Source organism: Streptomyces resistomycificus, from assembly GCF_001514265.1.
GTDB lineage: Bacteria > Actinomycetota > Actinomycetes > Streptomycetales > Streptomycetaceae > Streptomyces > Streptomyces resistomycificus.
In genome coordinates, this window is the sequence record NZ_KQ948992.1 from 1 (window position 1) to 55301 (window position 55301).

The following is a 55301-nucleotide window of genomic DNA, read 5'->3' on the forward strand; positions in this document are numbered from 1 at the left end:
AATCTTTGAGAAAACCCCCGTGCCATTCGGCACGGGGGTTTTCTGCGTTTCGGGAAAAGTTTGCCCTGCCGGCTTCAGGACGGCTCCACGAGCTTTGTGTCGTACGCCAGGATCACCGCCTGCACGCGGTCCCGGCAGCCCGTCTTCGACAGGATCCGGCCCACGTGGGTTTTCACCGTGGACTCGGCCAGGTGGAGACGCGTGGCTATCTCGGTGTTCGTCCAGCCCTGGCCGATGACGGTGAGGATCTCGCGTTCGCGGTCCGTGAGGGAGACCAGGCGGGGATCGTCCGCCGCACGGGCCGGGGTGTCGTCCGGGGTGCCTGTCGGCAGGTGCTGGGCGTAGGTGTCCAGGAGGCGTCGGGTCAGGCTGGGGGCCACCACCGCGTCGCCGGTCGCCACCGCGCGGATGCCGGAGAGGAGCTCCTCCGGCTGGGCGTCTTTGACCAGGAAGCCGGAAGCGCCGGCGCGCAGACCGGCGTAGGCGTACTCGTCGAGGTCGAAGGTGGTCAGGATGAGGACGCGGGTGCGGGCGCCGGTGGCGACGATGCGGCGGGTGGCCTCGATGCCGTCCAGGCCGGGCATGCGGACGTCCATCAGGACGACGTCGGGATGGAGCTCTGCGGTCAGGCGGGTCGCCTCGGTGCCGTTCGTCGCCTCGCCGAGAACCGCCATGTCGTCCTGGCTCTCCAGCAGCATGCGGAAGCCGAAGCGCTGGAGGGGCTGGTCGTCGGCGATGAGGACGGTGGTCACTGCGGGGATTCCTCCGGGAGGTGAAGGTGGACACGCCAGCCCTGTTCCGGGTGCGGGCGTGGGCCGGCCTCAAGTGTGCCGCCGTACAGGGCTGTTCGCTCGCGCATTCCGGGCAGGCCGCGGCCTGCGGTGTCGTGGGGCTCGGAGCCGCCGCGGCCGGTGTCGGTCACGGTGACGGTCACGGCGCCGGTGTCGCCGTAGGAGAGGTCGATGCGTGAGGTGGCGCCCGGGCCCGCGTGTTTGAGGGTGTTGGTGAGCGATTCCTGGATGACGCGGTAGACGGTGAGCTGGCGGCCCGGGGTGATGGCGCCGGTGCCCCGCAGGGTGGTGTGGACGGGGAGGCCGGCGGCGCGGACGCCCTCGACCAGGTGGTCGAGGTCGGTGAGGGTGGGCTGGGGGGCCAGTTCCGGGGTGGCGTCCCTCTCCTCCTCACGCAGGACGTCCAGCAGACGGCGGAGTTCCGTGAGGGCCTGGCGGCTGGTGGTGGAGATGGCCGTCAGGGCCTGGGCGGCGCGTTCGGGGGATCTGGCCGCGGCGTAGCGGCCGCCGTCGGCGAGGCCGGTGATGACGGACAGGTTGTGGCCGATGATGTCGTGCATCTCGCGGGCGATACGGGCGCGCTCCGCGGCGGCGGCGAGCCGGGCCTGCTGGTCGCGTTCGACCTCCAGACGGCGGGCGCGGTCCTCCAGTGCCTCGGTGTAGTTGCGGCGGGTGCGGACCGTGATGCCGATGGCCGCGGCCAGCACGACGGACATCAGCACCGGGACGATGTCCTGGTCCGGGCTGCCCTGCGGGTGGCGGGCGGCCAGCACGGCCATGGGCGCGGTGATCAGGGCCGTCGCCCACCACAGATCGCGCGCGGGGCGGCGCAGCGCGAGGTGGAAGACGACGAGCAGCTGGAGCATGGCGGCCTGGAGGGCGATGCCGGTCCAGGCGTTGACCAGGGAGACCGGGGCGATGGCCAGGAGGACCGCCCGGGGGTGGGTGCGTCGCCACAGGAGGGGGAGCGAGAAGGCGAGGCTGAGGGCCAGGACCAGTCGGCGGGGGCTGCCCGTGTCGCGGGCCACGTTGAGCCAGCCGCCGCCGAAGTAGTCGATCAGGGCGGCCGTCACCCAGAAGCCGGTGAGGTGCAGGTCCCAGACGAGGGGGTGACGCCGGTCGAAGGCGCGTACGCGTCGGGTGAGGCGGTGGACGTACTCGGTGAGGGGCTCCGGCGTCCGGGCCTCGGGTGTGGGCCGCGCTTCTGGTTGCGTCACGGTGTCCATGGTGGGTGTTCTCTTCTCCGTGTGTCAGACGTCCCGTCGTTTCAGGACCAGCGCGGCTGCGGCGAGGGTGGCCACCGTCCACAGGAGCATGGCCAGGAGTGCCGTGCCCGGGGAGGTGGATCCCGGCAACTGCTGGGCCGTGGTGAGGGTTTCCAGGGCGCGGCCGGGGAAGAGGCGGACCGCGTCGTCGACGAAGTCGTAGGGAAGCATCGCCAGCACCTCCGGGACGATCATGACGAGGCCGATGAACGCGCCCGTGGCGATCGGGACCGAACGCACGAGGGCACCGATAGCGAGGGCGAGTACGGCGAGGAGCGCGAGGCCGGCGGCGTTGCCGATGAGGGCGCGCAGAATGCCCGGGTCTCCGAGGGAGGCGGCGTGGTCGGTGCCGGTGAGGAAGGACTGGGCGAGGGGGAAGGTGAGGAGGTTCGTCCACAGGGTGAGGGGGAAGGTGATCGCGGCGAGGACGGCGGCCTTGGACCAGAGCACCGGCAGACGGCGCGGTACCGCTGTCATCGTGGCGCGGATCTGGCCCGTCGAGTACTCGCCGGCCGTCGAGAGGATGCCCAGGACACCCAGGTTGACCTGGGCGAACTGGGTTCCCAGGAGGACGAGGACGACGGTGTCCAGTTCGCCTTCGCCGCTGCCGTCGTAGGCCGCGCTGATCCCTGCGCCCATGGCGAGGGTGAGGGCGCTCGTCGCGACGAGGGTGATCCAGGTCGAGCGCAGGGTGCGGAGCTTGTGCCATTCCGAGCGCAGGACCCCCGTGGGTGTCACGCGGTACGGGACGGTCGTGGTGGCGGTGGTCATGCCACGGCTCCTTCCGGGGCCGCGGTGAACTCGACGGCGTCGCGGGTGAGGTCCATGAAGGCCTCCTCCAAGGAGGCGTTGTCGGGGGTGAGTTCGAAGACGGGGATGCCGTGGGCGGCCGCCGTGCGGCCGATGTGTTCGGCGTCCGTGCCGTGGACTTCGAGGGTGCCGGGGGTGGGGCCGGCGATGTCGACGCCGGGTGCGGAGAGCAGGCGCATGAGGGTCTCCGCCTCCGGGGTGACGACCTTGACGGTGCCCGCTCCCGACTGCCGTACGAAGTGGGCGACCGTGGTGTCGGCGAGGAGGCGGCCGCGGCCGATGATGACCAGGTGGTCGGCGGTGAGGGCCATCTCGCTCATCAGGTGGGAGGAGACGAGGACCGTACGGCCCTCCGCGGCCAGGGACTTGAGGAGGTTGCGGATCCAGAGCACGCCCTCGGGGTCGAGCCCGTTGACCGGTTCGTCGAGGACGACGGTGGCCGGGTCGCCGAGCAACGCGGCCGCCATGCCCAGGCGTTGGCCCATGCCGAGGGAGAAGCCCTTGACGCGGCGGTGGGCCACGTCGGTGAGGCCGGTGACGTCCAGGACGTGGTCGACGCGGGACCTGGGGATGCCGTGGGTGAGGGCGAGGGCGCGCAGGTGATGGTGGGCGGTGCGGCCGGGGTGGACCGAGCGGGCCTCCAGGAGGGCGCCGACCTCGTGGAGGGGCGCGGGGTGGGCGGCGTAGGCGCGTCCGCCGACGGTGGCGTGGCCGCGGGTGGGGGTGTCCAGGCCGAGGATCATGCGCATGGTCGTGGACTTGCCGGCGCCGTTCGGGCCGAGGAAGCCGGTGACGGTGCCGGGACGGACGGTGAAGGACAGGTCGTGCACGACGGTTTTGCCGCCGTAGCGCTTGGTGAGGTCCTGTGCCGTAATCATGCTTCGATGCTCGTCCGGGAGCGGGCGCCGGGCGTCGGACCGTGGGCAGTGTCCGAGGTGGGAGGCGTAGTACCCGGGTACTACGGTGGCGGGCATGAGCAGTTATGTGATCCGGTCCGTGCGTGCCGACGAGTGGCCTGCGGCGAAGGAGTTGCGGCTGGCCGCGTTGCGGGATCCCGTCGCGCATCTCGCCTTTCTGGAGACCTTCGAGGAGGCCGCCGCCAGGCCGGACTCCTTCTGGCAGGAGCGGACGGCCGGGGGCGCGGAGGGGGCGTCCGGGAAGCAGCAGATCATCGCCGAGGCGCCGGACGGAGGGTGGGTCGCCACGCTGACCGTGCTGATGGAGGAGCCCGGGACGACGGACTGGGCCGGGTTTCCGGTGGAGCGGAAGCAGGCGCACGTCGTCGGGGTGTTCGTGCGGCCCGAGGAGCGGGGGAGCGGGCTGACCGACGTGCTGTTCGACGCCGCTGTGGAGTGGTCGTGGGAGCAGGGCGCCGAGCGGGTGCGGCTCATCGTGCACGAGGAGAACGGGCGGGCGCAGCGGTTCTACCGGAAGGTGGGGTTCTCGCCGAGCGGGGTGACGGTGGCGTTGGGGGACGAGGGGGAGCGGGAGCTGGAGTTCGTCCTGGAGCGCGTGGGGGACTGAGGGGGCTTGGGCTGAGGGGAGCCGGGCTTGCGGGGACCCGGGCTGACTACACCGGCAGTTCGATGTCCGGCCAGCGGGTGCGGGCCTGTTCGCGGGAGCGGAGCAGGGCCAGGGTGGGCAGGCCCCGGTCCGGTCCGGCGGCCAGCAGCTCCGGGAGCTGGGGAAGCGGAGCCACGGCGGCGACGTCGTCCAGGACGAGCGTCATTGGTGGGTCGAGGCGACCGGAGGATGACCGTTCGGCCATGCGCCGGCCGCGCTCGACCACGCTTGAGGCGAGGGCGGTGAGGAGGGGCATCGCACCCGGATCGGTCCGGGGGTCCTCGATGGATTCACCGACCACATAAAGCGTGCCCCCTTCGTCCACGAAGGAATCCAAGGCGAGCGCATCAGTTCGGTTGGGAGTGCATGCCTCGCGGACGTTGAGGGTGAAGAGTGCGGCGAGTGCGCGGGAGGTCAACTCCTGCGCGATGTCCTTGCGTTCGGGGTGCGCGGTGAGCGCGGCCTCGAGTTCGCCGGCTGAGCCGGGTGCCGCCTTGGGGTTCGTACGAAGCGTTCGTACGGCGTCCTGGATCTGGGTGCCCTGGCACCAGCGGTGGACGTGACGGATGGTGCGGCCGTCGATGGCGGCGGCGTGCAGATAGCTCCGCAGGAGCGTTTCGGCGGTGTCGCTGACCGCTTGGTCGAGGCGGGCGGTGGGGCGGACCGGGGCCAGGAGGGCGGTGGCTCTGGTGGCCGCCGTCTGCTTGTCCTCGCAGCCGGTGGTGGGGGACCAGTGGAGGCGGGCCGGGGTGTCGCAGAGGTGGGTGGGGTCGTAGACGTGGACCGGGCCCAGTTTGGCTCGGGCGTCCTTGGTGTCCTGCCAGAGGGCGGGGTTCGAGGTGATGACGAGGGCGGGGCCCTCCGCGTCGCGTACGGCCTGGGTGGCGGTGGAGCGGCGGGTTTCCGGCGGGCCGTACAGCACCGCGCCTTCGGGGCGGTTGGCTTCCCACCCGCCCACCGGGGCGGATTGCGCCGGTGCCGTCTCCTGGAGGACCGCCGTCGGCTCAGGCCGCGGCTCCGTGCGCGGTACCGGCACCTCGTGGACCTCGGGTGTCGGCACCGGCACCGGCTCCGGCGCCACCGCCTGCTTCCACTGCTCCACCCGCTCCACCCGCCGCCTCGCCCTGACCGCCCGCCACCGTGCCACCGTGCCCATCACGAACACCGTCAGGACGATCAGGATCATGACCTGGCCGATGAGCAGGCCCCAGAAGAGGCCGTAGCCCGAGAGGTCGGACGCGGGGGCGTCCGGCCAGGCGCCGGGGATGTCGTGGGGCTGGGCGACGAGGTGGCGGATGGCGAGGGGGGCGCGGGTGAAGGTGACGCCGTCGGGCCAGGAGCCGTGGGCGAACAGGGCTGCCAGGCCGGTGGCGGACCAGACCAGCAGGGTCATGCCGAGGAGGAAGGCGAGTATGCCGACCAGCAGGCCGTCGGGGATGCCTCCCTGGCCGTCCTGCCGACGGTCCCGCTGGTCACCCGGTCTCATTCTTCTCCCCGGCTCTGCCTACGCCACCGTCGACTCGGAGTCGCCGAGGTGCTGTTCCACGAACGCCGCCGCCCGTTCCTCCGCCTCCAGTTCGGCGGCGCGCAGGGCGTCGTCGTTCAGGTCGCGGTCGACGGAGGACTCGGTCATCGCGCGGTCGGTGAAGACCAGGGGACGTTCGGTCTCGGTGATCAGGTGTTTGACGACCTGGACGTTGCCGTTGACGTCCCAGACGGCGATGCCGGGTGTGAGGGACGGGATGATCTCCACCGCCCAGCGGGGCAGGCCGAGCACCCGGCCCGTCGACCTGGCCTCGTCCGCCTTCTGGGCGTAGATGGTCCGTGTCGAGGCCATCTTCAGGATGGCCGCGGCCTCCTTGGCCGCCGCCCCGTCCACCACGTCGGACAGGTGGTGGACCACCGCCACGAACGACAGACCCAGTCGGCGGCCGAACTTCAGCAGCCGCTGGAAGAGCTGGGCCACGAACGGGCTGTTGATGATGTGCCAGGCCTCCTCGACCAGGAAGATGCGCTTCTTCCGGTCGGGGCGGATCCAGGTGTGCTCCAGCCACACGCCGACGATCGCCATGAGGATGGGCATGGCGATGGAGTTGCGGTCGATGTGGGACAGGTCGAACACGATCAGCGGCGCGTCGAGGTCGATGCCGACCGTCGTCGGGCCGTCGAACATGCCCCTGAGGTCACCGTCGACCAGCCGGTCCAGGACCAGTGCCACGTCCAGGCCCCACGCCCGTACGTCGTCTATGTCGACGTTCATCGCCTCGGCGGACTCCGGTTCGGGGTGCCGTAGCTGCTCGACGATGTCGGTCAGGACGGGCTGGCGTTCGACGATCGTCTCGTTGACGTACGCGTGCGCCACCTTGAGGGCGAAGCCGGAGCGCTCGTCGAGGCCGTGACCCATCGCGACCTCGATGATGGTCCGCAGCAGGGCGAGCTGTCCGGTCGTGGTGATCGCCGGGTCGAGCGGGTTGAGCCGGATGCCCTGGTCGAGTGCCGCCATCGGGTCCAGCCGGATGGGAGTTATTCCCAGCTCCTGCGCGATGAGGTTCCACTCACCGGCGCCGTCCTCGCCCTGGGCGTCGAGGACGACGACCTGGCGGTCCTTGAAGCGGAGCTGGCGCAGGACGTACGTCTTCTCCAGCGCCGACTTGCCGTTGCCGGACTCGCCGAGGACCAGCCAGTGCGGGGCGGGGAGCTGCTGGCCGTACAGCTGGAAGGGGTCGTAGATGTAGCCCTTCCCGGAGTAGACCTCGCGGCCGATGATGACGCCCGAGTCGCCGAGGCCGGGGGCGGCGGTCGGGAGGTAGACCGCCTGGGCCTGACCTGTGGAGGTGCGTACCGGCAGGCGGGTCGTCTCGACCTTCCCGAAGAGGAAGGAGGTGAAGGCGTCGGTGAGGATGGACATCGGATCCCGCATGCGGCGGCCCCTACCTTCGAATGCCGGTGGCGAACGGGAGCGTGTTCACGAAGGCGCGATGGTGTTCACGGTCGCACCACTCCAGTTTCAGGTACGACTTTCCGGCCGACGCCCTGATGGTCCGCTTGTCGCGGGCCAGGGCCTCGGGTGAGCGGGAGGAGACGGTGATGTAGCCGACCAGGTTGACGCCGGCCGCGCCGCTCGCGAGGTCCTCGCCGCGCTGGTCGAGACGGTTGTGGGCGGCGATGTCGCGGGGGTCGACGGTGCGGTTCATCTTGGCGGCGCGGGAGGCCTCGGCCTCGTCGTTGGTCTTCTCGGTCAACATGCGTTCGATGGCTACCTCGGTGGGCTCGAGATCCATCGTCACCGCGACCGTTCGGATGACGTCCGGGGTGTGGACCAGGAGCGGCGCGAGGAAGTTGACGCCGACGGGGGTCATCGGCCACTCCTTCACCCAGGCCGTGGCATGGCACCAGGGGGCGCGGGTGGAGGACTCGCGGGTCTTGGCCTGGAGGAAGTTCGGCTCCATGGCGTCCAGCTCGGCCGGCCAGGCGTTGCGCTGGGTCATCGCCTGGATGTGGTCGATGGGGTGGTCCGGGTCGTACATGGAGTGGATGAGCGAGGACAGGCGGCCCTGGCCCAGCGGCTGCCGTACGCGGATGTCGGCCTCCTGGAGGCGCGAGCAGATGTCCGTCAGCTCGCGGGCCATGACGACGGCGAGGCCCGCGTCCCGGTCCAGTTTGCGGCCGTTGTGCGGGCGCGCGGCCCGGGCCATGGCGTGGGCCTCGGCGGCGAGCTCGCGGGTGTAGTGCATGCAGGCGACCATGTAGGCGCGGTGCTGCTCGCTGCTGGTCGACACCATCGACTGCAGCTGGTCGTACGACGACTGCAGCCAGGGGAGCGCCTTGTCGTCCCCGCGTACGGCGACGTCCTTGGCGTGGGCGTCGGGGTCGGCGGGCAGGGTGCGGGCGAGCATCTGCAGCCGGGTGACGAAGCCGTCGCCGTTGGCCACGTGCTTGAGCAGGGTGCCGAAGCGGTCGACGAGGGCTTCCTGGTCCTCGGAGTCGCGCAGGCCGACGCCGGGTCCCTCGATCTCGATCGCGGCGGTGACCGTACGGCGGTCCGCGTGCAGCAGTACGGCGATCTCGTCCGGGCCGAACGGGGCGGCGAGCCAGGTGATGCGGCCGATCCCGGGCGGCGGGCCGATCTCCACCTCACGCCCGTCGATGTGGGTGCCGGCCTCGACGACGCCGGAGCGGTAGGTGGTGCCCTGCTTGAGGGTGCGCTTGTAGCTGCGGTTGATCTCGAACCACTTGTAGAAGGTACGGCGCTTGTACGGCACGTAGACCGCGGCCAGCGCGAGCATGGGGAAACCCATCAGCAGCACGATGCGCAGGGTCAGGACGGGGACGAGGAGCCCGCACATCATGCCGAGGAACGCGCCCACGATGATGAGCGCGATCTCGCCGGTCTCTCGATTCCTGCCGACGATCGCGTTCGGCCGGGCGCGGCCGATCAGATATGTACGGCGGGGCGTGACCGGATGGGACACGTGGGACTCGGTCGTCAACGCCCTTCACCTCCCGTGCGGTTGGTACTGCTGTTGCGGGTGTTGCCTGCGTGCGGGCTGTTCATGGGGCTGTTGCCCGTACGGGGCGCGGGTGCGGCGGAGGGGACAGATCCGCCGCCTCCGTTCGGGGTGCGGGCGCTGTGCGCGGCGACTCCGCCGGATGCGGGGTTGCTCGGGCGGGCACCGCTGGATCCGCCCTGGCCGCCGTTGTTGTCGGCGCGGGTGGAGTGGGTCTTGATTCCCTGGGCGACCAGGGTCGCGGGGGAGCTGATGACGGCCGCGGCCTTGCCCTCGGCTCCCTGCATGATGCGGTTGCTGCGGGAGTTCGCGATCTCGTCGCCGAAGCCGGGGACGAAGCGGTAGATCATCGCGCTGGCGAAGATCGCGAGCAGGATGATGGCGAGGCCGGAGACCACGGCGGAGAAGGCGTCGGGGCCGTCGTCGGCGGACAGGGCGCCCGCCAGGCCCAGCACGATCACGATGACGGGCTTCACCAGGATGACGGCGATCATGATGCCCGCCCAGCGGCGGACGTGGCCCCACAGGTTCTTGTCGACGAGGCCGGCGTACACGACGGTGCCGAGCAGGGCGCCGACGTAGAGCAGGGCCGCCCGGATGACCAGCTCCAGCCACAGGACTCCGGCGGCGAGGATGCTGACCAGGGACACGACGATCAGCATGATCGGGCCGCCGCCGATGTCCTCGCCCTTCTCGAGGGCGCCGGAGAAGGTGCCGAAGAAGGTGTCCGTCTGGTCGCCGGTGGTCTTCGCCAGGACCTCTGAGACGCCGTCCGTCGCCGAGACGACCGTGTAGAGGATCAGGGGCGTGAAGGCGGACGCGAGCACGGTCAGCCAGAGGAACCCGATCGCCTCCGAGATGGCGGTGGTGACGGGGACGCCGCGCACGGCCCGCTTGGCGACGGCCAGCAGCCACAGCAGGAGGGTCAGGATCGTCGAGGCGGCGAACACCACGGCGTACTGCTGCAGGAACTTCGGGTTCGTGAAGTCGACGTTCGCGGTGTCCTGCACGGCCTCACTGAGCTTGTCGACGGTCCACGCGGCGGCGTCGGCACAGCCCTTGGCGAGGGAGGAGAGGGGGTCGAGGGTGCTGGTGGGGTCGAGGGAGCCGGAGCGTCCGGTGCCGGTGGAACCGCTGCCGTCCTCGCAGTACTCCTTGGCGGGGCCGATCAAGAGGTCGCAGGGGTTGTTGCTCGCCGACGGCGTAGGCGTGGGTGTGGGCGTAGGAGTCGGTGCCGCGACAGCGCGGGTGGCCAGCAGGACGACGGCTGTCTGTACGGCGGCGACGAGGCCGGTGAGCTTGAGTACGCGGCTGGGGCTACCGGGCATAAGTGAACCCTCCGTACTCCTCGACGGCCTTGCTGATTGCGTCGGAACTGGCGGCTCTGTCGTCCCCCGGCACCGGGGCCGGGCCGTTCGACTGTGTGTCCGCGGTGATCTTCCAGTCGCCATCGGCCCACTGCAGGTCGAAGGTCCACGTCTTCCACGTCGAGCTGACGGGGTCGGTGGAGTTCTCGCCGGACATGCCGATGAGGCCCATGTACCAGACCGCCACCTTGGCACTGGTGTCGCTGAACTGCTCGACCTTGGTGCCCACGGGAACGGTACGGGAGACGAAGGTGCTGCCCTCGGGGGCGTTGCCGTTCGCGTCGAGGCCCATCTTGCTGAGGAAGTCCGCCGAATACGCCTGGTCCATGGCGCTCTGCAGCTTCGCCGCTGCGGCGGGTGTGTAGATGCCGTTGACGATGGAGTGCCGGGAGTCCTTGCTGAACATGCCAGTCGACCCCAGCGTCACCGCGTAGTTCGCCGCCGCGCTCTGCGCACCCTTCTCGTCCTGGGCGAAGCCCGACTGGACCGGGCGGTCCCCGCTCGCCGCCGTGCTCGCTGCGTCCGGCTGGGAGCCCGTGTTGTCGGAGGGGGCGGCGGAATCGTCGCTTCCGCGGTTCGCGAAGGCGATCGCGGCGATCAGGAGGACGATGACGCCGACGACCGTGACCAGGCTGCGTGAGGACGAGCGGCCGCGTCGTGGGCCGCCGTACGCGTCGCCGTCGCGGTCGGGCAGGCGGGTGCGGGTCTGGCCCGTGCCGCCGTACCCGCCGGAGGTCTCCTGTTCGTCACCGAGACTCATGCCGCGAACGCCCCCTCGACGTCGTGCGGAAACGCGTACGAGTACGACGGTAGCCGTGCTGGTTCCCGCGCGGGCGCGGTGTGGTGACTCGACATCAGGGAAACGCAACCTCAGCCGGTGGGCACGACGGACGGGTGGGGTAGAGGGGGCACCGGGCGCGCCCGGCCGGACTGGAGGTGCGTCGACCGGACGCCGTACCTAGACGGCCATGCCGTACACGATGGTGAACAGCGTGCCGAGTGAGCCGATGATGAAGACCCCGGTCAGGCCCGCGATGATGAGTCCCTTGCCCTGTTCCGCGCTGAAGGTGTCCCGGAGGGCGGTCGCACCGATGCGCTGCTTGGCCGCACCCCAGATGGCGATGCCGAGGCAGAGCAGGATGGCCACCGCCATCACGACCTCGATCATCACCTTCGCCTCGTTGCCCAGGCTGCCGAAGGGGCCCCAGTCCGGAGCGATCCCCCCGATGATGGTGTTGATGTCTCCCTCGTCGGCCGCAAAGAGCATGTAAAGTCACCGCCCCTGGTGGGTAGTTACGCGTCCCCCTGCATCGGCGCAGAGGTCAGTCCTCATTCTCGCCGACAATGTCGCTGCCGTATGTCGACTTGGCGTCATCAGTTGGCGGGTTTCGTACGAATACCCTGTCAGGAATCGTATCGTCACTCTGTGTATCACGGCAGGTCACGCCGGGCAACGAGGCCTGAGCGGAACCTGTCGTGTGGTTCCGTCGTTGACCCCTTTCACCCTCTGGCACGGTGGGTGACGGCCAGTCGGGTGAGTGGTCGGGACGATGGTCTCATGGCGAAAGGGCCGCGGCTGGATGCCGTGGCCCTTTCGTCCCCATGCCGCCCGTGGGCCCCCACGGCCCACTGAGGCGAGTTCTGTTGACTGGCGGTCAGCCGGTGAAGGCGGCGGTGCCCTCCGGGGTGCCCAAGCCGGTGGGGCCGTCGTACCCGGACGTGGCGGTGCAGAAGTAGCTCGTGGAGCAGGAGCCGTTGTTGCCGGAGGTCACGTCGTTGAGCGCGGAGGTGCCGGCCGCGCCGTACGGGTACTGGGCGGGGTAGTCGGTGCTGCCCGGGGTGCCGGCGAGGGCGTAGACGCCCGCGATGATGGGCGAGGAGGCGCTGGTGCCGCCGAAGGTGTACCAGCCCGCGGTGACGCCGTAGGAGTCGTAGACCGAGACGCCCGTCGCGGGGTCGGCGACGGCCGAGACGTCCGAGATCATCCGCTTGGTGCAGCCGGTGTCGGTCTGCCAGCTCGGCTTCGCGTCGTACTTGGAGCAGCCCGAGCCGGTGCCCTCGGTGGTGCTGGTCTTCCACACGCTCTCGGTCCAGCCGCGGGTGGTGGAGGAGGTGGAGAGTTTGGTGCCGCCGACGGAGGTGACGTACTTGGAGGCGGCCGGGTATTCGGCGCCGTAGGCGGAGTCGCCGGCGCTGACGGTGATGGCGACGCCGGGGTGGTTGAAGTACGAGGAGTCGTACGACGTGTCCGTCGAGGACTCCGAGCCGCCGTAGCTGTTGGAGACGAACTTGGCGCCGAGCTTGACGGCCTCGTTCACGGCCGTGCCGAGGTTGGCCATGCTGGCGGAGGAGGCCTCGACGAGCGTGATGTTGCAGTTCGGGCAGGTGGCGCTGGCCATGTCAAGGTCGAGGGAGATCTCCTCGGCCCAGCCGCTGTCGGCGGAGGGGAGGGAGGTCGTGGAGCCGGTCTGGCTGACCTTCTTGAAGCAGCCGTTGGCCGTGGTGCAGGTGGAGAGGCCGTAGTACGAGCGGTACTTCGCGAGGTCGGCCTCGGCGTTCGGGTCGTCGTACGCGTCGACGATCGCGATGGTCTCGCCGGAACCCTTTGAGGAGGCGGCGGAGCTCAGGCCGTAGGCGGACTGGAGGTCGGACGGGCCGTAACCGGAGGGGGTCGAGGCGTCGGCGGCCTTCGGGGTGACGCCGTCCTCCTTGGCTTCCCGCTTCTGGAAGGCGGTGAGGCCACCGGTCACACGCAGGGAGTTACAGGCCAGTTCGCCCTTCTTCTTGGGCGTGGCGCAGGGGGTGGCCGACCAGGTGACCTTGGAGGAGGTGGTCTTGGCGGCGACCGCGGTGGTCACCTCGGGGGTGGCGCTCGCTTGGGCCGCGGTGCCGAGTCCGGCGAACACGAGCGCGGCGGTGGCCGCTGCGGCGGAACCCATACGGGTCCATCTGCGGCGCTTGGTGGGGGTGTTGGGGGGTTGCGTACGCAACGTACAGCCTCCTGAGAGTGGTGGACAGGGGCAGTGCGGGTGGTGATGCCACCGGTACGCGGTCCCCGGCAGCGGGCGGCGGCCCGCCGACGACTGTGCTCTTGTTCAGTACGTGACAACAAGACGAGCTGCGGAATCCTGACTTCCGCCATACCGAAAGGGGTTGGGGGATTGCTGATCAATGGCTGGGCGATGGAGGGGGGATGGGTGCGCCTTGACTCGGCGCACAGTGGATCCACAGCCTGTGCACAGCCTTTCGCGGGCGTCCGGTGCCGGTCACGGCCAGGTCCGTGCCTGCGCGTCGAAGTACTCCGGGTCGCTGTGTACGGGGATCACGCACACCAAGTGGCCGCCGGGGGCGCGTAGTACGTGGCACTCCAGCCACTGCGCGATCTGTGTCGCGCCCAGGCCGAGCAGGCGGGCGGTCTCCGCCTCCACGTCGTCGGTCTCGATGTCCACGTGGTAGCGGGGGGCGTCGTCGACGGCCTGGATCGCGGTGACGATTCCGGGGATCGCCCCGTGCAGCATCGTGAACTGGTCCTCCGACGGGTCCGGCCGGGCGTCGGCCCCGAGCGCGGCCGACCAGAACTCCGCCGCCTGGGCGGCCTCCTGCTTCGGGGTGTCGAGCAGGATCGCGTAGACGCGGCTTCTATGCATCGGGTCGCTCACCGTCCGATCCGTTCACGAAGTGGTCGAACTCGCCTGCCTGTACGCCGAGTACGAAGGCGTCCCACTTGCGGCGGTTCGTGGTGACCACGTTGTCCGGGGCGCTGGTCTCGCGGAGGTAGACGGGGGCGTCGCCGTCGTCACCCTCGCCGAAGGCGATCTCGATCCAGGGGCCGGGGCCGGTTGCCTCCGGCGGGGCAGCGCGGGTCCAGGTGAGGTCGGTCGGGATGTCGCTCAACGGGGGGTTTCCTTCTTCAGCGCGGCGAGGAGGGCGTCGAAGGTGGCGGGGTGGGCATCGAGTATCGCCCCGCGAGGGTCTGTGCTTTCGGTGAGGTGAATCGTTCCCTCGGATGCGGCGACGTGGACGCAGGACTCGCCTTCGCCGCAGTAGGAGGACTTCTGCCAGGTGGCGTGGGACATGTCTGCCTCTCAGAGGGTCCGGACGATGGTGTGGATGAGGGCTCGTGACTCGGGTTCGGTCAGGCTGAGGGTCATCAGGCGGTCGAGGACCCGGCGGTACTTGTCGAGTTGTGCCTCGGCGTTCAGCAGGGCGATGCCGTGGGACTGGTCGAGCTGGACGGTGTCGAGTTGAGGCACGGTCCCGTGGACGTAGTAGATGGGCTGGCCCGCACCCGGGTAGCCGCCGGCGTCGAACGGGATGACGTGGATCGTCATGTGGGAGTGGTCGCTCATCTTCAGCAGGTGTTCGAGCTGCTGCCGGGTGACGTCCCGCCCGCCGAACCGCATGCGCAGGGCTGCCTCGTGGATGATCGCCCGATAGGGGACCGGCGCTTCGTGGAAGAGCGCCGCCTGGCGCTTGATGCGGAAGGACGCGCGGTGGTCGATCTCGTCGGGCGAGAGCTCCGGCACGACCTGGTGGAACACCGCGCGGGCGTGGTCCGGCGTCTGCAACAGGCCCGGGATGCCCGAGGTGTGGGCGGTGCGCAGGGCGGTGCCGTGCGACTCCAGCTCGGCCAGGTCCAGCAGTCCTGACGGCAGGATCTCCCGGTACTCCTCCCACCAGCCCCGCTTGCGTTCGCCGGTCATCCCGGCGATGGCCTCGACCAGTTCCTTGTCGGGGCACTCGTACTGGCAGGCCATGGTGCGCACCCGGTCGGCGCTCACCGCGAGGCGGCCGGTCTCCATGTTGCTGACCTGGGCCTGCTTGATGCCGAGGAGGCGGGACGCTTCCGTCGACGTCAGGCCTGCGTGCTCACGGAGCTTGCGCAGCTCGGCACCGAAACGGAGTTGTCGTGCCGTCGGGTTGGTCCTCACGGGCATGCCCGTCGCTCCTCCGTACTGCCTGTCACCCGCAGGAGTGGTTGCAGCAATTCTCAGTCCAACTGGGATGAAGAATATATTCCCTGCCGCTACTTTGATTGCGGCGCCATCAGGCCCAGAAGCGCACCGTTCGACGGACCGGCATGCCACTGGGCAACCGCACGCATGTACCCAACTTCCGTCCGTGATCGGAGACTTCCGTGGCCACCGTATCCCCGTCCTGGGCCTACACCCTTCACCTCCCGCACGATCCGCGCGCACCGGGTATCGCCCGCTCCACCCTCCGTACCGTCCTCGCCGCCCACGACCTCACCGCCCTCGCCCCGACCGTCGAACTCCTCGCCTCCGAACTGCTCACCAACGCCCACCTCCACACCCGTGGCCCCTACGCCCTCCGCCTGCGTGCGATGGAACCCGGGCGGCTCCGCGTCGCCGTGTGGGACGGCGATCCGCGCGTTCCGGCCGGGTTCGCCCGCGGCGGCGACGACCTGGACGCCGTACCGCCCGACTCCGCGGAGGGGGGCCGAGGGCTGTACCTGGTGCGGGCCTGCGCGGACTCGTGGGGCGCCTCCGTGCTGCGGGAGTCGGGGGCGTCGCAGGGTGGGAAGTCGTTGTGGGCGGAGTGCAGGCAGGGCTGACCGGGCTCTCACCTTCGTGCGGAACGCTGTGCCGCGATGAAGCGCACGCCACGTCCTGTCCTCTACGCCGTCACCCTGCTGCTCGCCGTCACCTCCGCCTCCGAGGCTGCCGCCGACGACGGAGCCGGTCCGTTGGGGGTGACCGCCGTCGCCGTGGCGACCCCGCAGACCGCCCGTGTGGGGGCCCTGTTCGCCGCAGGCCGGCATTTCTGCACCGCGTCCGTCGTGGACAGCCCGGGCCGGAACCTCGTCGTCACCGCGGCGCACTGTCTTGACGGGAACTCGGGGAGTCTGGTGTTCGTGCCCGGGTACCGGGACGGGCACGCGCCGTTCGGGGCGTGGCGGGTGCGGCGGCGGTATCTGCCCGGCGGATGGGCCGAGGGGGAGGACGAGGACAGTGATGTCGCCTTCGCCGCCGTCGCCGAGCGGGGTGGGAAGGAGCTCGAGGACGCCGTCGGGGGCGGTAACCGGTTCGCCGCCGGAAGAGGGACCGGGGTGACCGCCGTGACCGTCACCGGATATCCCGACTCCCGTGAGGTGCCGGTGCGCTGCACCAACAGGCCGACGTCGCACAGCCGTACGCAGCAGCGCATCGCGTGTCCCGGGTTCAGCGGGGGGACCAGCGGCAGTCCTTGGGTGAACGGGGGCGGGGAGGTGGTGGGAGTGCTGGGCGGGCACGAGGCGGGCGGGGCCACCGCGGATGTCTCCTACAGCGTGGTTCTGGGGGCGGAGGCGGCCTCGCTGTACCGGTCCGCGACAAAGGGCCCTGCGGCGAACTGATCTCTGTGGCAGGGTCGGTTCGGTGGATGCACTGAAGGATCGGGACCCGGCGCACATAGGCGCGTACACGCTGCTCGCACGGCTCGGGGCGGGTGGGATGGGGCAGGTCTACCTCGCTCGGTCGCCCGGTGGGCGGCTGGTCGCGATCAAGGTGATCCGGGACGAGATCACCGACCATCCGGAGGCGCTGGCGCGGTTCCGGCGGGAGGTGGAGACGGTTCGGGCGGTGCGGAGTGCGTACACCGCGAACCTGATCGACGCCTCGTTGGAAGCGGCGCCGTACTGGCTGGCGACGGAGTTCGTGTCGGGGCCGACGTTGAGTCAGGCGGTGGGGGAGCGGGGGGCGTTGCCGCCCCAGGCGTGCCGTGGGGTGTTCGCCGCGTTGGCCGAGGGGCTGGCCGCGGTGCACGCGCACGGTGTCACACACCGGGACCTCAAGCCGCAGAACGTGATCCTCGCCGCGCAGGGGCCGCAGCTCATCGACTTCGGGATCGCGCGGGGCGCGGGCCAGACCGCGCTCACAGAGGCCGGGTTCGCGCCCGGCACACCCGGATACACCGCGCCCGAGGTGCTGCTGCGCAACGAGGTCGGACCGGCGGCGGACGTCTTCGCGCTGGGGGCGACGCTCGCGTACGCGGCGACAGGCCGGCCGCCCTTCGGCATGGGCGAGGCGGCGGGGGTGAGTTATCGGGCCGTCCACGAGCCCGTCGACGTCCTCGGCGTGGAGCCGGGGCTGGCGGCGCTCATCGAGGCGTGCGTGGCGAAGGACCCGTCGGCGCGGCCGGGGCTCGGTGAGGTGATCGCCCGGTGCGGGGTGCGGGCGGCGCTCGTGGAGGATCCGTTCTACGCCGGGCTCGCCCAGTTGGCGGAGGCGGTGCCGCAGACGCCGGCGGCTGGGCGGGCGGGGGCGGTGCCGCAGACGCCGACCGTCGCGTCGGTCGCCGGGCCGGCGATGCCTCCCGCGTACGCACCGGTGAGCCCGCACGACTTGCCGACGGCCGGGGCGGCGTACGGCTATACGCCCACGGAGCTGAGCCGGCCGACGCAGGCCGGCCGCCGCCGAGGCGTGCTGTGGCTCGCGGTGGGGGCCGTGGTGGTCGCCGTGGGGGCGGGGACGGCGTTCATGTTGTTGACGCCGGACGACAAGAAGGACGAGGGCTCGAAGGCGGGGGGCGGTGCAGCTGCGTCTCCGTCCGCCTCGAAGGCGGTCAAGTCACCGGCGGCGTCGGCGGAGGGCGCGCCCGCGTACGCAGGGGACAAGATCGACCGTGTGCTGTGGAGCTCGGCCACCGGTGAATGCCAGTTGCCCCCTGAGGAGCGGGCGGTCGAGGGTTTCATGGGGTCCATCAGCGATCCCGATGCCCCCAGTGAGACCTCGCAGACCCACTCCTTCGGCAACAAGGTTCAGGTCGGATTCCGTGCCGGCGGCACGACCGGGGCCAAGGAGCCGTACTACGTGACCGTCAGCGTGAAGCCCCCGCACGACATCGACCCGGACACCGGAAAGCCCATCGAGGGGATCCTGAGCGACAACGCGAACATCGGTTACCTGAGCAAGCCCGTCGACATCCACAGCGGCAGCGATCCGACGAGCTGGAAGTACGTCACCTACCCGGACGACTTCCACTCCTGGATCAAGGGCAAGCCGCAGCCCTCCATCCCGCTCACCAACGACCCCGGTGACTGGACCGTGGAGTTCCACCACATCCGCACGCCCGACGACTACACCAGCATCATGTGTGACGGCTTCACGGTGAAATGACGCCACTCTCACCTGAAATAACCTTGAACAGCGGCGATATGGGGGAGGGTTGAGCCGTGCGCAAAGTCTGGGTGATCGGTGGTGTCTCTGTAGGGCTCGGCCTGAGCTTCGTGATGCTGCTCGTGGTCGGTGTGTATGTCGTGGCCGGGAACCTCGTCAACGGGGTGAGCGGGGGGACCAAGGCGTTGGCCAAGGGGTCGGTGCCCGCTGCCTATCAGACCCTCGTCCAGAAGTGGGGCAACCTCTGCTCCGCCATCAACCCGGCACTGCTCGCCGCCCAGCTGTACCAGGAGAGCGGCTGGAATCCGGACGTGACCAGCCACGCCGACGCGCGCGGCATCGCCCAGTTCATCCCCAGTACCTGGGCCACGCACGGAATCGACGGCGACGGCGACGGCGACCGTGACATCTGGGACCCGAATGACGCGATTCCATCGGCCGCGTCCTACGACTGCGAGCTCGCGAAGTACGTCAAGGACGTACCCGGCGACACCACGAACAACATGCTGGCCGCCTACAACGCGGGTGCCTACCGCGTCATAAAGGCAGGTGGGGTTCCGGCCATCAGCGAGACGCAGAACTACGTCAAGAGGATCCGCTCCCTGGAGGACAGCTTCGCCGCTCCCGTCACCCGGGTCGAGCCGTCGAAGCAGGCCGCCGGGGCCATCTACTACGCGCAGAAGAAGCTGGGGACGCCCTATCTGTGGGGTGGGACCGGTACCGCTGAGCAGGGCGGACGGTTCGACTGCTCGGGGTTGACCCAGGCCGCGTACGAGACCGTCGGGATCACGCTGCCGCGGGTCGCCAACGATCAGTACAACGCGGGGCCGCACCCGGACAGGGACGAACTGCTGCCGGGTGACCTGGTGTTCTTCTCGGACGACCTCACCAACTCGCGGGCCATCCGGCATGTGGGTATTTATGTCGGTGGCGGGTACATGATCGACGCACCGAGAACAGGTGCTGTGATCCGGTTCGACCCGATCGACACCCCCGACTACTTCGGAGCCACCCGGGTTACCGAAGATGGCGCGAAAGCGCTCCCCACGACGGTGTAAACCGAGCGTGAACCCACCCCCTGAGCTGCGGCGATGAGTCTCTCTTCGGTAACGTCTGAGTGATCATTCGGTGGAGTGTGGAACGTATCAACGGGAGCCGTGCGTTCCTGATGACGTAGCCGAGCGGACGGTGACGTCACAGTCGACGTGAGCGGGTCTACACACCACGGGGGTGGGTAACAGTGGCGCGCGCAAGGTGGGCGCGCCGGGAGAGACGACGAAGGGGCCCGTGCGCCATGGCTGGACTCGCAGAATCCGGGTCGAACCCTGACGTCGATCTGCTGTACGACATCAACGGCCTCGCCAAGGACGCCCCGGCCTGGTTCGACCGGGTCATGGAGTACGTCGGCGAGTACGGACTGCTGCTCGCCATGGTGCTGCTCGTGCTGTGGTGCTGGTGGTCCGTGCGGCGGCGGGGCGAGGAGGACGCCGCCTCGTCGGTGGCCGCGCTCGCGTGGGCGCCGCTGGCCGCCGGGGTCGCCGTGCTGGTGAACGTGCCGATACGAGGCTTCGTGGAGCGGCCACGGCCCTTCCTCACCCATGACGGGCTGGACGTCCTCGTCTCCGGCAAGACCGACTACTCCTTCGTGAGCGACCACGCCACCATCACCATGGCGATGGCGGTCGGGCTCTTCGTCGCCAACCGCAGGTTCGGGCTCTTCGGGCTCGGGCTCGCGCTGCTCGAAGGGTTCTGCCGGATCTACATGGGCGTGCACTACCCGACGGACGTGGTGGGCGGGTTCGCGCTCGGCACGGCTGTCGCGCTGCTGCTCTCGCCGGTGGCCATGGCTCTGCTGACGCCGGTGGCCAAGGCGATCGAGCGGTCGCCGCGGGCCGGCCTGCTGATCCGGGCGCGCGGACGGTCGTACGACGGGCGGGACGCGATGATCCCGGGGGCCCGGCGTGAGGCCGCCGGAGCCGAGGAGCGGGATCTCGCCGCGTAGGGGCGCCGGACGCTCCGGACGCTAGAGGGCCTGGGGGTACGTGAAGAAGCGGTTCGGGTCGTACTGCTTCTTCAGCTTCGCCAGCCGGGTCGCCGCGTCGCCGTAGTACGCCTTGCGCCAGTCCTTCAGGGTCGGGTCCGTGTAGTTCTGGTAGGCCGCGCCCGAGGCGTACGGCCTCATCGCCGTGTGGGCCGTGGTCAGCCAGGACTGGGCGGCGCTTCCGCTCGTGCCGGCCCGCCAGGACGCGATGTACTGCGCCAGCATCCGGGAGCGGCGGTGGACGAACGCCGTCGCCGTGGGGGAGACGCGGTTGACGGCGCCGCCGAGCGCCGTGAACGCGATGCTGCCCGAGCCGCCGCGGACCGACTTCAGCTGCTTGAGGAGGGTCTGGATCGCGGCAGGGGACAGGGACTTGTCGAAGAAGTCGGACTTCGCCGTGTAGGTCTCGCGACCCAGTGCGCCCTGCGGGGAGCGGCCGGGCGTCGAGCCGGGCAGGTGGCACTGGGCGTCCGCGGTGAACGACGAGCAGCCGGCGTAGATCTCCATCGCCTCCTCGTAGCCCCGGCGGCGCAGGGAGACGCTGCCCGCGGAGGCGCCCACCCTGTCCGCCAGGCGGTCGACCGCGTTCTGGAGTTCGCCGTACGTGCCGAGGGAGAACACGGAGACCGAGACGGTGGCGCGGCCGCCGGACGTGCCGGCCAGGTGCAGCGACGACCAGATCTCGTCCGGCTGGCCCGGTCCCCACTCCTGCCACGCCCGGACGACCGCCGCGGCCTTCGACCACGGCCAGGACAGGTTCGCCGTCACCGCCTGCGGGGCCCGGTGGGTCTTGAAGTGCAGTTCCGTCACCACGCCGAAGTTGCCGTTGCCCGCGCCGCGCAGGGCCCAGAACAGGTCCTTGTGGTCGGTGGCGTTCGCGGTGAGCTGCTTGCCGTCCGCGGTGATCAGGGTGGCCTGGGTGAGGCTGTCGCAGGTGAGGCCGTAGGCGCGGGAGACGACTCCGTGGCCGCCGCCGAGGGTGAGGCCGGAGACGCCGACGGTCGGACAGGAGCCCGCGGGGATGGTCACGCCCTTGGCGGCGAGCGCGCGGTAGACGTCGATCAGCTTGGCGCCGGCGCCGACCACGGCCGTGTTGCCGCTCGCCCGTACCCGGTTGAGCTTCGAGACGTCGATGATCAGGCGGCCGTTGCCGGAGGACCAGCCGGCGTAGGAGTGGCCGCCGTTGCGGATCGCGACGTGCAGGGTGTGGGCCCGGGCGTAGGAGAGGGCGGTACGGATGTCGTCCGTGTTCGCCACGTACGCCACCGCCGCCGGCTTGAGGGAGTCGAAGCGGGTGTTGTAGAGCTGGCGGGCGGCGGGCCAGGCGGCGTCGCCGGGGCGGACAAGCGGACCGTCCAGAGAGCGGGCGAGGGCGGACCAGTCGGCGGGAGCGGTGGCGCCCGCCGTCCTGAACGCGGGGCGGGACGTCGCCGGGGTGCCGTCGGCCCTGCCTCCGGATCCGTCGGCCTTGCATGCCGTGGCCGCCGCGGCCGTGAGGGTGGCCGCGCCGGCGGCGAGGAGGGTACGCCGTTCCATGTCCGTGCCTCTGTCTTTCGTCGGGCCTTCGTGGAACGAGACGGGGGTTCGGGAGCGAGGGTTCCATGGTGCGGGGCGATGAAGCGGGCCCATGGTGCGGGGCGCTGACGTGGGGGGCCGGCCCCGGCGGAGACGCGGCCCAGACGCGGCCCCTTTTCGCTCAGTCGGTCAGATGGCCCTCCGCGTCCGTGCGGGCCAGGCTTCTCGCCCGGCGGGCCGGGCCGCGCCAGCCGCAGGAGCAGCGGGCTGTGCAGAAGCGGCCTTGTTCGACGGTCGTCGTCTGGTGAGTCGATCGGTCGGGGGGTGGGGGAACCCTGTCCTGCTGCGCCACGCCGACAACGTTACCGAGGTCGGGTGAAGGCTGGGTATGCGCGTGACGACGCCACCTACTCGTCGTTAACCGGAACGACACGGGGCCCGTGACGGACCTACCGGCTGGGGGTAGACGGCGATGGCGGAGTGGCGGCGCAGGCGGGCGGGCCGGGCGGGTGGTGCGGTCGTCGTGGCGGGAGTCCTGACCGGGGTGTGCTTCGGCACCGCGGGGTGTTCCGGGAGCGGGGCCGCGGCCGACGGGGACGGCCGGGGCGGGGATCCGGTCGAGATCCTTTACCGGGCCGCCGACACCCTGGTCGACGCCCGGAGTTCGAAGGCCCGTACGTCCATGCAGATGGCCACCGGCGGCACCCGGGTGACCATCCGGGGCGAGGGCGTGTACGACTACCGGCGTCAGGTGGGGCGGCTGAAGGTGATGCTGCCGCAGGATCCGGCGGGGTCGAGTGAGCACCGGCCGATCACCGAACTGCTCGCGCCGGGCGCCCTGTTCATGAAGAACCGGGGAGCCGGGGTGCCCGCCGACAAGTGGGTCCGGGTCGACACCGCCACCCTCACCGACGGGAACCTGGTGACCGGCGGTGCCACCGACCCGTTCGCCGCCGCCGAGGTGCTGCGCGGGACGCGGACGGCGACGTACGTGGGGAGGACCGAGGTCGCGGGGGCCGCCGTACGGCACTACCGCGGGACCGCGGACCTGGGGCGGGCGGCCCGGGACGCGTCCGCCGGGAACAGGGGGCCGCTCGCCGCCGCGGCGAAAGGGTTCGCCACGGCCCGCGTGCCGTTCGACGTCTACCTCGACGACGAGGGCCGCATCCGCAAGGTCCGGCACCGGTTCAGCTTCGTCAACGGGCAGCAGGAGGGGGCCGTGGCGGTCGCCTCCACCACGCTGCTGTACGACTTCGGAGTGCCCGCGGACGTACGGTTGCCGGCCGCCGGAGACATCTACGCGGGCCGGATCGCCGAGGAGTGAGGGCCGTGCGGGCCCCGGGTGCGGACCCGTGACGGGCGTCAAGAACTAGCCCGTCCGTGCCATGCGCGGTGTGTAGCCGCTGCCTACTCTAGGAAGTCGGTGACGGCAGAGAAGAGGTGATGCGCGTGGCTCCGGTCGGCGGTACGGCAGTTCAGGACCACGTGGCCCTCGCCGAGATCGAGCTGTGCGGAGAGCTGATCATCGCGGCCTCGGCTGCCGACGAGGACCGGCTCAGCCAGGAGAGCATCGACGAGGTCCTGAAAGTGGCCGAAGAACGCGCGGACGCCTCCGGCTACTGAGCCGGGGGCGGTCCCGTTCCCGGCCGCCGCGGGTCACGTCCGCAGCAGGCGGCCGATCGCCTTCGTCGCCTCCTCCACCTTCGCGTCGATCTCGGCGCCGCCCTTGACGGCCGCGTCGGCGACGCAGTGGCGCAGGTGCTCCTCCAGGAGTTGCAGGGCGAAGGACTGCAGGGCCTTGGTGGAGGCCGACACCTGCGTGAGTATGTCGATGCAGTAGGTGTCCTCGTCGACCATCCGCTGCAGGCCCCGGATCTGGCCCTCGATGCGGCGCAGGCGCTTGAGGTGTTCGTCCTTCTGCTTGTGGTAGCCGTGCACGCCGCGGTCGTGATCCGTCACGACGTCCGGCGACGCGTCGGGGGAGGGCGCTTGAGCGCCGGCCGGTGTGGTCGTCATCGCGTCCTCCACGTCCCGGGGCACAACCCGGAGCAGACATATACCCCTACAGGGTATATCGTACCGAACTTTGCGGGGTAGGTGGCCTGCGGACGGCCCCCGTGCCAACCACTCTGCCCGATGGGCGACACTGGGGGACGGCCCATTAGCCGTGGCCGGATGATGCGCCTAGCATCAGCCTGACCGAAACCGATGCACCCCGAGGACCCCTTGTGCGCTTTCGTCTGACCCCCAGGGAGACGAGCTTCTACGACATGTTCGCCGCGTCCGCGGACAACATCGTCACGGGCTCGAAGCTCCTCATGGAACTGCTCGGGGCGGACACCGCCGGCCGGGCCGAGATCGCAGAGCGTATGCGGGCCGCGGAACACGCAGGTGACGACGCCACGCACGCGATCTTCCACCAGTTGAACTCCTCGTTCATCACGCCGTTCGACCGTGAGGACATCTACAACCTCGCGTCGTCGCTCGACGACATCATGGACTTCATGGAGGAGGCCGTCGACCTGGTCGTCCTCTACAACGTGGAGGAACTGCCCAAGGGCGTCGAGCAGCAGATCGAGGTGCTGGCACGGGCGGCGGAGCTGACCGCCGAGGCCATGCCCAACCTCCGCACGATGGACAACCTCACCGAGTACTGGATCGAGGTCAACCGGCTGGAGAACCAGGCCGACCAGATCCACCGCAAGCTGCTGGCCATGCTGTTCAACGGCAAGTACGAGGCCATCGAGGTGCTGAAGCTCAAGCAGATCGTGGACGTGCTGGAGGAAGCGGCCGACGCGTTCGAGCACGTGGCGAACACGGTGGAGACCATCGCCGTCAAGGAGTCCTGAGCCTTTCATGGACACCTTCGCACTGATCGCGACCATCGGGGTCGCGCTCTTCTTCACGTACACCAACGGCTTCCACGACTCGGCGAACGCGATCGCGACGTCCGTGTCGACGCGTGCGCTGACGCCTCGCGCCGCGCTGGCGATGGCCGCGGTGATGAACCTCGCCGGTGCCTTCCTCGGCTCCGGGGTCGCCAAGACCGTCAGCGAGGGGCTGATCCAGACGCCCGAGGGGTCGAAGGGGATGGGAATCCTCTTCGCCGCGCTGGTCGGTGCGATCACGTGGAACCTGATCACGTGGTACTTCGGGCTGCCCTCGTCGTCGTCGCACGCGCTGTTCGGCGGGATGGTCGGGGCGGCGCTGGCCGGCGGGACGACCGTCTACTGGGACGGGGTGCTGGAGAAGGTCGTCATCCCGATGTTCATCTCGCCCGTGGTGGGCCTGGTGTGCGGCTATCTGGTGATGACGGCGATCATGTGGCTCTTCCGCCGGGCCAATCCGCACAAGGCCAAGCGCGGGTTCCGTATCGCGCAGACCGTCTCGGCGGCGGGTATGGCGCTGGGGCACGGCCTGCAGGACGCGCAGAAGACGATGGGCATCGTGGTGATGGCGCTGGTCATCGCCGACGTCGAGGACTACGGCGATTCGATCCCGGTGTGGGTCAAGATCGTGTGTGCGGTGATGCTGTCGCTGGGGACGTACGCCGGTGGCTGGCGGATCATGCGGACGCTGGGGCGGAAGATCATCGAGTTGGATCCGCCGCAGGGGTTCGCCGCGGAGACGACCGGTGCGTCGATCATGTTCGCGACGGCGTTCCTCTTCAAGGCGCCGATCTCGACGACGCATGTGATCACGTCGGCGATCATGGGTGTCGGGGCGACGAAGCGGGTCAATGCCGTGCGGTGGGGTGTCGCCAAGAACATCATCCTCGGCTGGTTCATCACGATGCCGGCGGCGGGGTTCGTGGCGGCGTGCGCGTACGGTCTGGTGAACGTGGCGTTCCTGTAAGCGGGTTGCGTCTGCGCTGCGCTGCGGTGACCGGGGTTGCTCAGACGGTCCTTCGCACTCACCGGCGTCGCTGCTGACGCCCTGGGGGCTGCGCCCCCAGACCCCCGGGCCTGTGCCCACCCGCCACCCGACTCGGTCGGTCAAGAGGTGACCGTCTCTGGGGGCTGCCGCCCCCAGACCCCCGGGCCTGTGCCCACCCGCCACCCGACTCGGTCGGTCAAGAGGTGACCGTCTCTGGGGGCTGCCGCCCCCACACCCCCGCTTCGGCCCTGGACGGGCCTCGTCCTCAAACGCCGGACGGGCTGAAGATGCCGACCGGCGTCACAGGCGTCCCGCACTCGCCCACGGCGGGAAGGGGGCGTGTCGGGGGGTGTTCGCCCGCAGCGGTTGTCGCGTCAACGCGGGCACCTCCATGGCCGGCCGATTCCGCGACGTTCCGAGGACGGACACCCCCCGACGCGGCCCCGACCCACCCCCGAACCGCAAGCGCTACGCGCACCCCACCGAAGACGTACAGGCCGCCGCAGGCATGCGAAAACGGGCCCGCCCCCTGAACTGACAGGGGGCGGGCCCTTTTCGGCCTCGCGGTGGCACCGCCATGCAGCACCGCGAGGGGTTCTTCGGAGGGCGGCTCAGCCGAAGCGGCCGGAGATGTAGTCCTCCGTGGCCTGGACGGACGGGTTGGAGAAGATGCGCTCCGTGTCGTCTATCTCGATCAGCTTGCCGGGCTGGCCGACCGCGGCGAGGTTGAAGAAGGCAGTGCGGTCCGAGACGCGCGCCGCCTGCTGCATGTTGTGCGTCACGATGACGATCGTGAAGCGTTCCTTCAGCTCGCCGATCAGGTCCTCGATGGCGAGCGTGGAGATGGGGTCGAGGGCCGAGCACGGCTCGTCCATCAGCAGCACGTTCGGTTCCACCGCGATCGCCCGCGCGATGCACAGCCGCTGCTGCTGACCGCCCGACAGGCCCGAGCCGGGCTTGTTGAGGCGGTCCTTCACCTCGTTCCAGAGGTTCGCGCCCTTGAGGGACTTCTCGACGATGTCCGACAGCTCGCTCTTCTTGTAGCTGCCGTTGAGGCGCAGCCCCGCCGCCACGTTGTCGAAGATCGACATCGTGGGGAAGGGGTTCGGACGCTGGAACACCATGCCGACCTCACGGCGCACCGACACCGGGTCGATGCCGTGTCCGTAGAGGTCCTCGTCGTCCAGCAGCACCTTGCCCTCGACGCGGCCACCGGAGGTGACCTCGTGCATACGGTTCAGGGTGCGCAGGAACGTCGACTTGCCGCAGCCGGACGGGCCGATGAAGGCCGTCACCGAGCGCGGCTCGACCGTCATCGAGATGTCCTCGATCGCCTTGTGGGATCCGTAGTAGGCGGTGAGCCCGCTCACGTCGATTCGCTTGGCCATGACTACTTCACTTCCAGATCTCTCGGTCGCCGATGGCCGCGTCAGCGACCGGTCTTCGGGGCCTTCCAGCGGGCGATGCCGCGGGCCACCAGGTTCAGGATCATCACGAAGGCGATCAGCGTCAGCGACGCCGCCCAGGCACGGTCGTAGGCCGCGCCCGAACCCGCGCTGTTCGCGTACTGCTGGTAGATGTACAGCGGCAGCGACGCCTGCGCACCCTCGAAGGGGTTGGCGTTGATGAACGGGTTGCCCCAGACGAGGAGGAGTACCGGAGCGGTCTCGCCGGCGATACGGGCGATCGCCAGCATGATGCCCGTCGTGATGCCGCCGATGGAGGTCGGCAGGACCACCTTCAGGATGGTGCGCCACTTCGGGACGCCGAGCGCCAGGGACGCCTCGCGCAGCTCGTTCGGGACGAGCTTGAGCATCTCCTCGGTGGAGCGGACGACGACCGGCATCATCAGGATCGCGAGGGCCAGTGAGCCGGCGAAGCCGAAGGGCTCCAGGTCGAGCATCAGCATCAGGCTGAGGATGAACAGACCGGCGACGATCGAGGGGATGCCGGTCATCACGTCCACGAAGAAGGTGATGGCCCGGGAGAGGTTGCCGCGCCCGTACTCCACCAGGTAGATCGCGGTGAGCACGCCGACCGGGGCGGCGATCAGGGTGGCGAGGCCGACCTGCTCGAGGCTGCCGAGGATGGCGGCGTAGATACCGCCGCCGGGCTCGGTGTCGGCGACCACGCCCATCGAGTGGGTCAGGAAGTAGACGTCCAGGACCTTCACACCGCGGGCGACGGTCACCCAGACCAGGGAGACCAGCGGGACGACGGCGAGCAGGAAGGACACCCAGACCAGCGAGGTCGCGATGCGGTCCTTGGCCTGGCGGGTGCCCTCGACGCGGGCGGCGATGCCGTACGTGCCGACGACGAAGAGGATCGCGGCGATCAGGCCCCACTGGACGCGGCTGTGCAGGCCGGCGGCGAGGCCGATGCCGATCGCCAGGGCGAGGGAGCCGCCGGCGATGGCGTACGGAGCCCACTTCGGGAGGCGGGCACCCTGAAGGGTGCTGGGCTTGTCGACGATGGCGGTGCTCATGCGTTGGCCCCCGAGTACTCCTTGCGGCGGGCGATGATCGCGCGGGCCGCGCCGTTGACCAGCAGGGTGATGACGAACAGGACCAGGCCGGAGGCGATGAGCGCGTCACGGCCGAACTCGGTGGCCTCGCCGAACTTGCTGGCGATGTTCTGGGCGAAGGTGCCGCCGCCCGGGTCGAGCAGGCTGGTCTGGATGTCGAAGGTCGGGGAGAGCACGGTGGCCACGGCCATCGTCTCGCCGAGCGCGCGGCCGAGGCCGAGCATCGAGGCGGAGATCACGCCGGAGCGGCCGAAGGGGAGGACGGCCATGCGGATGACCTCCCAGCGGGTGGCGCCGAGGGCGAGGGCCGCTTCCTCGATCATCTGCGGGGCCTGGCGGAAGACCTCGCGGCTCACGTTGGTGATGACCGGCAGGATCATGATCGCGAGGAGGATGCCGACCGTGAGCATCGAACGGGGGGCGCCGCCCTCCCAGGAGAAGACGCCGGTCCAGCCGAGGTAGTCGTTCAGCCAGCCGAAGAGGCCGTCCATGTGCGGTACGAGGATCAGCGCGCCCCACAGGCCGTAGACGATGGACGGCACGGCGGCGAGCAGGTCGATCACGTACGCGATGGGGCCGCGGAGCTTGCGCGGGGCGTAGTGGGTGAGGAACAGCGCGATGGCGACGGCGATCGGGACCGCGATGACCATGGCGACGATCGACGAGACGATCGTGCCGAAGGCGAGGACGGCGATGCCGAACCTCGGCGGGATGACCCCGGTGTTCCACTCGAAGGCGGTGAGGAAGTTGGCCTCGTCCTTGCTGATCGCGAGGGACGCGCGATAGGTGAGGAAGACCGCGATCGCGGCCATGATCACCAGCAGGAAGATGCCGGATCCGCGGGAGAGACCGAGGAAGATCCGGTCGCCGGGGCGGGTGGCGCCGCGGGCCGCGCGCTTCTGCTCGGTCCCGGCCGGTGCCTGGGCGGCGGGGGGAGGGGCTTCGGTGTGCTTCGTTGTTATGTCCATCGGGTTCTCCGGTCTGCGGGGCCGTACGCGCCGTACGGCCCTGTGGAGCCGTGCGCGGTGTGCGGCGGCTCCTGGCGGCGGTGCACCGGACGATGCGGTCCGCTCCCGGGGTCGAGGCCCGGGACCGGACCGCACTCAGATCAGCTCAGGCCCTCGATGGTGGTGCGGACCTTGGTGATGATGTCGTCGGGGATGGGGGCGTAGCCGCTGTCCGCGAGAACGCCCTGGCCGTCCTCGGAGGCGATGTAGCGCAGGAACGCCTTGGTGGCGGGCAGGGTGTCCGCCTTGTTGCCCTTGTCGCAGACGATCTCGTACGTGACCAGGGTGATCGGGTAGGCGCCCTCGGCCTTGGTCGCGTAGTCCAGGTCGAGCGAGAGGTCCTTGCCCGTACCGACGACCTTGGCGGCGGCGATGGCCTTGGTGGCGTTGTCGACGGTGGCCTCGACCGGGGCGGAGGCGCCGGTGTCGATGGAGACCGCGTTGATGCCGTCCTTGGCGTACGACAGCTCCATGTAGCTGATGGCGCCGGAGGTCTGCTTCACCTGCTGGGCGACACCGGAGGAGCCGGAGGCGGACTGGCCGCCCTTGGCCTGCCAGGCCTTTCCGCCGGAGTACTTCCAGTTGGCGGGGGAGGAGGCGATCAGGTACTTGGTGAAGTTGTCCGTGGTGCCGGACTCGTCCGAGCGGTGGAACGCCTGGATCTTGAGGTCGGGCAGCTTGGCGTCGGGGTTCAGCTTGGCGATCGCCGCGTCGTTCCAGTTGGTGATCTTGCTGTCGAAGATCTTGGCGAGGGTCGCGGCGTCCAGGACGAGGTTGTCGACGCCCGGGACGTTGTAGCCGACCGCGATCGGGCCGCCGACCATCGGGAGGTCGATGCCCTGGCCGCCGGTGCAGACCTTCTTGGAGGCGGTGACCTCTTCGGGCTTCAGCGCGGAGTCGGAGCCGGCGAAGGCGACCTGGCCCTGCGTGAAGGCGGTGACGCCGGCGCCCGAGCCGCCGCCCTTGTAGTTGATCTGGACGCCACAGGCGGCGGAGAACTGCTTCACCCAGGCGTCGATCGCGTTCTTCTGCGCGGAGGAGCCGTCGGCGAGGAGCTGGCCCTTGGCGTCGTCGCACTTGATGTTGCCGGCGGCGGCGGTGGATCCGGCGCTGCTGTTGCCGCTGGTGCCGGTGTCGTCGGAGCCGCACGCCGTGAGGGCCAGGGCGCCGGAGACGGCGAGAGCACCGAGGGTGAGGGCCCGCCGGTTCATGCGCTGAAGCTTCACTGAGGGAGTTCCTTCCGAGAGCCGCCGTCCTGAACCGGCGGCGTGCGAAGTCTGTGTGGTGTGGCCACGTGCGCGAAGCGCGTGTTCGATTGCCTGTTCGAGGCGCGTCGTCGAGTCCGTGCCGCACCGCGTAAGGCCGAAACTAGGCAGAACAGGTGAAGGCGCCGATTGTCGTAAATGAACGTGGGGTGAACCCCTGTAGACGGTGCGGTGAGGTCACGGAACGCTCACGTCGAGGACACGGGGTGATTCCGGCCGACTATGTCAGGTGGAGGCCCGCGAGCAGGGCGTCGACCAGGGTGCGGTCCCTCGGTTGGGTCAGACGGTTGCGGGCGGCCTTCGGGGAGAGCCAGAGGATGCGGTCGACCTCGTCGCTGGGGGTGAAGGCGCCGCCTACGGCCTCCGCCGCCCAGTAGCGGACCTCCTTGGGGCGGCCGTTCGCCAGGTAGCGGACGGTGGGCAGACGGGCGCCCGGCACGGCCCGGTGGCCCGTCTCCTCCTCGACCTCGCGCAGAGCACCGTTCAGGGCGTCCTCGCCGCGCTTCAGCTTGCCCTTGGGGTGCGACCAGTCGTCGTATTTCGGCCGGTGGACGAGACAGATTTGCGGCTCGCCGTCGGCCGGGGAGCGGCGCCACAGGACGCAGCCGGCCGCCTGGACGGGGTATTCGTTGTCCTGGGTCACTGGCTTCACCGCTTCCTCGACCGGTGGGTCAGGCCGTACCGACGGCCTCTTTCTGCCAAGACTGCTGGAACGCGAAGCGGGCCGCCTCCACCTCGTGCCGCTGGTCGGCGTGGAGTACGCCGAGGGCGTACGCCGTCGCCGGGGCGATCCGGGGGGTGCGGGCGGCCTGGGACGCCGCGGCCGCCGCCTCCGAGGCGTCGCGGTGGCGGTCGAGGGCCTGGCCCGCGGTGAGCAGGCGGAGGTCGACCGGCCGGTGCTCGCCGTCGAGGACCTCTCGCGCGTAGCGGTGCAGGCGCAGCAGGAGGCGGACCTGGTGCCAGGGCATGTCCTGGGGGTGCGGGGACGGGTCCGGGGACAGGCCGTGGATCAGTGCCTCCGCGTTGTACGGGCTGCCGGCGGTGACGAGGGGGAGGGCGGCGATCGCGTCCGTGAGGCGCTCCTCGGCGGCGGCCGCGAGGTGGCGCAGGTCGGTGTCCGCGGCGGCGGGGGTGAGCGGGACCTCGCTGGCGAGTACGGCGATGCTGTCGGCGACCGCGTGGAAGCGGGAGGAGCCGAGGGCCTGGAGGGCGGTGCTGTGGGCCCGGGTCCGGGCGAGCGTGAGCTGCCGGTCCAGCAGGGCGCCTGCCTTGGCCGCCCCGACGGTGAGACTGCCCCGCTCGGGCGCGGCCGCGGGGCGCGACGCGGGCCCGGCGCTGCTGCCCGGTTCCGCCGTGCCGACCCGTTCCGCTCGGGCGGAACGATTTCGCACGGCCTCGCGGGTGGCGTCGGCCCGAAGCCCCGGTGAGGTGGCTCCGGCGGAGGGGTACACGGCTGCGGTGACTGAGCCGGGCCGGGGCCCGGGCCCACCGGCCTCACAGGCCGAGGACGTGCCCCTGACCCCGCTCGTGGGAGAGGCGCCGCCGGAGTCGCGGGCCAAGGTGGCGCGCGTGGCTCCGCCGGCGGAAGGGGGGCCGTCGGCTCCGCCGCCTGCGGCTGAGACCGTCCCGTCGGCTCCGCCTGCCGGGGCGGTCCCGCCGGTCCGGTCACCATGGGCTGACCCGTCGGCCGCGGCGGCCGTGGCCGATCCTGTGGCTTCGCCTGTCGGGGCGGACGTGCTGGTCTGGTCGCCCGGGGTGGGCCTCCCGGCCGCGCTGCCTGTGGCCGATCCCGTGGCTTCGCCTGCCAGAGCGGACCCGCCGGTCCGGTCGTCCGAGGCGGGCCTCCCGGCCGCGCTCCCCAAGGCAGACGTCCCGGCCGCGCCACCCGTGGCAGGCATCCCGGACCCGCTGCCCGAAGCGGACCGTTCACCCCCGCCCCCTGAAGTGGACCGTCCACCCCCGCTGCCCGAAGCGGACCGTTCACCCCCGCCCCCTGAAGCGGACCGTCCACCCCCGCTGCCCGCGGCGGTCCTCGCACCCGTCCCTGTCACGGTCCCCGTCCCCGACCTCGTCCCCGTCGTGGGACCGGCTGCCGGCTGGGTCGGGAACGGTGTGCCTGACAGGCGGTGCAGGGCCTGGAGCAGGCGGTCCAGGCGGGAGGCGTAGGCGTGTTCCATGCCCAGCGTGCCTGACAGCCAGGCCAGTTCCGGGCGGAGGGACTCCGACCACTCCGGGTCGAGGAGAGGGCGGAAGGTGTGCAGGCTGCCGCTGACGCGGCGGACCGAGCGGCGCAGTGCGCGGGCCGCGTCGACGGAGTCCTCCGTGCCGGCCGCCGTGCCGCCCGTCTCGCGGTGCAGCCGTAGCGCGCGGAGGAACTCGGTGGCCTGGGACCGCAGGTAGCCCGCCAGGGCGTCTCCGGTCACGGTCCCGGCCACGGGGTCCGTCGGGTCAAGGTGTTGCTGTGCCACGCCGGCGCCTCCGGGCGTCTATGAGCATCTCCTGGACGTTGCGCAGGGGTTGACCGTCCGCGTCGGTCGCGTGCCGGGTCCACTCGCCGTCCGGGCCGAGGTGCCAGGACGCGGTGGTGTCGGACATGCCGGTCTCGAGGAGCCGGTTCAGGGCGGCCCGGTGGGCGGGGTCGGTGACCCGTACCAGCGCCTCGATACGACGGTCGAGGTTGCGGTGCATCATGTCGGCGCTGCCGAACCACACCTCGGGCTCGCCGCCGTTGCCGAAGGCGAACACCCGGGAGTGTTCGAGGAAGCGGCCGAGGATCGAGCGGACCCGGATGTTCTCCGACAGCCCCTCGACGCCGGGGCGGACCGCGCAGATGCCGCGCACCCACACGTCACACGGCACGCCCGCCTGGGACGCGCGGTACATGGCGTCGATGATCGCCTCGTCCACCATCGAGTTGACCTTGATGCGGACGAACGCGGGGCGTCCGGCACGGTGGTGCTGGACCTCCTTGTTGATCCGCGCGATCAGGCCGTCCCGGAGGGACTTGGGGGCGACGAGCAGACGGCGGTAGGTCTCGCGGCGCGAGTAGCCCGACAGGCGGTTGAACAGGTCGGAGAGGTCCGCGCCGACCTGCGGGTCGGCCGTCAGCAGGCCCAGGTCCTCATACAGCCTGGCCGTCTTCGGGTGGTAGTTGCCGGTGCCGACGTGGCTGTAGCGCCGCAGCGTGTCGCCCTCCTGGCGGACCACCAGGGACAGCTTGCAGTGGGTCTTCAGGCCGACCAGGCCGTAGACGACGTGGCAGCCCGCCTCCTCCAGCTTGCGCGCCCACTTGATGTTGGCGTGCTCGTCGAAGCGGGCCTTGATCTCCACCAGGACGAGGACCTGCTTGCCGGCCTCGGCGGCGTCGATGAGCGCGTCGACTATGGGGGAGTCGCCCGAGGTCCGGTACAGGGTCTGCTTGATGGCGAGGACGTCCGGGTCGTCGGCGGCCTGCTGGAGGAACGCCTGGACCGACGTCGAGAAGGAGTCGTACGGGTGGTGCAGCAGCACGTCCCGGCTGCGCAGGGCGGCGAAGATGTCGGGCTGGGAGGCCGACTCGACCTCCGCCAGGTCACGGTGGACGCCCGCGATGAACTTGCGGTACTTCAGCTCGGGCCGGTCCAGGGAGGCGATCCGGAAGAGGCCCGTGAGGTCCAGGGGACCGGGCAGCGGATACACCTCCGCCTCGCTGATCTTCAGCTCGCGGACGAGGAGGTCCAGGACCTCGCGGTCGATGGACTCCTCGACCTCCAGACGCACCGGCGGCCCGAAGCGGCGCCGCATGAGCTCCTTCTCCAGGGCCTGGAGGAGGTTCTCGGCGTCGTCCTCCTCGACCTCCAGGTCCTCGTTGCGGGTGAGCCGGAAGGCGTGGTGCTCCAGGACCTCCATGCCCGGGAACAGCTCCTCCAGGTGGGCGGCGATGACGTCCTCGATGGGGACGTAGCGGCCCGGGGAGCTCTCCAGGAAACGGGACAGCAGCGGCGGCACCTTGACGCGGGCGAAGTGGCGGTGGCCGGTGACGGGGTTGCGGACGACGACCGCGAGGTTCAGGGAGAGGCCCGAGATGTACGGGAAGGGGTGCGCCGGGTCGACCGCCAGCGGGGTCAGCACCGGGAAGATCTGGTGGCGGAAGAGGGTGAACAGGCGGGCCTGTTCCTTCTCCTGGAGCTCGTTCCAGCGGACCAGGTGGACGCCCTCTTCGGCGAGGGCGGGAGCCACGTCCTCGTGGTAGCAGGCGGCGTGCCGGGCCATCAGCTCGCGGGAGCGGGCCCAGATCATCTCCAGCACCTCGCGGGGCTGGAGGCCGGACGCGGACCGGGTGGCGACACCGGTGGCGATGCGGCGCTTGAGACCGGCCACCCGGACCATGAAGAACTCGTCCAGGTTGCTGGCGAAGATCGCGAGGAAGTTCGCGCGCTCCAGCAGGGGGGTGTTCGGGTCCTCGGCGAGTTCGAGGACGCGCTCGTTGAACGCGAGCCAACTGCGTTCCCGGTCGAGGAAACGACCCTGCGGAAGCTGGGGCCCGTCGAACGGCGACTCCTCGTACGCGTCGAGGTCGGCGTCGATGTCGGGTTCCAGGTCGGAGACGGCCGCCGCGATGGTGTGCGGGCGGTGCGCGGCTATGGAACCCACGGAGGGCTGGGCGTGCTGGACCTGTGCCTGGGCGTTTGGCTGGCTCATGGACCCATTCTTCCGCGCCACGAGCGATACAGGCGCGTCGGACAGGGCGGGCGGGAGCGTGGGAGCGTCTCGGACGTCCCCGTTCCCCGCGATCCCCTCGGGGGGCGGCGAAGGCTCTGGCACGACGGGCTTCATTCGCCGAGCCTCGCAAGCCCGTCTTAACCGACGGTTACGGCGACATGGCGTGCGGGACACCGGGGAGCGGCTCCCGGGCGTCCACGTGCGGCGATGACCGGGATCCCGTACGTCCCTCCCCCCGTGGAGGGACGTACGGGGGCGTGCGCCGTCGGGTGCGCGCCGTCGCGGGCGCCCTGGACGGCCTCAGACGGTCGCGCGCGGGCGCGCTTGCTGGGCGTGTGGTGCGGGAAGGCCGGTGGTGCGGCGGTGCAGCAGCCAGAAGGCGGCGGCGGTGGCGACGGCGGTGACGGTGAGCAGGATGCCGGTCTCGACGAGGTGCAGGGGCCAGAAGTGCGACGGCGGGTGGTAGTGGCCGTCGCCCTGCTGCCACCAGTCGTTGGGCATCTCCTTGCGGCCGGGGGCGGTCTTCGTCGGCCAGAAGTCCGCCCGGTGGATTTCCAGGTACTGGTTGAGCACCACCATCACGGCGACCGCGACACCGAGTGCGGGCAGTGAGCGGCGCAGCAGGAGTCCGGCGAGGGTGCCGACGGCGAGGGCGCACAGGCCGTACGCCACCACCGCCGGGCCGTGGGCCGCGAACACGTCGTTGAAGGTCCAGTCGTCGCCCATCAGGTCCCGGTTCGCCGACCAGGCCCACCGGTAGACCGGGACGAAGACCGCGCCGCCCAGGACGATCAGCAGGGCGGGCAGCGCCAGTTTGACGGCCAGCCAGCGCAGCGGTGTCACGGCCTGCGTCCAGGCGAGCTGCGCGGTGCCGCTCTCCAGTTCACGGCCGATCAGCGAGCCGCCCGCCCAGGCGGCGACGGCCCAGAAGCTGTAGAGCATGAGCGTGCTGATCCAGCCGGTCGGCTCGCTGTAGTCGAGGCTGGCCCAGAGCGCGCCGCAGAAGCCGGGCGCGTTGTCGGGGCAGCGGTCCAGCGCGGCCCGGACCGAGTCCACGGTGACCGTGTTCAGCCACACCAGGCCGGCGACGGCGGCCAGGACGAAGACGGTCCACACGACCAGTGCCGTGCGGTGCAGGCGCAGCACGGTGCGGATCAGGCCTCGGTCGGCGGTCATGCGAGCCCTCCCCGGTGGTCGGCGGTGCGGTGCCGCAGCACGCGGAACGTGAGGACGGTCAGCAGGACGGCGACGGCGAGGAGGATGCCGGACGCCACGAACTGCAGGGGCCAGTAGTGCGAGGCGGGGTGGTAGTCCCGGTAGAAGCTCACGGCGTCGAGGCGGTCGAAGAGCGCGCCGCACGAGGGGTCGATGCTGCTGCCGCAGTACCGGGGGATGCCGAGGCGGTCGCCGTCGGCGGTGAGCAGGCCCTCGGCGACCCCGATGCCGGAGCCGGAGGGGCCCTCCCGCAGGCTGCTGACGCGGGTGACGGTGGGCCACAGGTGGGGCAGCGCCATGAAGATCCCGGCCCACAGGGCGGCCGTGGCGCAGACCGAGCCGACGAGCGCGGCCAGGGACCGGCGCAGCAGCAGGCCCAGCAGGGTGCCGGCGGCCAGGCCCGCCAGGGCGACGGCGACGACCACGGGGCCGCTCGCGTAGAAAGTCTCGATGCTGTACCAGGGCTTGGCGGTGTCGACGCGGCCCAGGCCCGCCGTCCACGCCAGCCGGTTCAGCAGGGCGGCGAGAGCGGTGCCGACGGTGACCAGGGCGGCCGGGAGGGCGAGCTTGGCGGTGAGCCAGCGGGTGGGGGAGACGCCCTGGGTCCAGGCGAGCCGTGCCGTGCCGCTCTCCAGCTCGCGGCCGATCAGCGAGGCGCCCGCCCACATGGCGACCAGGAAGGGCAGCGTGAGGACGGTCAGGCTCGTGTAGAGCGAGACGTCCTTGTACAGCAGGATCGCCTCCTGGTCGTAGCCGCACGCCCCCGTCGTCGGGCAGGCGTCGTACTGGTTCCAGGCCGCCGCCGAGGCGTCCGTGAGCGGTCCCCCGAGCCACAGCAGCAGGGCGGCGAGTACGACGACCAGGACCGTCCAGACGCAGAGTGCCGGGCGGTGCAGGCGCAGCAGCCAGCGGAGCCGGCGGGCTGGTGCGGCCTGGGTGCCGGGGGCGCCGGGGGCCGGTGCGGTGGCCCGGGGCGGAGTGGTCACGGTGCTCACGCGGCCTTCCCTTCGAGCCCGGACGGCGTCAGGGCCGGCGCCTGGGGGTTGCGCAGGTGTGCCAGTACCAGCTCCTCCAGGGACAGCCGGCCGCCGGCACGCCAGTCGCCGGGGAGCGGGCCCGCCGGGCGGATCAGGGCGCTGAGCTGACGGCCGGCGGTGCGGGACTCGACCACGGTGTGCGGGGCCAGGTCGGTGTCCGCGGGGACGGCCACCCGCGTGTGGGCGGCGAGGAGTTCGTCGATGTCGCCGGCCAGGCGGACCCGGCCGTCACCGACCAGCAGGAGGTGGTCACAGGAGTCCTCGAGTTCGGCGACCACGTGCGAGGACATCACGATGGTGGTGCCGTGCTCGGCCGCGTCCGCCATCAGGACGCCCATCAGCTCGTGCCGTGCCAGCGGGTCGAGGTCGGCCATCGGCTCGTCCAGGAGCAGCAGTTCGGGCCGCTTGCCCAGGGCGAGGGCGAGCGCCACGCGGGTGCGCTGGCCGCCGGAGAGGGAGCGGATGCGGGACCTGGGGTTCAGCGATCCGCCGGCCACGATCCGCTCGGCGGTGGGCTGGTCCCAGCGGCCCGGGTTGAGGTCGGCGCCCATGTCCAGGGTCTGGGCGACGGTCAGCTGCGGGTACAGCGGCTTGTCCTGGCCGACGAAGCCCACGCGGGCGCGTGCCCGGCCCGGGGTGGTGCCGAGGACGGTCACCGTGCCCTCGGTCTGGGCCAGCAGGCCGGCGGCGAGGGCGAGCAGGGTGGACTTGCCCGCCCCGTTGGGGCCGACGACGGCACACACACGGCCGGCGGGCAGCCGGAAGGCGCAGTCGCGCAGCGCCCAGGCTCCTCGGCGGCCGAAGCGCTTTCCCAGCGCGGCCGCGGCTATCGCCGTGTCGGTCATGACGGGTCTCCTTGGTCGTGCCGGCCGGGGTGGGGCTCGGCGTAGTGCTTCTCGAGTACGGCGGTGAACAGCGCGGCCACGTCGTCGCGGTCCAGCCCCGCCGTGTGGGCCCGGGCCGTCCACGCGTCCAGCTCGCCGGCCAGGGGCGAGTCGGTGGGGGCGGTGTTCAGGGCCCGGCGCACGAAGGTGCCGAGCCCTCGCCGGGCCTCGACCAGACCCTCGCGCTCCAGCTCGCGGTAGGCCTTGAGCACGGTGTTCGGGTTGATCGCGGTGGCTTCGACGACCTCGCGGGCCGTGGGCAGCTTGTCGCCCGGCTCCAGCAGGCCCAGGCGCAGGGCCTGTTTGGTCTGCTGGACGATCTGGACGTAGGTGGCCACGCCGCTGTGCCGGTCGATGCGGTAGTCGACCACTGGGGTAACCACCCTTTCACTAATTGAGTAGTGAAAGGGTGGTGGAAGGGGTGTCCGAAAGTCAAGCGTGATTGCGTGAACCGATCGGACGGGCTCGTGCGATGAGGAGACGTGAGCGAAACGAGAAGCGACGGGGAGCTGCTGCGGGCCATCGCGGCGGACGGGGACCGGCGCGCCTTCGAGGAGCTGTACCGGCGGTTCGCGCCGTGGCTCACCGCACGGCTGCGTGGCCGCTGCTCCGACGCCGGGGTCGTCGACGACGTCGTACAGGAGACGTTCCTGGCGGTGTGGCGGGGGACCGCCCGCTACCGGCAGGAGGGTGACGTGGCCGGGTGGCTGTGGCGCGTCGGGTCGCGGCGGCTGGTGGACGCGCTGCGCGGCGACGGGGCACGGGGGCGGCTGCGGCAGGCGCTGGCGCGGCTGCGGCACCGGGACGAGGCGTCCGCGGAGGAGCGCGTGCTCGCGGGGGTTGAGCACGGGGACCTCGCGGGCGCCCTGGTCCGCCTCTCACCGGAGCTGCGCGCGGTGCTCCAGGCGACGGTCATCGACGGGCTGACCACCCGGGAGGCGGCCGTCCTCCTCGGCATCCCGCCGGGCACGGTCAAGACACGGGCCATGCGAGCCCGCAAGCAGCTGCGGGAGGCGCTGGCATGAACAGGCGGACAGAGGAGACGACGGCACACCCGCGACCGACCGGGGACGGTGGCTCGCCTGGTCGGCGGGGGAGTGCTCGCGGCGGTGGCCGTGGCCGGGCGGCGGGTGCCCGCCGGTCCGGGACCGCCGGAGGTGACGCGCCGGGGCGCCCGAGGCGGAGGGTCGCTGGGGGGCTCGCGGTGGTTCCGGGGGGTGTGGATGCCGGTCGGTGGACTTCGCAGCCGTGGCTCTCGGTCGGTGCGGGTGACGTCACGCCGAGCCGCCGGGGGCGGATGGCCGACGTGGGGCTCACGGCGATCTCCGCGGGTGCGGGTGCGGGTGCGGGTGCGAGTGCGAGTGCGGGTGGGCGTGCGGGTGCCGGTCGCCCGTCGTCGGAGACTGCGGCCTCGGTGAGCGGCGGGGCGGCTCCGCGGGAGCGGGCAGGCGGGCGTGGACTCTCGGTGGTCGACGGGGGTGTCGTGGCCGGCCGGCGTGGGCGGCAGGGACAGCGTGGGCGTGACGGAGCACGGGAGGTGGCGGAATGAGCTGGCATGTGTCCGAGGAGGACCTACGGGCCTACGCGCGGGGCGAGTTGGCGCCCCCGGGGCTCTGGTCCGCCGACGCGCACCTCACCGCCTGCGCGCGGTGCCGCGGTGTGCTGGCCGACGTCAGTGATCCGGCGGCCCTCGACGCGGGGTGGGAGCGGCTCGACGCCGAACTCGACGCGCCCCGCCCGGGGCTGTTCGAGTCGCTGCTGGTCCGGCTGGGGGTCGCCGACCACATCGCGCGGCTGCTCGCGGCCACACCGGTGCTGCGCGGCTCCTGGATCGGCGCGGTCGTCGCCCTGCTGGTCATGACCGTCGTGGTGGCCAACGTCGGCCCGTCCGCCGACACACCCACGCTGTTCCTGGCCCTCGCACCGCTGCTGCCGCTCGCCGGGGTCGCGCTGTCGTACGGCCCCGCGCTGGACCCGACGCACGAGATGGCCGTCGTCTCGCCGATGCACGGCTTCCGGCTGCTGATGATCCGTACGGTCGCCGTGCTCGTCGCCGGACTCGGCCTCAACGGGCTCGCCACGCTGGCCCTGCCCGGGTACGGGCTGCGCGCCCTCGCCTGGCTGCTGCCCGCCCTCGCCCTCACCGCGACCGGCCTTGCGCTCACGCCCAGGCTCGGCCCGGTGCTCGCGCCCTCGTTGGTCGGCGGCGCGTGGATCACGCTGCTGCTGGCGGCGGAGGCGGCGGCGGGCCCGGACACAGAGGGCCCGATCGCGCCGTTCACCGCGACCGGCCAGGGCGTCTTCGCCGTGGTCGCCGCGCTCGCCGTGGCCCTGCTGTACGCGGTGCGGGACGGCTTCGACCGGGCGGGGGGAAACGCGGCATGACCGGCACCCCCGTCGACCTTGCCCTCTTCCCCCACCCTCACTTCCCCTCCCCCTCTCTCGTCCTCTTCCCCTTCCTCTTCTTCTACGGGAGTTCTGTATGACCCCCACCGTCTCCGCCTCCGGGCTGAGCCTCCGTTACGGCGGTATCCGCGCCCTCGACGACGTGTCGCTGCGGCTGACGCGGGGCGTCACCGGGCTGCTGGGGCCCAACGGGGCCGGGAAGACCACTCTGTTGCGGGTGCTGGCCACGGCCGTGCCGCCGGACCGGGGGGCGTTCACCGTGCTCGGGCACGACCCGGGCACCCCGCGCGGGCGGCAGGAGGTGCGGCGGGTGCTCGGTTATCTGCCGCAGGCCCCCGGCTTCCACCCGGACTTCACGGCCTTCGAGTTCGTCGACTACGTGGCGATCCTGAAGGAGCTGACCGACCGGGGCGCCCGGCACCGCGAGGTGCGGCGCGTCCTCGCGGAGGTGGACCTGGGCGACGTGCGCGGCCGGCGCATCAAGAAGCTGTCCGGCGGTATGCGGCAGCGGGTCGCACTGGCGGCCGCGCTCGTCGGCGACCCCGGTTTCCTCGTCATGGACGAGCCGACCGTCGGCCTGGACCCCGAACAGCGCATGCGCTTCCGGGAGTTGATCGCGCAGGCAGGGGAGGGCCGGACCGTGCTGCTGTCCACGCACCAGACGGAGGACGTGGCGATGCTCTGCAACCGGGTCGTGGTCCTGGCGGGCGGCCAGGTCCGTTTCGAGGGCACCCCCGCCGAACTGACCGCACGGGCCGCGGGCCGCGTGTGGAGCAGCACGGAACGCGACCCCGGCGCGCTGGCCGGCTGGCGCACCGGCACCGGCTCCTTCCGCAACGTCGGTGATCCGCCGCCCGGCGCCGAACTCCTCGACCCCACCCTGGAGGACGGCTACCTGCTCACCCTCGACGACGCGGGCGCGGAGGTGGCGGCAGCGTGAACACGGTCATGCAACCGGGCGACCTCCAGGCCGCCCCACCCGCCGTGCGGAGCGAATCCCGCCGATCCTGGGCGGCCGTGTTCGCCCTCGCCCGCTTCGAGGCCCGCGATCTCCTGCGGTACGCCGTGGTGCTGGTCACCCTGTTCGTCTACGTCGGCTACACCCTCTGGGGACTGCTGTCCGAACGCGAGGGCATGGACGCCTTCCCTGCCCTGCAGAACGTCGACCGGGGGACGCAGACCGCGCCGCTGCTCCTGGGCATCGCGCTGCTGGTCTGCGTCAACCGGGCCACGCTGCGCTCCCGCCGGCGCGACACCGACCGGCACTTCGACGTCCTGGTGATGGAGCCGTGGCGGCGTACGGTCGCGCACGTCCTGTCGGTCGTGCCGTTCGCGATCCTCACCGCGCTGGTGGTGCTGGGCGAGTTCACCTGGCAGGCGCTCAGGCCGGGCGCGGTGGGCCACGGGTCGGTCGCCGAACTCGCCGTCGGCCCACTGACCGTGCTGCTGTGCGGTGCGCTCGGGGTGCTGATGGCCCGGCTGGTGCCGGTCGTGTTCGCCGCGCCGGTCCTCGTGATCGGTCTCTTCACCTTCTCGGTGTTCCTGTCGGCCGGCACGGGTGACGCGGAGTGGAGCCGCTGGCTGGCGCCCGTCGTCGGTGAGACCAGCAGCGAGGCGCTGCCCTCCGACCTGATGGGGCGGCCCGCCGCCTGGCACGCCCTCTACCTGATCGGGCTCGTCCTGCTGCCGGCCCTGGGTGCCGTGCTGGTCGGCGGTGGCCGGGCCTGGCCTCTCAAGGCGGGCCTCGCGGGCGCGCTCGCCCTGGCGCTGACCGGTGCGGTCGCGCAGTCCGGGGGCGTCTCGGCGGAGCTGACCGCCGCCCGGGAGCGGGCCACCGACTCCCCGGAGAAGGAGCAGTCCTGCGTCCGGGAGGGCGCCTCGACGTACTGCGCGTTCCCGGAGTGGACCGGCCGGGCGGCTACCTGGGCGGAGACCGTCGAGCGGGTGCAGTCCCTCGCGGGCGGCTCGGCGGCGAAGCAGCGACTCCTCGTACGGCAGCGGATCGACGCCACGTACGGCCTCTCCGGCGACAGCGCGCTCGCCACGTCCACCACACCCCACCAGGTCACCGTCGGCACGCGCTGGGGCGGCAACCGCGTCCCCGAGTTCGCCTCCGCCGTGGCCTCCGTGCTGGTCGCGGGCGACGAGACGAAGGCGGGCGAGCTGTGCGACGGGCGGATGGTGACGGTGATGTGGCTGGCCGTGGGCGGCGCCGACACCCCGCTGACCGAACTCCGAAACGTCCGCCTCGACGACGCCCTGGCCGGCTCGGCCATCGTCCTCACCCCCACCAACCCGCTGTCCATGTCCGCCGGACAGACGGCGGTGGTGGTCGACCTCCTCAAGCGCCCCCGGGCCGAGGTCACGGCAGCGGTGAAGGACCACTGGAAGGAACTGACGGCTCCGGGTGTGACCACGGCTCAGGTGGCACGGGTGCTGGGGGCGGAGGTGCCCGAGGAGAGCGATGACTGTGAGGCGTGACCTGACGGAGGGGCGAGGAGCGAGGGGGAGCTGCGATGAGGGGCGGGGACGTGGAGACGGGGCGTGGTGACGAAGGGGGGCGGCGCGGGCGGCGCGTGCGGGGTGTGAGCGGGGCACTGGTGCCGGCCGTGGGACGTACGGTGCCGTGGCGGGCGCTGGGCGCGGGGGCGGTCGTAGGGCTGCTGCTGGTCGCGCTGCCGCGGCTGCTGTCCGTCGAGCCCGACCCGTGGCTGTCGCTCAACCTGCTGCGGGCCGCCGTCCTCGCCTTCGCCCTCGGCCTGGCGTTCCTGCTGGACGACCCCGCCCGGCACCTCACCACGCCCGTCACCACCCGGCGCTGGGTGCGGACGGGACTGCGGGTGGCCTGGGTCGTGCCGCCGGCCGCGCTGTGGTGGACGGCCGCGCTGGCCCTCGTACCGGAGAAGGTCCGCCCGCCGGTCGGTTCCGTCACCCTGGAGGCCGGTGCGACCGCTGTTTTCGCGCTGGCCGCGGCGGCGATGGCCGTACGGTTCGGCAACGAGCCCGAGTCGGGCCCGACGGTGGCGGCCGGCGTCCTCACCACGGCGGTCCTGGCCCAGGTGCTGCTGCCGGACCGCTGGTCCCTGTTCGTCGCCACCGGCGACCCCCGATGGGAGGCCGCCCACGAACGCTGGGCGCTGGTACTGGCGCTGGCGGCACTGGTGTGGGGGGCGTGCGGGCCGGAGCCGGTACGGCGGGGCTTCAGGTTCCTACGACGCCGGCCGACGGCGGCAGACCCGTCGGCCGCCTGACGGCAGCCCCGTAAGCCCTGAGACATGGGGAGCGCCGGCCGGCAGCCCCTACACCTCACGGGCCGCTCGGTCGGGCCACGCCAATCCTGACCGATTCGGCCCGCGCCGGGTGCTCTGGCTGGGGGCACGCTCTACTCCGGCTGCTTCGGCGCCCACTGCCCAGACGGAGTCAACGCCCGCCGCGCCGACAGGGCCGGACGGGCCGGAATCGCCGCTCGCTCCGAGTCATCGCCCGCTGCTCCGGCCGAGTCGGTCACCTCTTGGCGGACGATTCGGCCGGCGCGGGGTGCTCTGGCTGGGGCGCATGCTCTACTCCGGCTGATTCGGCGCCCACTGCCCGACGGAGTCAACGCTCGCCGCGCCGACAGGGCCGGACGGGCCGGAACCGCCGCTCCCTCGTGTCAGCGTCCGCTGCTCCGGCCGAGTCGGGTGGTGGGTGGGCACAGGCCCGGGGGTCTGGGGGCGGAGCCCCCAGTGCGGTGCGACCCTCGCCGGCCCGCCCCGCCACCGCCGAGCCCCGAGTCACGCCTCCGCCCACCCCCCGTCTCACGTCTCCGTGCGGTACATCAGATCCGTCTCGTACGTGACGAACCCCAACCGCTCGTACACCGACACCGCCGCCTTGTTGTCGGCGTCGACATACAGCATCGCCGTGGCCAGCCCCCGCCCCGCGAGATGCCGCAGCCCGACCGTCGTGAGGGCCTTGCCCAGTCCCCCACCCTGCGCACCGGGCCGTACGCCCAGGACGTACACCTCCCCGAGCCCCTCCTCCGCGTGGACCTTCGTCCAGTGGAAGCCGACCAGCTCCTCGCCCCGGAACGCGAGGAAGAAGCCCTCGGGGTCGAACCACGGCTCGGCCTTGCGGTCGTCCAGGTCCCGCTGCGTGAGCGACCCCTGCTCGGGATGGTGCGCGAACGCCGCCGCGTTGACCGCGAGCCACGCGCCGTCGTCGGCGCCGGGCACGAACGCGCGGACGGTGACGCCCTCGGGAAGCACCGGCTCGGGCAGATCCATGTCGGCCAACGGCCGCCGCATCTGCCGCAGTTCGCGGAAGAGTGTCAGACCGAGCACCTGCGCCAGGTGCCGCGCCGCGGAGTGCCCCCCGTGGGCCCACACCCGCAGCCGCTTCCCGGACGCCGCGAGCAGCGCCGATCCGAGCGCCCGCCCGTGGCCGTGGCCCCGGTGCGCGGGGTGGACGACCAGCTCGGCGGCCGGTGCCTCCACCGGGTCGGTGTCCTCCAGCTGCGCGTACCCGACGAGTTCGTCCCCCACGGACAGCAGCAGGTGGGACACGCCTGCGCGCGGACCGCCCCGCAGCTGCAACCGCCCCTGTTCGGACACCGCCTGCTGCCCGTCGCTGCGGGCCGCCTCCGCCAGCAGCCCGAGCACGGCCTCGGTCCGGTCCGGTGAGAGCGAGGAGTGGGTCTCGATCGAGCGGGAGCTGCCGGGGCGTGCGGTGTCGTCGCTGGTCATGCGTACGAGGGTAAGGGGAGGGCCCGGCAAAGTGGCGGCAAAGAAGCAACCAGGATGTAACCACGAACCCTCTGTCGCGCTACGCGCGTTGACCCTAGGCTGCGCCGGGACGGGGCCCACTTCTCACCAGAACCACAGGGGGGCGTATGCCAGCCACATCCCAGTCGCACCAGCCACGCAGACGTCGTACGTACCGTCTTCTCGCCACGGCCGCCGGTATCGCCACCGTCGGCGCGCTGGCCGCCGCGCTGCCTTCCTCGGCGAGCGCGGGCGAGAGCAAGAGCCGGCCGGGCGGTCACGCGCCGAGCCGTTACCAGGACGTGCAGCTGCTGTCCTTCAACGACCTTCACGGCAATCTGGAGCCTCCGTCCGGCTCCTCCGGCCGGGTCACCGAGCACCAGGCCGACGGCACCACCAAGACCATCGACGCGGGTGGTGTGGAGTACCTCGCCACCCATCTGCGCGAGGCCCGCAAGGGCAACAAGTACTCCGTCACCGCGGCCGGCGGCGACATGGTCGGCGCCTCCCCGCTGATCTCGGGCCTCTTCCACGACGAGCCCACCATCGAGGCGCTGAACAAGCTCGACCTGGACGTCACCTCCGTCGGCAACCACGAGTTCGACGAGGGCGCCAAGGAGCTGGCCCGTCTGCAGAAGGGCGGCTGTCACCCGACCGCCGGCTGCTACACGGACGAGGAGTTCGAGGGCGCCGACTTCCCCTACCTCGCGGCGAACGTGCTGAACGAGAAGTCCGGCAAGCCCATCCTCAAGCCGTACTGGGTGTGGAAGAAGAAGGACGTCAAGGTCGGCTTCATCGGCGTCACCCTGGAGGACACTCCGGGCGTCGTCTCCGCCGAGGGCGTGAAGGGCCTCAAGTTCAAGGACGAGGTCGAGACGATCAACAAGTACGCCAAGGAGCTGCAGCGGCAGGGCGTCAGGTCGATCGTCGCGCTGATCCACGAGGGTGGTGCCCCGGCCTCGGCGTCGTACAACTACGACTGTGACTCCCCGGGGGCCGGCGACGGCATCTCCGGCCCGATCGTCGACATCGCCAAGAACATCACGCCGCAGGTCGACGCGCTGGTCACCGGTCACACGCACGCGGCGTACGCGTGCACCATCAACGACCCGTCGGGCAAGCCGCGCACGGTCACCTCGGCCGCGTCCTTCGGCCGCCTGTACACGGACACCACGCTGACGTACGACCGTTGGACGGGTGACATCGCCCGTACGGCCGTGAAGTCCGCGAACCACGTGGTCACCCGTACCGTCCCCAAGGCGACGGACATGACCGAGCTGATCGCCAAGTGGAACACCCTCGCGGCGCCCATCGGCAACCGCGCGATCGGTCACATCTCCGCCGACATACCGAGCACCGGCACCGAGTCGCCGATGGGCGACCTGATCGCCGACGCCCAACTCGCCTACGGCAAGCAGCTCGACCCGGAGACGGACCTCGCGCTGATGAACCCGGGCGGCGTCCGGGCGGGCCTCACCTACGCGGCCAAGGGCAGCGAGGGCGACGGCGTGGTGACGTACGCCGAGGGCTTCACGGTGCAGCCGTTCTCCAACACCGTGAACCTCCAGGACTTCACCGGCGCCCAGCTGATCCAGATCCTCAAGGAGCAGGTGAGCGGCTCGAACGCGGCCGCGCCGAAGATCCTGCAGCCGTCGACGGGACTGACGTACACGCTCGACCTGACGAAGACCGGCGCGGACCGCGTGGTCACCGACACGATCAGGCTGAACGGCGCGGCCGTCGACCCGGCGGCCACCTACCGCGTCGCGACGAACAGCTTCCTCGCGGGCGGCGGTGACGGCATCACCACGCTGGGCCAGGGCACCAACGACCTGGTCGGCACCGACGACCTGACGGCCCTGGAGCAGTACCTGACGGCCAACTCCTCGGCCACCAACCCGATCGCGCCGCCGGTGACGAACCGGATCACGATCGTGCAGTAGAGCGCGAGCATCGCGGGGGAAGATCGTGAGCTGAGTCGCATAACCCGGGCTCAGGTTGCGGACAGGGGAGGTGCGCATGGTCGGATGGATCGATGCGTACCTCCCCCCACCACACAGCGACGCATCCTTACTCGGACCCTTACGAGGAACTGGGCGCTCTCGACGACGGCCCCCTGGAGGAGATCCTCCATGAGGAGTTCCGCCAGGAGGACGTCGACGGACGACAGGGGGAGGCCGGGGACGACGACTGGTCCCCGCCCAACCACCGCCGGGGCGGCCGGCGCCGTAGGCACGGCCGTTTCTCCGGGCTGCCGTTCGCGCTGAAGGCGGTGGTGGGCCTGGTGGTCCTCGCCTCGTTCCTCGCCCTCGGCGACCGCTGGGCCGTGCTGTACGCCGAGCACCGGGCGGCGGGCGCACTCAAGGACCGTCTGAAGCTGACCGCCGCACCCGAGGTGGAGATCGGCGGTTTCCCCTTCCTGACGCAGCTCGCCGACCGGCGTCTGGACGCGGTGAAGGTGACCGTCCCGGACGTGGCGGCCGACCGCGTCACCCTGGCCGCGGTGTCGGCGACGGCACGGGACGTACGGCTGCACGGTGACGGGCCGACTTCGGTGAGCGGGGCCCGCGTTCCCCGACTGGACGGCGACGTCCTGCTCTCCTTCGCCGACATGAACCGTGAACTCGGCGCGTCCCAGGTGACGTTCACGGGTGCCGGCCGGGACCGGATCCTGGCCCGCGGCACGCTGCCGGTCGCCGGACACGACCTGCGGATGCGGGCCGACGTCCGCATCGGGCGCAACGGCGACCAGGGCATCGCCACCCGGATCGACGGGATGCGCCTGAACATCGGTGACCTGGCGACGTACCGGCCCGGTGCCCGCGCCTCGGAGGGCCTGCACCTGACGCCGCAGTCCGCCGCCCGGGTGGCGCGTGAGACCCGCAAGGTGCGGGCGCTGCTGGCGGTGCCGTCCGTCGTACGGCGCATGGGGGTGCCCGACACGACCGTCCGCGCGGCGCTGCGTGACGAGGACCGGCTCGCCGCCCTGACCGGATCCCCGCGTTTCGTCCGCCAGGCCATGCGGGTCAACCTCCTCGACCTGGCCCTGGCCCATCCCGAGGTGCTCGACCGCCTGGGCTTCGACCCGGCCCTCCTCGACGCCCTCTCCCGGCTCACCCGCCCGGTCCTCGCCGACCAGCTCTCCCTCGGTTTCCGGCTGCCCGAGCTGCCGAGCGGCGAGCTGCGGCTGCGGGACGTGCGGGTGGAGAAGGAAGGGGTCCGGGTCCGGCTGACCGGAGCCGGCCTCACGGTGGGGAACTGAGCGGCCACCGCCGTCATAAATTCTGTGTGATTCCCTCTGGGGTTCCCTGAAGCGTCTGAAAATCCTCTCAGGCGCAATTCATTGAGGTCTCAGCGGAATTGGCGTGCTCGGACTCTCGTGTCCCGTAGTGTTTTCCATGTCGACAGCGAACGACGCAGAAGCAAACACTACGAAGGAGAGTCACATGAGCTTCCACAAGATCGCCCCCGTCAAGAAGGCCCGCAAGGCCGCTCCGGCGCCCAAGAAGGCTGCGAAGAAGGTCGCCAAGAAGGTCACTCCGCCGCGTCGCCCGGTGACCCATAAGGGCTGACAAAGACTTCACCTAAGTAAATCAAATCAATTCAAAGGTAATTGCAGCAGGTTGGTCGAAGGACTGTTGCAGAACCGCAGCGGAAAGGGAAACAGACATGAGCTTCCACAAGATCGCCCCCGTCAAGAAGGCCCGCAAGGCCGCTCCGGCGCCGAAGAAGACCGCCGGCAGGCCCGCGCCGAAGAAGGCCGCGCTGAAGCGCCGCCCGGTCGCCAGGGGCTGAGCCGCCACACCGTGAGGCGGGGCCACCGGCCGACGAGCACCCACGCTCGCGCCGGGGGCCCCGCCTCGGCCATGTCCGCGGTGAGGCCGTACGCACGTACGGAAAGAGGAGTCGACGATGAGGGAAGTCCGTGAGGCCTTCCGCCGTTTCTGGCCGCTGACGCGCGGCGACCGCGGGTGGCTGCTGGCGATCATCGCCTGCGTGGTGGTGTCCGCGCTCGCCGAGACCGCCTCGATCCTGCTGTTCGCGCAGCTCACGGACAACGCCCTGAAGGCCGGCTCGCTCGCCGCCTTCTGGGGCCCGGCCGGCGCCTGGCTCACCGTCGCCGTGCTCGGCGCGATCGTCGGCTACCTCGGCAACTCCCTCGCCACCTGGACCGCCGAGAGATTCGTCCTGCGGCTGAGGGCGGGCGTGTTCCGGCACGTCCAGGACCTCCCCCCGCACTTCTTCCAGAAGCACCGTCAGGGCGACCTGGTCGAGCGGCTGACCGGAGACGTGGAAGCGATCGAGCAGATGGTCGTGTCAGGCGTCGTGGGCACGGTGTCCGCGGCCTTCTCCGCCGTCTTCTACGCGGCCGCCGCGTTCTGGCTCCGCTGGGACCTGGCCCTCGTCACCTTCGTCCTCGCCCCTCTCTTCCTCCTCGCCGCCCGCCGTTTCTCCGGCCGCATCAAGGAGGCCTCCCGGGACGAACGGGTCGCCGACGGCGCGATCACCTCGGTGGTCGAGGAGTCCCTCGGCAACATCGTCCTCACCCAGGCGTACAACCGCCAGGCCGACGAGGCGAAACGCCTCGACCGCGAGGCCCGCGCGTGGATGCGGGCTTCGGTGCGCGGTGCCCGGCTGAGCGAGATGTACGAGCAGTTCGTCGAGGTCGTCGAGACGCTCTGCGTCCTCACCGTGATTGGTCTGGGCGTCTGGGAGATCTCGGCCGACCGCATGACACTGGGCCAGCTCCTCGCCTTCGCCGCCTTCGTCGGCTACCTCTACCCGCCGGTCCGCAACCTCGGCCAGCTCGGCCTCACCCTCACCGCGGCGACGGCGGGCGCGCAGCGTCTGGGCGAGATCCTGGACGCGCGGCCCTCCGTGGCCGACCCGGACGACCCGGTGTCCGCCTGGCCGGTCCGAGGCTGGGTCGGCTTCCACGGCGTGACCTTCCGCTACCCCGACGCCTCCCGCGACTCCCTGGACGACGTCCACTTCACCGCCGCCCCCGGCGAACTGGTGATCGTCACGGGCCCGAGCGGCGCCGGCAAGTCCACCCTGTCGAAGCTGCTGACCCGCTTCTACGACCCCTCGGCGGGCGCGATCACCCTGGACGGCGTCCCGCTCACCCGGCTCCCCCTGGACTTCCTGCGCGAACACATCGCCCTCCTCCCCCAGGAGACGCTGATCCTCAACGGCACGATCCGCGACAACATCGGGTGCGGTCGCCCGGGCGCGAGCGACGCGGAGATCGAACGCGTCGCCCGTTCCGCCGCCGCGCACGACTTCATCACCGCGCTCCCCGAGGGCTACGACACCCTGATCGCCCCCGGCACGGCCGCCCTCTCCGGCGGCCAGCTCAAGCGCCTCACCATCGCCCGCGCGATGCTCCGTTCCGCCCCCGTCCTCGTCCTCGACGAACCCACGGCCGGCCTCGACTCGGTGGCCGCCCGCCAGGTCGTCCAACCCCTGCGCCACCTCATGTCCACCCGCACCACCCTCATGATCACCCACGACCTGAGCCTCGCCCCGGACGCCGACCGCGTCCTGGTCGTGGACGACGGACGTCTGGTGGAGGCGGGGACCCACGCGGAGTTGGTGGCGCGGGGCGGCGTGTACGCACGGCTGGCGGGGCCGATGCCGGGGGCGCTGGGGGCGCCGGGGGCCCCGGACGACACGTTGACGTTGCGGTGGTGAGGGGTGGGGTGGGCAGGCCTGGCCCCCTCCTCACGCCCGGCTGTGAGGGATGCGTTCGCCGCGGCTGACCGCGATCCTGAGGAGGTCCGCCAGGGACTCCGCCGCCCTGGTGAGCGCGAAGCGCACGGCTCGCTCGCCCGCCCTGGGGTCGGCCAGTACGGCTCTGGCGCCCGCGAGCACCTGTTCGCCCGAGTCCAGTTGGGCTGCCTCCAGGTCGTCGGCGAGCTGCGAGAGTCTCCTGTGGTCGCCGTCGGTGCTGAGGTAACAGGGGTTGCCTTCGGGGGTCGTCCAGGGCAGCAGGCGGAGGCCGTCGGCGGTACGCGGGTGTTCGGACGTACTCACGCGGAGACCTCCATCCCGTGGATGTGGCGCGGCCCCACGTCGACGCCGTGGACGGCGAGCCAGAGGGCTCGGCGGCGCTGCCGCTGGAGCCTGCGCTCGTGGCGTTCCGCCGGGGTGAGGAGGTACGGGCGTACGAGCGGTGTGTCGGGCTCGAAGGGGTGGGCGTCGAGGGTGAGTCCGGCAGGTTGCGGCTGTCCTTGCGCGGCGGGACAGGTCGGCCCGACGGCTCGGTGCCGGCCTCGTGCGGGCAGCAGACCCCGCACGATCGCCAGCAGCAGCAACTCGCACAACCCCGCGATGTGTTCCCTCATGGACGGCGCTCCCTAACGGTCTGACGAGCGGTGATTACCGTTCGTGCCTCGATCGTCACTGCTCGCACGTACGCTGCGGAAGGGGTCAGGTGTTGTCTGGCGCCCCAGACAACGGGGAGGGGTGACGTGGACGAACACGTTGACGCGCAGGGTGAGTCGGGGCGCGCGGTGCTGGGGCGGACGCTGCGGTTCCTGCGGGAGAAGGAGGGCAAGTCCCTGGGGCAGCTGGCCGACGAGACGGGGTACGACAAGAGCTACCTGAGCCGTCTGGAGTCGGGTGAGAGGCTGTCCAAGGTGACGGTCATGCAGGACCTGGACGGGTACTACAGGGCCGGTGACCTGCTGGTCAGCCTCTGGAGACTGGCTCGGATCGACGCCTTCAAGGACAAGTACAAGAAGTACATGGGGCTGGAGGCGACGGCGCGGATCATCTACGTGTACACGCCGGACGTGCCTGGACTCCTTCAGACCGAGGACTTCGCCCGGGAGGTGTTGTCTGAACCCCAGACAACACCTGGCAACGCCGAAGTACTTGAGGAGCAGGTGGCTGCCCGTGTAGGGCGACAACTGCTGCTGAGCAGGGATTCGGCGCCCGGCGTCCGCTTCGTCATCGACGAATCCGCCTTCCGTCGTCCATCGGCCAGCGCGGAGACGTGGGAGCGTCAGCTGACGCACATCGTGGCCGTCGCGCAGTGGCCCAACGTCGCCGTCCAGGTGCTGCCGTTCACCGCCGGGCGACATGACCTCATGGGGAGAGGCTCGCTGACTCTGCTGTGGCAGGCCGACGGAAGTGCCGTTGCCTACACGGAAGGCAACACCAGTGGTCTTCTCATGGACGATCCGGAGGACGTCCTGCGTCACCGTTTGTCCTACGATCGCCTGCGGGATCTGGCGCTGCCCCCGTCGGACTCGCTGACGTTCATCAAGGACGTACTGGAGGAACACAGATCATGAAGCAGACCCCCGACCTCAGCACCGCCGCCTGGCGTAAGTCGAGCTACAGCGACGGGGGAGCGAACAACTGCCTCGAGGTCTCCGACGGCCACCCCGGCCTCGTCCCCGTCCGTGACAGCAAGTTCCCGCACGGCCCGGTGCTCCTCGTCGGGGCCACCCCCTGGGCGTTGTTCGTGACGAAGGTCAAGGGTGAACCGGCGTCCCCTTCAGCCGCCTGAGCAGATACACCCCCGCTGTCGACACCAGCGCAGCCATGCATGCGATGAAGACGAGGCCCGCCCCCTCCAGGCCGAGTGGGTCAGCGAGGAGTCCCACGCCGATCACCGGGACCGAGATGCCGGTGTACGCCACCACGAACAGCGTGGAGATCACGGACGCGCGGTGGTCGGGGGGTGACGCCTCGGCCACCGCGGACAGCGCCCCGCGGAACGCCAGCCCCTGTCCGCCGCCGCCGACGGCCGCGCTCAGGACGACCAGCACCAGCAGGTCCCACCGCAGCGCGCCCGCGAGCAGGGCAAGACCGGCGAAGAGGCCGGCGCAGCCCAGCGGCAGTGAGCGCCGCACGCCGACGCGGCCGACCGCCAGTTGCCCCGCGGTCGAGGCGAAGAAGGCGAGGGCGACGACGAGTCCGCTGACGGCGTGGTTGTCGACGTCCAGGGACTGGGCGAGGAAGGCGGGGCTGACCGAGGTGAAGACGCCGAACAGGGCGAACCCCACGAAGGAGGCGATCGCCGCGGGCGCGAACACCGCCCGCACCTGCGGGGGCAGGCCGGGCCGTTGCGGCCGTACGGTGCTCGGTGGGCGTCGCTCGCGGACGGTCTCCGGCAGCCACAGCAGGATCGCGGCCGAGCCGGCGATCAGCGCGAGGTGGACGAGGAACGGCAGGTACAGCGGCCACGGGGCGTACTGCGCGAGCGTCCCGGCGAGCAGCGGACCGCAGCCGAGCCCGCCCATGTTGGCGGCGGTCGCCACGAAGGTGGCCCGGGAGGCCCCGCCGTACGGCGCCAGCTCCAGCACGTACACCGTGGCGGCGCCCGTGAACAGGCCGGCCGACAGCCCCGACAACAGCCGCCCGGCGTACAGCCAGCCGAGCCCGGTGGCGCACAGGAAGCAGACGGCGCTCGCCGCGGCGCACCCGAGGCCCGCGAGCAGCACCGGCCGTCTGCCCACGGCGTCCGAGGCGTTGCCCGCCAGCAGCAGCACGCCGATGACCCCGAAGGCGTACACGGCGTACACGACGGTCACCGTCAGCTCGGAGAAGCCGAGCTTCTCCTGGTAGAGGCCGTAGAGCGGGGTCGGCAGCGTGGTCCCGGCCATGCACACGGCGAACACCGTGCCGCCGAGCAAGCACTGGCGCCATCCTCGGCGGTCACCGTCCATGGGGTCGAAGGTAAGCGCACCCGGCGACCGCACCGCTGCGGCGCCTCCCCGGCGCGCCGCCGGTACCGGCTCCGAACGAGTGGACTCGTCGGGTGCCGTGCGGAAGGAAGAGCTTGGTCCGGGGGAGTGGATGGTGACCTTGCCGTCCGAGCCCCCGACCTGTGACCCGGAAGAGGCGCCCTGCCATGCGACGCACCCCCTCCCGCCGTCTGTTCGCCGCCGCGTTGCTCGTGGCGTCCGTGCTGGCTCCGATGGCGGCGGCCCCCGCCACGGCCGTCGACACCGCGGGCGTCCAGCGGTACGACCAGGACGACTGCCCGCAGCACGGCCTCGGCCCCGAGCTGACCGCCCGGCTGGACAAGGCCGTCAAGGACGTCCGCAAGCAGGCCGGAATCCCCGGTGTCGTCGTCGGACTGTGGATGCCGGGCAAGGGAAGCTACGTCCGCGCGACCGGGGTCGCCGACACCGAGACCCGCAGGCCGATGACCACCGACCTGTTCACGCGGATCGGCAGCGAGACCAAGACCTTCACGGTCACCGCGCTGCTCAAGCTGGTCGACGACCGCCGGGTCGGGCTGGACGACCCGATCTCCGCCTACGTCCGGGGCGTGCCGAACGGTCACCGGATCACCCTGCGGCATCTCGCCGAGATGCGCAGCGGCCTCTTCCCGTACACCGAGGACCCGGACTTCGTGCACGATCTGCTGAGCGACCCGAGCCGCTCGTTCACCCCGCGGGAGGTGCTCGCGTACGGCTTCAAGCACAAGAACACCTTCAAGCCGGGCGCGGAGTTCCAGTACTCCAACAGCAACCTCGTGCTGCTCGGCCTGGTGATCGAGAAGGTGAGCGGCATCAGGGCCGGCGACTTCATCGAGCAGCGGGTGCTGCGCCCGGCCCGTCTGCGCCACACGCTGTTCCCGACCGGCCCCGAGTTCCCCGAGCCGCACGCGCGCGGCTACACGAACCAGACGCTGAGCGGTGAGATC

At 71.1% G+C, this 55301-nt stretch carries 55 protein-coding genes and 1 pseudogene (1 of these 56 running past the window's edge); 23 read left to right on the top strand and 33 right to left on the bottom strand.

Annotated features, from left to right (window positions below; all coding sequences use genetic code 11):
• Positions 1 to 74: 74 nt before the first annotated feature.
• Genes AQJ84_RS18190 through AQJ84_RS18205 form a run of 4 tightly spaced genes read right to left on the bottom strand, consistent with a single transcriptional unit; the run spans position 75 to position 3744 of the window.
• Complete coding sequence (locus AQJ84_RS18190) at positions 75 to 752, bottom strand: response regulator (RefSeq protein ID WP_030043683.1); 678 nt, start codon at positions 750 to 752, stop codon at positions 75 to 77.
• Positions 749 to 2017, bottom strand: coding sequence for a sensor histidine kinase (locus AQJ84_RS18195; RefSeq protein ID WP_030043681.1), 1269 nt, complete (start codon positions 2015 to 2017; stop codon positions 749 to 751). Before AQJ84_RS18195 ends, AQJ84_RS18190 begins: the two co-directional genes overlap by 4 nt.
• Positions 2018 to 2041: 24 nt before the next feature.
• Entirely contained in the window at positions 2042 to 2827 is a 786-nt protein-coding gene (locus tag AQJ84_RS18200) for an ABC transporter permease (RefSeq protein ID WP_030043680.1), read from the bottom strand.
• Positions 2824 to 3744 (bottom strand): ABC transporter ATP-binding protein, encoded by a 921-nt coding sequence (locus AQJ84_RS18205; protein WP_030043679.1) that lies wholly within the window; start codon positions 3742 to 3744, stop codon positions 2824 to 2826. Before AQJ84_RS18205 ends, AQJ84_RS18200 begins: the two co-directional genes overlap by 4 nt.
• Before the next feature lie 94 nt (positions 3745 to 3838).
• Between AQJ84_RS18205 and AQJ84_RS18210 the strand changes: the two genes are divergently transcribed.
• Complete coding sequence (locus AQJ84_RS18210; RefSeq protein WP_030043678.1) at positions 3839 to 4390, top strand: GNAT family N-acetyltransferase; 552 nt, start codon at positions 3839 to 3841, stop codon at positions 4388 to 4390.
• A gap of 46 nt (positions 4391 to 4436) precedes the next feature.
• Here the strand turns inward: AQJ84_RS18210 and AQJ84_RS18215 are convergent, their stop codons facing one another.
• From AQJ84_RS18215 to AQJ84_RS18265, 11 genes are all read right to left on the bottom strand, one after another.
• Entirely contained in the window at positions 4437 to 5915 is a 1479-nt protein-coding gene (locus AQJ84_RS18215) for a type IV secretory system conjugative DNA transfer family protein (protein WP_030043677.1), read from the bottom strand.
• An 18-nt stretch (positions 5916 to 5933) separates the two neighbouring features.
• Positions 5934 to 7349, bottom strand: coding sequence for an ATP-binding protein (locus tag AQJ84_RS18220; RefSeq protein WP_030043676.1), 1416 nt, complete (start codon positions 7347 to 7349; stop codon positions 5934 to 5936).
• 10 nt (positions 7350 to 7359) lie between these two features.
• Positions 7360 to 8919 (bottom strand): SCO6880 family protein, encoded by a 1560-nt coding sequence (locus AQJ84_RS18225; protein ID WP_030043675.1) that lies wholly within the window; start codon positions 8917 to 8919, stop codon positions 7360 to 7362.
• Entirely contained in the window at positions 8916 to 10265 is a 1350-nt protein-coding gene (locus AQJ84_RS18230) for a hypothetical protein (RefSeq protein ID WP_030043674.1), read from the bottom strand. Before AQJ84_RS18230 ends, AQJ84_RS18225 begins: the two co-directional genes overlap by 4 nt.
• Positions 10255 to 11064 (bottom strand): hypothetical protein, encoded by an 810-nt coding sequence (locus AQJ84_RS18235; protein ID WP_053192104.1) that lies wholly within the window; start codon positions 11062 to 11064, stop codon positions 10255 to 10257. Before AQJ84_RS18235 ends, AQJ84_RS18230 begins: the two co-directional genes overlap by 11 nt.
• A gap of 198 nt (positions 11065 to 11262) precedes the next feature.
• Complete coding sequence (locus tag AQJ84_RS18240; RefSeq protein WP_019526682.1) at positions 11263 to 11571, bottom strand: hypothetical protein; 309 nt, start codon at positions 11569 to 11571, stop codon at positions 11263 to 11265.
• Between the two features lie 388 nt (positions 11572 to 11959).
• Positions 11960 to 13294, bottom strand: a complete 1335-nt coding sequence (locus AQJ84_RS18245; protein ID WP_030043672.1) for a S53 family peptidase — start codon at positions 13292 to 13294, stop codon at positions 11960 to 11962.
• A gap of 276 nt (positions 13295 to 13570) precedes the next feature.
• Complete coding sequence (locus tag AQJ84_RS18250) at positions 13571 to 13951, bottom strand: VOC family protein (RefSeq protein ID WP_030043671.1); 381 nt, start codon at positions 13949 to 13951, stop codon at positions 13571 to 13573.
• Complete coding sequence (locus tag AQJ84_RS18255; protein WP_030043670.1) at positions 13944 to 14198, bottom strand: hypothetical protein; 255 nt, start codon at positions 14196 to 14198, stop codon at positions 13944 to 13946. Before AQJ84_RS18255 ends, AQJ84_RS18250 begins: the two co-directional genes overlap by 8 nt.
• Positions 14195 to 14380 (bottom strand): DUF397 domain-containing protein, encoded by a 186-nt coding sequence (locus tag AQJ84_RS18260; protein ID WP_030043669.1) that lies wholly within the window; start codon positions 14378 to 14380, stop codon positions 14195 to 14197. The genes AQJ84_RS18255 and AQJ84_RS18260 overlap by 4 nt, the downstream gene beginning before the upstream one ends.
• Before the next feature lie 9 nt (positions 14381 to 14389).
• Positions 14390 to 15241: a helix-turn-helix domain-containing protein gene (locus AQJ84_RS18265; RefSeq protein WP_030043668.1), complete on the bottom strand. Its 852-nt coding sequence runs from the start codon at positions 15239 to 15241 to the stop codon at positions 14390 to 14392.
• A gap of 200 nt (positions 15242 to 15441) precedes the next feature.
• Between AQJ84_RS18265 and AQJ84_RS18270 the strand changes: the two genes are divergently transcribed.
• The 5 genes from AQJ84_RS18270 to AQJ84_RS18290 all read left to right on the top strand — a co-directional run bounded on the left by AQJ84_RS18270 (position 15442) and on the right by AQJ84_RS18290 (position 20423).
• Positions 15442 to 15879, top strand: coding sequence for an ATP-binding protein (locus tag AQJ84_RS18270; protein ID WP_030043667.1), 438 nt, complete (start codon positions 15442 to 15444; stop codon positions 15877 to 15879).
• A gap of 36 nt (positions 15880 to 15915) precedes the next feature.
• A complete protein-coding gene (locus tag AQJ84_RS18275; RefSeq protein WP_030043666.1) occupies positions 15916 to 16659 on the top strand; it encodes a trypsin-like peptidase domain-containing protein in 744 nt (247 codons plus the stop codon).
• Positions 16660 to 16681: 22 nt separating this feature from the next.
• Complete coding sequence (locus AQJ84_RS18280) at positions 16682 to 18421, top strand: serine/threonine-protein kinase (RefSeq protein ID WP_053192102.1); 1740 nt, start codon at positions 16682 to 16684, stop codon at positions 18419 to 18421.
• 113 nt (positions 18422 to 18534) lie between these two features.
• Positions 18535 to 19479 carry a C40 family peptidase gene (locus AQJ84_RS18285; protein ID WP_107082761.1) on the top strand — a complete coding sequence of 315 codons (945 nt, stop codon included), beginning with the start codon at positions 18535 to 18537 and terminating at the stop codon, positions 19477 to 19479.
• Positions 19480 to 19715: 236 nt separating this feature from the next.
• Positions 19716 to 20423: a phosphatase PAP2 family protein gene (locus AQJ84_RS18290; protein ID WP_030043664.1), complete on the top strand. Its 708-nt coding sequence runs from the start codon at positions 19716 to 19718 to the stop codon at positions 20421 to 20423.
• Positions 20424 to 20444: 21 nt separating this feature from the next.
• Here the strand turns inward: AQJ84_RS18290 and AQJ84_RS18295 are convergent, their stop codons facing one another.
• A complete protein-coding gene (locus tag AQJ84_RS18295) occupies positions 20445 to 21998 on the bottom strand; it encodes an FAD-binding oxidoreductase (protein ID WP_030043663.1) in 1554 nt (517 codons plus the stop codon).
• A 451-nt stretch (positions 21999 to 22449) separates the two neighbouring features.
• Between AQJ84_RS18295 and AQJ84_RS18300 the strand changes: the two genes are divergently transcribed.
• Together AQJ84_RS18300 and AQJ84_RS18305 are read left to right on the top strand one after the other, a co-directional pair.
• Positions 22450 to 23301, top strand: coding sequence for a hypothetical protein (locus AQJ84_RS18300; protein WP_030043662.1), 852 nt, complete (start codon positions 22450 to 22452; stop codon positions 23299 to 23301).
• 119 nt (positions 23302 to 23420) lie between these two features.
• Entirely contained in the window at positions 23421 to 23600 is a 180-nt protein-coding gene (locus tag AQJ84_RS18305) for a hypothetical protein (RefSeq protein ID WP_030043661.1), read from the top strand.
• A 33-nt stretch (positions 23601 to 23633) separates the two neighbouring features.
• On the opposite strand, the gene AQJ84_RS18310 is transcribed toward AQJ84_RS18305, so the two are convergent.
• Positions 23634 to 23993: a metal-sensitive transcriptional regulator gene (locus AQJ84_RS18310; protein WP_030043660.1), complete on the bottom strand. Its 360-nt coding sequence runs from the start codon at positions 23991 to 23993 to the stop codon at positions 23634 to 23636.
• Positions 23994 to 24205: 212 nt separating this feature from the next.
• Between AQJ84_RS18310 and AQJ84_RS18315 the strand changes: the two genes are divergently transcribed.
• Together AQJ84_RS18315 and AQJ84_RS18320 are read left to right on the top strand one after the other, a co-directional pair.
• Complete coding sequence (locus AQJ84_RS18315; RefSeq protein WP_030043659.1) at positions 24206 to 24826, top strand: DUF47 domain-containing protein; 621 nt, start codon at positions 24206 to 24208, stop codon at positions 24824 to 24826.
• A 7-nt stretch (positions 24827 to 24833) separates the two neighbouring features.
• Complete coding sequence (locus AQJ84_RS18320; protein WP_030043658.1) at positions 24834 to 25832, top strand: inorganic phosphate transporter; 999 nt, start codon at positions 24834 to 24836, stop codon at positions 25830 to 25832.
• Between the two features lie 632 nt (positions 25833 to 26464).
• On the opposite strand, the gene pstB is transcribed toward AQJ84_RS18320, so the two are convergent.
• The 12 genes and pseudogenes from pstB to AQJ84_RS18375 all read right to left on the bottom strand — a co-directional run bounded on the left by pstB (position 26465) and on the right by AQJ84_RS18375 (position 38857).
• Positions 26465 to 27241: a phosphate ABC transporter ATP-binding protein PstB gene (gene pstB / locus AQJ84_RS18325; RefSeq protein ID WP_030044536.1), complete on the bottom strand. Its 777-nt coding sequence runs from the start codon at positions 27239 to 27241 to the stop codon at positions 26465 to 26467.
• A gap of 41 nt (positions 27242 to 27282) precedes the next feature.
• Positions 27283 to 28338, bottom strand: a complete 1056-nt coding sequence (gene pstA, locus AQJ84_RS18330) for a phosphate ABC transporter permease PstA (protein WP_030044535.1) — start codon at positions 28336 to 28338, stop codon at positions 27283 to 27285.
• A complete protein-coding gene (gene pstC / locus AQJ84_RS18335) occupies positions 28335 to 29345 on the bottom strand; it encodes a phosphate ABC transporter permease subunit PstC (RefSeq protein ID WP_030044534.1) in 1011 nt (336 codons plus the stop codon). The genes pstA and pstC overlap by 4 nt, the downstream gene beginning before the upstream one ends.
• A gap of 140 nt (positions 29346 to 29485) precedes the next feature.
• Entirely contained in the window at positions 29486 to 30610 is a 1125-nt protein-coding gene (pstS, locus tag AQJ84_RS18340; RefSeq protein WP_030044533.1) for a phosphate ABC transporter substrate-binding protein PstS, read from the bottom strand.
• A 259-nt stretch (positions 30611 to 30869) separates the two neighbouring features.
• The gene (locus AQJ84_RS18345) at positions 30870 to 31301 is read right to left on the bottom strand and encodes an NUDIX hydrolase (RefSeq protein WP_374935416.1); all 432 of its coding nucleotides are present in this window, start codon (positions 31299 to 31301) and stop codon (positions 30870 to 30872) included.
• 19 nt (positions 31302 to 31320) lie between these two features.
• Positions 31321 to 32457 carry a CHAD domain-containing protein gene (locus AQJ84_RS18350; protein ID WP_079076140.1) on the bottom strand — a complete coding sequence of 379 codons (1137 nt, stop codon included), beginning with the start codon at positions 32455 to 32457 and terminating at the stop codon, positions 31321 to 31323.
• Between the two features lie 282 nt (positions 32458 to 32739).
• Positions 32740 to 33117, bottom strand: a pseudogene (locus AQJ84_RS41005) (CHAD domain-containing protein); the annotation flags it as partial.
• Positions 33098 to 35464 (bottom strand): RNA degradosome polyphosphate kinase, encoded by a 2367-nt coding sequence (locus tag AQJ84_RS18355; protein WP_107082758.1) that lies wholly within the window; start codon positions 35462 to 35464, stop codon positions 33098 to 33100. The gene AQJ84_RS18355 and the pseudogene AQJ84_RS41005, both read right to left, overlap by 20 nt.
• 186 nt (positions 35465 to 35650) lie before the next feature.
• Positions 35651 to 36526: a hypothetical protein gene (locus tag AQJ84_RS18360; protein WP_051870233.1), complete on the bottom strand. Its 876-nt coding sequence runs from the start codon at positions 36524 to 36526 to the stop codon at positions 35651 to 35653.
• The gene (locus tag AQJ84_RS18365; RefSeq protein ID WP_030044527.1) at positions 36523 to 37560 is read right to left on the bottom strand and encodes an ABC transporter permease subunit; all 1038 of its coding nucleotides are present in this window, start codon (positions 37558 to 37560) and stop codon (positions 36523 to 36525) included. The genes AQJ84_RS18360 and AQJ84_RS18365 overlap by 4 nt, the downstream gene beginning before the upstream one ends.
• Positions 37557 to 38447, bottom strand: a complete 891-nt coding sequence (locus AQJ84_RS18370) for an ABC transporter ATP-binding protein (protein ID WP_030044526.1) — start codon at positions 38445 to 38447, stop codon at positions 37557 to 37559. The genes AQJ84_RS18365 and AQJ84_RS18370 overlap by 4 nt, the downstream gene beginning before the upstream one ends.
• Positions 38444 to 38857 carry a GntR family transcriptional regulator gene (locus AQJ84_RS18375; protein ID WP_030044525.1) on the bottom strand — a complete coding sequence of 138 codons (414 nt, stop codon included), beginning with the start codon at positions 38855 to 38857 and terminating at the stop codon, positions 38444 to 38446. The genes AQJ84_RS18370 and AQJ84_RS18375 overlap by 4 nt, the downstream gene beginning before the upstream one ends.
• A gap of 111 nt (positions 38858 to 38968) precedes the next feature.
• Here AQJ84_RS18375 and AQJ84_RS18380 point away from each other — a divergent pair, with 111 nt between their 5' ends.
• The 5 genes from AQJ84_RS18380 to AQJ84_RS18400 all read left to right on the top strand — a co-directional run bounded on the left by AQJ84_RS18380 (position 38969) and on the right by AQJ84_RS18400 (position 44143).
• Positions 38969 to 39511, top strand: coding sequence for an RNA polymerase sigma factor (locus AQJ84_RS18380; protein ID WP_030044524.1), 543 nt, complete (start codon positions 38969 to 38971; stop codon positions 39509 to 39511).
• Positions 39512 to 40031: 520 nt separating this feature from the next.
• Positions 40032 to 40871, top strand: coding sequence for a cupin domain-containing protein (locus tag AQJ84_RS18385; RefSeq protein WP_030044523.1), 840 nt, complete (start codon positions 40032 to 40034; stop codon positions 40869 to 40871).
• A 97-nt stretch (positions 40872 to 40968) separates the two neighbouring features.
• Entirely contained in the window at positions 40969 to 41832 is an 864-nt protein-coding gene (locus AQJ84_RS18390; protein ID WP_030044522.1) for an ABC transporter ATP-binding protein, read from the top strand.
• Positions 41833 to 41840: 8 nt separating this feature from the next.
• Positions 41841 to 43373, top strand: a complete 1533-nt coding sequence (locus AQJ84_RS18395) for an ABC transporter permease (protein ID WP_030044521.1) — start codon at positions 41841 to 41843, stop codon at positions 43371 to 43373.
• Between the two features lie 128 nt (positions 43374 to 43501).
• Positions 43502 to 44143 carry an ABC transporter gene (locus AQJ84_RS18400; RefSeq protein WP_225889107.1) on the top strand — a complete coding sequence of 214 codons (642 nt, stop codon included), beginning with the start codon at positions 43502 to 43504 and terminating at the stop codon, positions 44141 to 44143.
• 546 nt (positions 44144 to 44689) lie between these two features.
• Here the strand turns inward: AQJ84_RS18400 and mshD are convergent.
• Positions 44690 to 45616, bottom strand: coding sequence for a mycothiol synthase (mshD, locus tag AQJ84_RS18405; protein WP_030044519.1), 927 nt, complete (start codon positions 45614 to 45616; stop codon positions 44690 to 44692).
• A gap of 146 nt (positions 45617 to 45762) precedes the next feature.
• Between mshD and AQJ84_RS18410 the strand changes: the two genes are divergently transcribed.
• From AQJ84_RS18410 to AQJ84_RS18420, 5 genes are all read left to right on the top strand, one after another.
• Positions 45763 to 47577 carry a bifunctional metallophosphatase/5'-nucleotidase gene (locus AQJ84_RS18410; RefSeq protein ID WP_053192096.1) on the top strand — a complete coding sequence of 605 codons (1815 nt, stop codon included), beginning with the start codon at positions 45763 to 45765 and terminating at the stop codon, positions 47575 to 47577.
• A gap of 92 nt (positions 47578 to 47669) precedes the next feature.
• Complete coding sequence (locus AQJ84_RS18415; RefSeq protein ID WP_030044517.1) at positions 47670 to 48896, top strand: LmeA family phospholipid-binding protein; 1227 nt, start codon at positions 47670 to 47672, stop codon at positions 48894 to 48896.
• 184 nt (positions 48897 to 49080) lie between these two features.
• Positions 49081 to 49206: a hypothetical protein gene (locus AQJ84_RS44740; RefSeq protein ID WP_259294346.1), complete on the top strand. Its 126-nt coding sequence runs from the start codon at positions 49081 to 49083 to the stop codon at positions 49204 to 49206.
• Positions 49207 to 49303: 97 nt separating this feature from the next.
• On the top strand, positions 49304 to 49429 hold the full coding sequence (locus AQJ84_RS44745) for a hypothetical protein (RefSeq protein ID WP_259294345.1): 126 nt from the start codon (positions 49304 to 49306) through the stop codon (positions 49427 to 49429).
• Between the two features lie 117 nt (positions 49430 to 49546).
• Positions 49547 to 51328, top strand: coding sequence for an ABC transporter ATP-binding protein (locus AQJ84_RS18420; RefSeq protein WP_051870232.1), 1782 nt, complete (start codon positions 49547 to 49549; stop codon positions 51326 to 51328).
• Positions 51329 to 51358: 30 nt separating this feature from the next.
• Here AQJ84_RS18420 and AQJ84_RS18425 read toward each other — a convergent pair whose 3' ends face one another.
• Both AQJ84_RS18425 and AQJ84_RS18430 read right to left on the bottom strand, forming a co-directional pair.
• Positions 51359 to 51670 carry a hypothetical protein gene (locus tag AQJ84_RS18425; protein WP_051870231.1) on the bottom strand — a complete coding sequence of 104 codons (312 nt, stop codon included), beginning with the start codon at positions 51668 to 51670 and terminating at the stop codon, positions 51359 to 51361.
• Positions 51667 to 51981: a hypothetical protein gene (locus tag AQJ84_RS18430; RefSeq protein ID WP_030044514.1), complete on the bottom strand. Its 315-nt coding sequence runs from the start codon at positions 51979 to 51981 to the stop codon at positions 51667 to 51669. The genes AQJ84_RS18425 and AQJ84_RS18430 overlap by 4 nt, the downstream gene beginning before the upstream one ends.
• Positions 51982 to 52107: 126 nt before the next feature.
• Here AQJ84_RS18430 and AQJ84_RS18435 point away from each other — a divergent pair, with 126 nt between their 5' ends.
• Together AQJ84_RS18435 and AQJ84_RS18440 are read left to right on the top strand one after the other, a co-directional pair.
• Complete coding sequence (locus AQJ84_RS18435; RefSeq protein WP_030044513.1) at positions 52108 to 52935, top strand: helix-turn-helix domain-containing protein; 828 nt, start codon at positions 52108 to 52110, stop codon at positions 52933 to 52935.
• Positions 52932 to 53153: a DUF397 domain-containing protein gene (locus AQJ84_RS18440; RefSeq protein ID WP_030044512.1), complete on the top strand. Its 222-nt coding sequence runs from the start codon at positions 52932 to 52934 to the stop codon at positions 53151 to 53153. The genes AQJ84_RS18435 and AQJ84_RS18440 overlap by 4 nt, the downstream gene beginning before the upstream one ends.
• On the opposite strand, the gene AQJ84_RS18445 is transcribed toward AQJ84_RS18440, so the two are convergent.
• Entirely contained in the window at positions 53119 to 54315 is a 1197-nt protein-coding gene (locus tag AQJ84_RS18445) for an MFS transporter (RefSeq protein WP_053192108.1), read from the bottom strand. The two genes, AQJ84_RS18440 and AQJ84_RS18445, sit on opposite strands and share 35 nt — an antisense overlap.
• Before the next feature lie 185 nt (positions 54316 to 54500).
• Between AQJ84_RS18445 and AQJ84_RS18450 the strand changes: the two genes are divergently transcribed.
• Positions 54501 to 55301, top strand: partial view of a serine hydrolase domain-containing protein gene (locus AQJ84_RS18450; protein ID WP_053192094.1) — the 5' portion only. The gene runs 399 nt beyond the window's last position; only the first 801 of its 1200 coding nucleotides appear in the window; it begins with the start codon at positions 54501 to 54503; the stop codon falls past the right edge of the window.

What these genes read in the sequence shown, in the direction of transcription:
- AQJ84_RS18390 (WP_030044522.1), top strand. Translation starts at nt 40,969, where the DNA reads ATGACCCCCACCGTCTCCGCCTCCGGGCTGAGCCTCCGTTACGGCGGT.
- AQJ84_RS18235 (WP_053192104.1), bottom strand. Translation starts at nt 11,064, where the DNA reads ATGAGTCTCGGTGACGAACAGGAGACCTCCGGCGGGTACGGCGGCACG.
- AQJ84_RS18295 (WP_030043663.1), bottom strand. Translation starts at nt 21,998, where the DNA reads ATGGAACGGCGTACCCTCCTCGCCGCCGGCGCGGCCACCCTCACGGCC.
- AQJ84_RS18395 (WP_030044521.1), top strand. Translation starts at nt 41,841, where the DNA reads ATGCAACCGGGCGACCTCCAGGCCGCCCCACCCGCCGTGCGGAGCGAA.
- AQJ84_RS18305 (WP_030043661.1), top strand. Translation starts at nt 23,421, where the DNA reads ATGCGCGTGGCTCCGGTCGGCGGTACGGCAGTTCAGGACCACGTGGCC.
- AQJ84_RS18370 (WP_030044526.1), bottom strand. Translation starts at nt 38,447, where the DNA reads ATGACCGACACGGCGATAGCCGCGGCCGCGCTGGGAAAGCGCTTCGGC.
- AQJ84_RS18410 (WP_053192096.1), top strand. Translation starts at nt 45,763, where the DNA reads ATGCCAGCCACATCCCAGTCGCACCAGCCACGCAGACGTCGTACGTAC.
- AQJ84_RS18385 (WP_030044523.1), top strand. Translation starts at nt 40,032, where the DNA reads ATGAGCTGGCATGTGTCCGAGGAGGACCTACGGGCCTACGCGCGGGGC.
- pstC (WP_030044534.1), bottom strand. Translation starts at nt 29,345, where the DNA reads ATGGACATAACAACGAAGCACACCGAAGCCCCTCCCCCCGCCGCCCAG.
- AQJ84_RS44740 (WP_259294346.1), top strand. Translation starts at nt 49,081, where the DNA reads ATGAGCTTCCACAAGATCGCCCCCGTCAAGAAGGCCCGCAAGGCCGCT.
- AQJ84_RS18260 (WP_030043669.1), bottom strand. Translation starts at nt 14,380, where the DNA reads ATGTCCCACGCCACCTGGCAGAAGTCCTCCTACTGCGGCGAAGGCGAG.
- AQJ84_RS18275 (WP_030043666.1), top strand. Translation starts at nt 15,916, where the DNA reads ATGAAGCGCACGCCACGTCCTGTCCTCTACGCCGTCACCCTGCTGCTC.
- pstA (WP_030044535.1), bottom strand. Translation starts at nt 28,338, where the DNA reads ATGAGCACCGCCATCGTCGACAAGCCCAGCACCCTTCAGGGTGCCCGC.
- AQJ84_RS18250 (WP_030043671.1), bottom strand. Translation starts at nt 13,951, where the DNA reads ATGCATAGAAGCCGCGTCTACGCGATCCTGCTCGACACCCCGAAGCAG.
- AQJ84_RS18210 (WP_030043678.1), top strand. Translation starts at nt 3,839, where the DNA reads ATGAGCAGTTATGTGATCCGGTCCGTGCGTGCCGACGAGTGGCCTGCG.
- AQJ84_RS18220 (WP_030043676.1), bottom strand. Translation starts at nt 7,349, where the DNA reads ATGCGGGATCCGATGTCCATCCTCACCGACGCCTTCACCTCCTTCCTC.
- pstB (WP_030044536.1), bottom strand. Translation starts at nt 27,241, where the DNA reads ATGGCCAAGCGAATCGACGTGAGCGGGCTCACCGCCTACTACGGATCC.
- AQJ84_RS18300 (WP_030043662.1), top strand. Translation starts at nt 22,450, where the DNA reads ATGGCGGAGTGGCGGCGCAGGCGGGCGGGCCGGGCGGGTGGTGCGGTC.
- AQJ84_RS18265 (WP_030043668.1), bottom strand. Translation starts at nt 15,241, where the DNA reads ATGCCCGTGAGGACCAACCCGACGGCACGACAACTCCGTTTCGGTGCC.
- AQJ84_RS18240 (WP_019526682.1), bottom strand. Translation starts at nt 11,571, where the DNA reads ATGCTCTTTGCGGCCGACGAGGGAGACATCAACACCATCATCGGGGGG.
- AQJ84_RS18355 (WP_107082758.1), bottom strand. Translation starts at nt 35,464, where the DNA reads ATGAAGCCCGTCGTGCCAGAGCCTTCGCCGCCCCCCGAGGGGATCGCG.
- AQJ84_RS18195 (WP_030043681.1), bottom strand. Translation starts at nt 2,017, where the DNA reads ATGGACACCGTGACGCAACCAGAAGCGCGGCCCACACCCGAGGCCCGG.
- AQJ84_RS18360 (WP_051870233.1), bottom strand. Translation starts at nt 36,526, where the DNA reads ATGACCGCCGACCGAGGCCTGATCCGCACCGTGCTGCGCCTGCACCGC.
- AQJ84_RS18420 (WP_051870232.1), top strand. Translation starts at nt 49,547, where the DNA reads ATGAGGGAAGTCCGTGAGGCCTTCCGCCGTTTCTGGCCGCTGACGCGC.
- AQJ84_RS18205 (WP_030043679.1), bottom strand. Translation starts at nt 3,744, where the DNA reads ATGATTACGGCACAGGACCTCACCAAGCGCTACGGCGGCAAAACCGTC.
- AQJ84_RS18440 (WP_030044512.1), top strand. Translation starts at nt 52,932, where the DNA reads ATGAAGCAGACCCCCGACCTCAGCACCGCCGCCTGGCGTAAGTCGAGC.
- AQJ84_RS18200 (WP_030043680.1), bottom strand. Translation starts at nt 2,827, where the DNA reads ATGACCACCGCCACCACGACCGTCCCGTACCGCGTGACACCCACGGGG.
- AQJ84_RS44745 (WP_259294345.1), top strand. Translation starts at nt 49,304, where the DNA reads ATGAGCTTCCACAAGATCGCCCCCGTCAAGAAGGCCCGCAAGGCCGCT.
- mshD (WP_030044519.1), bottom strand. Translation starts at nt 45,616, where the DNA reads ATGACCAGCGACGACACCGCACGCCCCGGCAGCTCCCGCTCGATCGAG.
- AQJ84_RS18445 (WP_053192108.1), bottom strand. Translation starts at nt 54,315, where the DNA reads ATGGACGGTGACCGCCGAGGATGGCGCCAGTGCTTGCTCGGCGGCACG.
- AQJ84_RS18230 (WP_030043674.1), bottom strand. Translation starts at nt 10,265, where the DNA reads ATGCCCGGTAGCCCCAGCCGCGTACTCAAGCTCACCGGCCTCGTCGCC.
- AQJ84_RS18415 (WP_030044517.1), top strand. Translation starts at nt 47,670, where the DNA reads ATGCGTACCTCCCCCCACCACACAGCGACGCATCCTTACTCGGACCCT.
- AQJ84_RS18310 (WP_030043660.1), bottom strand. Translation starts at nt 23,993, where the DNA reads ATGACGACCACACCGGCCGGCGCTCAAGCGCCCTCCCCCGACGCGTCG.
- AQJ84_RS18430 (WP_030044514.1), bottom strand. Translation starts at nt 51,981, where the DNA reads ATGAGGGAACACATCGCGGGGTTGTGCGAGTTGCTGCTGCTGGCGATC.
- AQJ84_RS18215 (WP_030043677.1), bottom strand. Translation starts at nt 5,915, where the DNA reads ATGAGACCGGGTGACCAGCGGGACCGTCGGCAGGACGGCCAGGGAGGC.
- AQJ84_RS18320 (WP_030043658.1), top strand. Translation starts at nt 24,834, where the DNA reads ATGGACACCTTCGCACTGATCGCGACCATCGGGGTCGCGCTCTTCTTC.
- AQJ84_RS18290 (WP_030043664.1), top strand. Translation starts at nt 19,716, where the DNA reads ATGGCTGGACTCGCAGAATCCGGGTCGAACCCTGACGTCGATCTGCTG.
- AQJ84_RS18285 (WP_107082761.1), top strand. Translation starts at nt 18,535, where the DNA reads ATGCTGCTCGTGGTCGGTGTGTATGTCGTGGCCGGGAACCTCGTCAAC.